The organism is Roseicyclus mahoneyensis, assembly GCF_003148775.1.
In the GTDB taxonomy this organism is placed as follows: Bacteria; Pseudomonadota; Alphaproteobacteria; order Rhodobacterales; family Rhodobacteraceae; genus Roseicyclus; species Roseicyclus mahoneyensis.
Genome location: NZ_QGGW01000005.1, coordinates 222,473 through 275,384, shown reverse-complemented (window position 1 = coordinate 275,384; position 52,912 = coordinate 222,473). Strand labels below are relative to the sequence as shown.

The 52,912-nt window shown below is 65.6% G+C and carries 51 protein-coding genes (1 of these 51 only partly in view); 19 read left to right on the top strand and 32 right to left on the bottom strand.

Features of this window, described 5'->3' with window-relative positions:
- Positions 1-95, bottom strand: a 95-nt coding sequence (locus C7455_RS12440) for a GTP-binding protein (RefSeq protein ID WP_023878051.1), incomplete at its 3' end; no start/stop codon positions are given.
- Between the two features lie 138 nt (positions 96-233).
- Positions 234-908: a hypothetical protein gene (locus tag C7455_RS12435; protein ID WP_146199996.1), complete on the bottom strand. Its 675-nt coding sequence runs from the start codon at positions 906-908 to the stop codon at positions 234-236.
- A gap of 124 nt (positions 909-1,032) precedes the next feature.
- Between C7455_RS12435 and C7455_RS12430 the strand changes: the two genes are divergently transcribed.
- A complete protein-coding gene (locus tag C7455_RS12430) occupies positions 1,033-2,406 on the top strand; it encodes a cytochrome P450 (RefSeq protein WP_245904318.1) in 1,374 nt (457 codons plus the stop codon).
- A gap of 88 nt (positions 2,407-2,494) precedes the next feature.
- Here the strand turns inward: C7455_RS12430 and parC are convergent, their stop codons facing one another.
- Positions 2,495-4,810, bottom strand: coding sequence for a DNA topoisomerase IV subunit A (parC, locus tag C7455_RS12425; protein ID WP_109668652.1), 2,316 nt, complete (start codon positions 4,808-4,810; stop codon positions 2,495-2,497).
- A gap of 133 nt (positions 4,811-4,943) precedes the next feature.
- Between parC and C7455_RS12420 the strand changes: the two genes are divergently transcribed.
- From C7455_RS12420 to C7455_RS12400, 5 genes are all read left to right on the top strand, one after another.
- The gene (locus C7455_RS12420; protein ID WP_109668650.1) at positions 4,944-5,456 is read left to right on the top strand and encodes an SH3 domain-containing protein; all 513 of its coding nucleotides are present in this window, start codon (positions 4,944-4,946) and stop codon (positions 5,454-5,456) included.
- A gap of 74 nt (positions 5,457-5,530) precedes the next feature.
- Complete coding sequence (locus C7455_RS12415) at positions 5,531-6,352, top strand: SDR family NAD(P)-dependent oxidoreductase (RefSeq protein ID WP_109668649.1); 822 nt, start codon at positions 5,531-5,533, stop codon at positions 6,350-6,352.
- Between the two features lie 56 nt (positions 6,353-6,408).
- Positions 6,409-6,615 (top strand): twin transmembrane helix small protein, encoded by a 207-nt coding sequence (locus C7455_RS12410; protein ID WP_425450641.1) that lies wholly within the window; start codon positions 6,409-6,411, stop codon positions 6,613-6,615.
- Between the two features lie 4 nt (positions 6,616-6,619).
- Complete coding sequence (locus C7455_RS12405) at positions 6,620-7,192, top strand: cob(I)yrinic acid a,c-diamide adenosyltransferase (RefSeq protein WP_109668645.1); 573 nt, start codon at positions 6,620-6,622, stop codon at positions 7,190-7,192.
- Positions 7,193-7,344: 152 nt separating this feature from the next.
- Entirely contained in the window at positions 7,345-7,968 is a 624-nt protein-coding gene (locus C7455_RS12400) for a helix-turn-helix domain-containing protein (RefSeq protein WP_109668643.1), read from the top strand.
- Here C7455_RS12400 and C7455_RS12395 read toward each other — a convergent pair.
- The 14 genes from C7455_RS12395 to C7455_RS12330 all read right to left on the bottom strand — a co-directional run bounded on the left by C7455_RS12395 (position 7,946) and on the right by C7455_RS12330 (position 23,574).
- Positions 7,946-10,252, bottom strand: a complete 2,307-nt coding sequence (locus C7455_RS12395) for a xanthine dehydrogenase family protein molybdopterin-binding subunit (RefSeq protein ID WP_109668641.1) — start codon at positions 10,250-10,252, stop codon at positions 7,946-7,948. The two genes, C7455_RS12400 and C7455_RS12395, sit on opposite strands and share 23 nt — an antisense overlap.
- Positions 10,249-10,962, bottom strand: coding sequence for an isochorismatase family protein (locus C7455_RS12390; protein WP_109668639.1), 714 nt, complete (start codon positions 10,960-10,962; stop codon positions 10,249-10,251). The genes C7455_RS12395 and C7455_RS12390 overlap by 4 nt, the downstream gene beginning before the upstream one ends.
- Before the next feature lie 30 nt (positions 10,963-10,992).
- Positions 10,993-11,493, bottom strand: a complete 501-nt coding sequence (locus C7455_RS12385) for a hypothetical protein (RefSeq protein WP_109668637.1) — start codon at positions 11,491-11,493, stop codon at positions 10,993-10,995.
- Positions 11,490-12,023: a permease gene (locus C7455_RS12380; protein WP_109668636.1), complete on the bottom strand. Its 534-nt coding sequence runs from the start codon at positions 12,021-12,023 to the stop codon at positions 11,490-11,492. The genes C7455_RS12385 and C7455_RS12380 overlap by 4 nt, the downstream gene beginning before the upstream one ends.
- A 76-nt stretch (positions 12,024-12,099) precedes the next feature.
- Entirely contained in the window at positions 12,100-12,867 is a 768-nt protein-coding gene (locus tag C7455_RS12375; protein ID WP_109668634.1) for a cysteine hydrolase family protein, read from the bottom strand.
- 30 nt (positions 12,868-12,897) lie between these two features.
- A complete protein-coding gene (locus C7455_RS12370) occupies positions 12,898-14,124 on the bottom strand; it encodes an MFS transporter (protein WP_109668632.1) in 1,227 nt (408 codons plus the stop codon).
- On the bottom strand, positions 14,121-15,368 hold the full coding sequence (locus tag C7455_RS12365; RefSeq protein WP_170119070.1) for an MFS transporter: 1,248 nt from the start codon (positions 15,366-15,368) through the stop codon (positions 14,121-14,123). The genes C7455_RS12370 and C7455_RS12365 overlap by 4 nt, the downstream gene beginning before the upstream one ends.
- Positions 15,369-15,387: 19 nt before the next feature.
- The gene (locus tag C7455_RS12360) at positions 15,388-17,355 is read right to left on the bottom strand and encodes an ABC transporter ATP-binding protein (RefSeq protein ID WP_109668628.1); all 1,968 of its coding nucleotides are present in this window, start codon (positions 17,353-17,355) and stop codon (positions 15,388-15,390) included.
- Between the two features lie 37 nt (positions 17,356-17,392).
- Positions 17,393-18,274: an ABC transporter permease gene (locus C7455_RS12355; RefSeq protein WP_109668626.1), complete on the bottom strand. Its 882-nt coding sequence runs from the start codon at positions 18,272-18,274 to the stop codon at positions 17,393-17,395.
- 15 nt (positions 18,275-18,289) lie between these two features.
- Complete coding sequence (locus tag C7455_RS12350) at positions 18,290-19,237, bottom strand: ABC transporter permease (RefSeq protein ID WP_109668624.1); 948 nt, start codon at positions 19,235-19,237, stop codon at positions 18,290-18,292.
- A gap of 21 nt (positions 19,238-19,258) precedes the next feature.
- Positions 19,259-20,794, bottom strand: coding sequence for an ABC transporter substrate-binding protein (locus tag C7455_RS12345; protein ID WP_170119069.1), 1,536 nt, complete (start codon positions 20,792-20,794; stop codon positions 19,259-19,261).
- Positions 20,795-20,882: 88 nt separating this feature from the next.
- The gene (locus C7455_RS12340; protein WP_109668620.1) at positions 20,883-21,611 is read right to left on the bottom strand and encodes an isochorismatase family protein; all 729 of its coding nucleotides are present in this window, start codon (positions 21,609-21,611) and stop codon (positions 20,883-20,885) included.
- Positions 21,612-22,011: 400 nt separating this feature from the next.
- Positions 22,012-22,848: a bifunctional allantoicase/(S)-ureidoglycine aminohydrolase gene (locus tag C7455_RS12335; protein WP_109668707.1), complete on the bottom strand. Its 837-nt coding sequence runs from the start codon at positions 22,846-22,848 to the stop codon at positions 22,012-22,014.
- A gap of 93 nt (positions 22,849-22,941) precedes the next feature.
- A complete protein-coding gene (locus C7455_RS12330) occupies positions 22,942-23,574 on the bottom strand; it encodes a ribonuclease T2 family protein (RefSeq protein WP_109668618.1) in 633 nt (210 codons plus the stop codon).
- A 130-nt stretch (positions 23,575-23,704) separates the two neighbouring features.
- Between C7455_RS12330 and C7455_RS12325 the strand changes: the two genes are divergently transcribed.
- Entirely contained in the window at positions 23,705-24,475 is a 771-nt protein-coding gene (locus C7455_RS12325; protein ID WP_109668705.1) for a DUF1013 domain-containing protein, read from the top strand.
- Between the two features lie 174 nt (positions 24,476-24,649).
- Here C7455_RS12325 and C7455_RS19935 read toward each other — a convergent pair whose 3' ends face one another.
- The 4 genes from C7455_RS19935 to clpS all read right to left on the bottom strand — a co-directional run bounded on the left by C7455_RS19935 (position 24,650) and on the right by clpS (position 28,126).
- Positions 24,650-25,771, bottom strand: a complete 1,122-nt coding sequence (locus C7455_RS19935) for a DUF5677 domain-containing protein (protein WP_146199995.1) — start codon at positions 25,769-25,771, stop codon at positions 24,650-24,652.
- A gap of 156 nt (positions 25,772-25,927) precedes the next feature.
- Positions 25,928-26,740, bottom strand: a complete 813-nt coding sequence (locus C7455_RS12320; protein WP_109668616.1) for an SDR family NAD(P)-dependent oxidoreductase — start codon at positions 26,738-26,740, stop codon at positions 25,928-25,930.
- A gap of 30 nt (positions 26,741-26,770) precedes the next feature.
- The gene (locus C7455_RS12315; protein ID WP_109668614.1) at positions 26,771-27,763 is read right to left on the bottom strand and encodes a class I SAM-dependent methyltransferase; all 993 of its coding nucleotides are present in this window, start codon (positions 27,761-27,763) and stop codon (positions 26,771-26,773) included.
- 18 nt (positions 27,764-27,781) lie between these two features.
- The gene (gene clpS / locus C7455_RS12310; RefSeq protein WP_109668612.1) at positions 27,782-28,126 is read right to left on the bottom strand and encodes an ATP-dependent Clp protease adapter ClpS; all 345 of its coding nucleotides are present in this window, start codon (positions 28,124-28,126) and stop codon (positions 27,782-27,784) included.
- 92 nt (positions 28,127-28,218) lie between these two features.
- Between clpS and C7455_RS12305 the strand changes: the two genes are divergently transcribed.
- Both C7455_RS12305 and C7455_RS12300 read left to right on the top strand, forming a co-directional pair.
- Complete coding sequence (locus tag C7455_RS12305) at positions 28,219-28,923, top strand: HAD family hydrolase (RefSeq protein WP_109668610.1); 705 nt, start codon at positions 28,219-28,221, stop codon at positions 28,921-28,923.
- 57 nt (positions 28,924-28,980) lie between these two features.
- Positions 28,981-29,592: a CDP-alcohol phosphatidyltransferase family protein gene (locus C7455_RS12300; RefSeq protein ID WP_109668608.1), complete on the top strand. Its 612-nt coding sequence runs from the start codon at positions 28,981-28,983 to the stop codon at positions 29,590-29,592.
- Positions 29,593-29,643: 51 nt separating this feature from the next.
- Here C7455_RS12300 and C7455_RS12295 read toward each other — a convergent pair whose 3' ends face one another.
- Both C7455_RS12295 and C7455_RS12290 read right to left on the bottom strand, forming a co-directional pair.
- Positions 29,644-30,624, bottom strand: a complete 981-nt coding sequence (locus C7455_RS12295) for an NAD(P)H-quinone oxidoreductase (RefSeq protein WP_109668703.1) — start codon at positions 30,622-30,624, stop codon at positions 29,644-29,646.
- Between the two features lie 77 nt (positions 30,625-30,701).
- On the bottom strand, positions 30,702-31,412 hold the full coding sequence (locus C7455_RS12290; protein WP_109668606.1) for a COQ9 family protein: 711 nt from the start codon (positions 31,410-31,412) through the stop codon (positions 30,702-30,704).
- 117 nt (positions 31,413-31,529) lie between these two features.
- Between C7455_RS12290 and rpsU the strand changes: the two genes are divergently transcribed.
- A complete protein-coding gene (rpsU, locus tag C7455_RS12285; RefSeq protein ID WP_109668604.1) occupies positions 31,530-31,736 on the top strand; it encodes a 30S ribosomal protein S21 in 207 nt (68 codons plus the stop codon).
- Between the two features lie 111 nt (positions 31,737-31,847).
- Here rpsU and C7455_RS12280 read toward each other — a convergent pair whose 3' ends face one another.
- The 4 genes from C7455_RS12280 to C7455_RS12265 all read right to left on the bottom strand — a co-directional run bounded on the left by C7455_RS12280 (position 31,848) and on the right by C7455_RS12265 (position 35,454).
- Complete coding sequence (locus tag C7455_RS12280; RefSeq protein WP_109668602.1) at positions 31,848-32,498, bottom strand: hypothetical protein; 651 nt, start codon at positions 32,496-32,498, stop codon at positions 31,848-31,850.
- On the bottom strand, positions 32,495-32,635 hold the full coding sequence (locus C7455_RS12275; RefSeq protein ID WP_109668599.1) for an aa3-type cytochrome c oxidase subunit IV: 141 nt from the start codon (positions 32,633-32,635) through the stop codon (positions 32,495-32,497). The genes C7455_RS12280 and C7455_RS12275 overlap by 4 nt, the downstream gene beginning before the upstream one ends.
- 105 nt (positions 32,636-32,740) lie before the next feature.
- Positions 32,741-33,766 carry an MBL fold metallo-hydrolase gene (locus C7455_RS12270; protein ID WP_109668598.1) on the bottom strand — a complete coding sequence of 342 codons (1,026 nt, stop codon included), beginning with the start codon at positions 33,764-33,766 and terminating at the stop codon, positions 32,741-32,743.
- On the bottom strand, positions 33,763-35,454 hold the full coding sequence (locus C7455_RS12265) for an acyl-CoA dehydrogenase (protein WP_109668701.1): 1,692 nt from the start codon (positions 35,452-35,454) through the stop codon (positions 33,763-33,765). Before C7455_RS12265 ends, C7455_RS12270 begins: the two co-directional genes overlap by 4 nt.
- Positions 35,455-35,584: 130 nt before the next feature.
- Between C7455_RS12265 and C7455_RS12260 the strand changes: the two genes are divergently transcribed.
- Complete coding sequence (locus C7455_RS12260) at positions 35,585-36,541, top strand: L-threonylcarbamoyladenylate synthase (protein WP_109668596.1); 957 nt, start codon at positions 35,585-35,587, stop codon at positions 36,539-36,541.
- Positions 36,542-36,732: 191 nt separating this feature from the next.
- On the opposite strand, the gene C7455_RS12255 is transcribed toward C7455_RS12260, so the two are convergent.
- The 3 genes from C7455_RS12255 to C7455_RS12245 all read right to left on the bottom strand — a co-directional run bounded on the left by C7455_RS12255 (position 36,733) and on the right by C7455_RS12245 (position 39,079).
- Positions 36,733-37,836, bottom strand: a complete 1,104-nt coding sequence (locus C7455_RS12255) for a site-specific DNA-methyltransferase (RefSeq protein WP_109668594.1) — start codon at positions 37,834-37,836, stop codon at positions 36,733-36,735.
- Between the two features lie 78 nt (positions 37,837-37,914).
- Entirely contained in the window at positions 37,915-38,553 is a 639-nt protein-coding gene (locus tag C7455_RS12250) for a ribonuclease HII (RefSeq protein ID WP_109668592.1), read from the bottom strand.
- Between the two features lie 88 nt (positions 38,554-38,641).
- Positions 38,642-39,079, bottom strand: a complete 438-nt coding sequence (locus tag C7455_RS12245; RefSeq protein ID WP_109668590.1) for a hypothetical protein — start codon at positions 39,077-39,079, stop codon at positions 38,642-38,644.
- 226 nt (positions 39,080-39,305) lie between these two features.
- Here C7455_RS12245 and C7455_RS12240 point away from each other — a divergent pair, with 226 nt between their 5' ends.
- A complete protein-coding gene (locus C7455_RS12240; RefSeq protein ID WP_109668698.1) occupies positions 39,306-39,596 on the top strand; it encodes a hypothetical protein in 291 nt (96 codons plus the stop codon).
- On the top strand, positions 39,568-40,269 hold the full coding sequence (locus C7455_RS12235) for a winged helix-turn-helix domain-containing protein (protein WP_109668588.1): 702 nt from the start codon (positions 39,568-39,570) through the stop codon (positions 40,267-40,269). The genes C7455_RS12240 and C7455_RS12235 overlap by 29 nt, the downstream gene beginning before the upstream one ends.
- Positions 40,270-40,339: 70 nt before the next feature.
- On the opposite strand, the gene C7455_RS12230 is transcribed toward C7455_RS12235, so the two are convergent.
- Positions 40,340-40,639, bottom strand: a complete 300-nt coding sequence (locus tag C7455_RS12230; protein WP_109668586.1) for a hypothetical protein — start codon at positions 40,637-40,639, stop codon at positions 40,340-40,342.
- Between the two features lie 179 nt (positions 40,640-40,818).
- Between C7455_RS12230 and C7455_RS12225 the strand changes: the two genes are divergently transcribed.
- Positions 40,819-42,006: a cupin domain-containing protein gene (locus tag C7455_RS12225; RefSeq protein ID WP_109668584.1), complete on the top strand. Its 1,188-nt coding sequence runs from the start codon at positions 40,819-40,821 to the stop codon at positions 42,004-42,006.
- 97 nt (positions 42,007-42,103) lie between these two features.
- On the opposite strand, the gene C7455_RS12220 is transcribed toward C7455_RS12225, so the two are convergent.
- Positions 42,104-43,372 (bottom strand): Coenzyme F420 hydrogenase/dehydrogenase, beta subunit C-terminal domain, encoded by a 1,269-nt coding sequence (locus tag C7455_RS12220; RefSeq protein ID WP_109668582.1) that lies wholly within the window; start codon positions 43,370-43,372, stop codon positions 42,104-42,106.
- Positions 43,373-43,539: 167 nt separating this feature from the next.
- Between C7455_RS12220 and C7455_RS12215 the strand changes: the two genes are divergently transcribed.
- The 5 genes from C7455_RS12215 to C7455_RS20485 form a co-directional block, all read left to right on the top strand.
- The gene (locus C7455_RS12215; RefSeq protein WP_109668580.1) at positions 43,540-46,365 is read left to right on the top strand and encodes a molybdopterin oxidoreductase family protein; all 2,826 of its coding nucleotides are present in this window, start codon (positions 43,540-43,542) and stop codon (positions 46,363-46,365) included.
- A 148-nt stretch (positions 46,366-46,513) separates the two neighbouring features.
- A complete protein-coding gene (locus C7455_RS12210; protein ID WP_109668578.1) occupies positions 46,514-47,347 on the top strand; it encodes an alpha/beta fold hydrolase in 834 nt (277 codons plus the stop codon).
- Positions 47,344-48,090: a 4Fe-4S dicluster domain-containing protein gene (locus C7455_RS12205; RefSeq protein ID WP_109668576.1), complete on the top strand. Its 747-nt coding sequence runs from the start codon at positions 47,344-47,346 to the stop codon at positions 48,088-48,090. Before C7455_RS12210 ends, C7455_RS12205 begins: the two co-directional genes overlap by 4 nt.
- A 1-nt stretch (position 48,091) precedes the next feature.
- Positions 48,092-48,970 (top strand): dimethyl sulfoxide reductase anchor subunit family protein, encoded by an 879-nt coding sequence (locus C7455_RS12200; RefSeq protein WP_109668574.1) that lies wholly within the window; start codon positions 48,092-48,094, stop codon positions 48,968-48,970.
- Positions 48,971-49,165: 195 nt separating this feature from the next.
- Positions 49,166-52,912 carry the 5' portion of a Hint domain-containing protein gene (locus C7455_RS20485; RefSeq protein WP_109668572.1) on the top strand. Its footprint extends 3,087 nt past the window's final position, so the window shows 3,747 of its 6,834 coding nt (coding positions 1-3,747); it begins with the start codon at positions 49,166-49,168; its stop codon lies beyond the right edge, outside the window.

Sequence of the window (52,912 nt, the reverse complement as noted above, 5' to 3'; positions counted from 1 at the left end):
ATAGCCGCCGTCAGCGTCGTCTTGCCGTGGTCAACGTGCCCAATCGTGCCGATGTTCACATGCGGCTTCGTACGCTCAAACTTTGCCTTTGCCATTGCCCTGGCGCCTCGTTCCTTCGGGGGCCCGCACAGGATGTCCCTGCGGCCCGGTTCAACATCGCGGGCGAGGTAGTCGGGTCGAAGGGAAAAATCAAGCGCATAACGCCACGAGGGCGGGCGCGCGCCCGAGGTCCCTCAAGGGATCGACGGCAGCAGGGGCGCGGGCGCAGTCACCGGCTCCGCCACGGGCCCTGCGGTCGGGCTCTCCACCACTTCCGCAACCACCGCGGGCTCGATGGTGGCGGCTTGGAACGGCGCGGCATCGGGATCGATGCTGAACCACTCGGGGTTGTCGAGCATCCAGCGCTGGACCTGCCGCGCGGCGTTGCGCGCCAAAACCTGCATCTGCTCCTCGCGGGTGCGCGCCAGACCAGACCCGATCACCGCCGTCTCGCTCGAGGCGCCCTCCATGACGAGGATCTGTTCGGGGTCGTCGTGCAGCTTTACACCGGCGGCATCGTCCCAGACATTGACCGACAGCACAAGGATCGACCGCGGGTTAAGCACCAGCGGCACGCCCGGAGGCGCCAGCGCGTAGCCATCGATGGCGATCCCGATGTGGTAAAGGCGATCGCCCTCGTAAGCACCGAAACGGCGGTCGATCTCTGAGGTCAGGATCGCCACCCATTCCTCGGACGTGGCGTCGCGCGAAGGGGGGATCTGCTGCATGCTGTCGGCCACCACGATGTTATGGCCCAGCCTGAAATCCCCCATGTTCGGCAATTCGTCCGTCAACGGGTCCGGCGCGGCGCAGCCGATCATGATCAGCGCCAGCGCCAGCGGAGCAAATCGGGTCGGGCGATCGAACATGCGCGTCTCCAGCATCGTGGCACGGTTGCCTTGAGATAGCGCAGGCAGGGCGGCGACGCAAACGCCCCCTTCTGGTGACGCGGCCGCGATGCCCTATCTGTGATTCGAGACGCAGGAGATCACGATGAAAGACATCCCCGCCCGAGACATCCGCCTGCCGGTCGCAGCCCGCCTGCCGCGAGCGCCGATGGGCGTGATCGACAGCTATTTGGCCGCGCGCGAAAACATCCTCGGCATCATTCCCGACGGCGCGCTGGACCTGCCCATGCTATCGGGCCGAACCGGGCCGCAACGCTGGCACATGGTGATGGGCCCCGCCGGCATCCGTCAGGTCCTGTTGGAACGGGTCGAGCATTACCCGAAATCCGAGGCGACCAAATCCATCCTGCGCCCTGCCATCGGCGAAAGCCTGTTCGTGGCCGAGGGCGATCACTGGCGCTGGCAGCGCCGCGCCGCCGCGCCCGCCTTTGCCGCCCGCAATGTCGAGGCGCTGACGCCCGTGATGACCCGCGCCGCCGAGGCCGCGGCCGACCGCATTGCCAAGGTGGCCGGGCGGCGCGCGATCAACGCGGTGGACGAAATGGTGGGGGCGACCTTCGACATCATCGCCGACATCACCCTCTCCGACCCCGACGGCATGGACCGCGCAGCGGTCGGGGCGTCGCTGGATGCCTATATCGACCGTGCCGCGCGTGTCAGCGTGCTGGACGTTCTGGGCGCGCCGGGCTGGATGCCGCGTCCGGGGCGACAGGCAGCCGTGCGGGATCTGGCGCAGATGCAAGGCGAAATGGATCGGGCCATCGTTCGACGGCAGGCCAGCGGCCCAAGTCTGGTGCCCGACCTCATGGACCTGCTGATGGGCGCACGCGACCCCGAAACCGGGCGCGAGATGACGCCAGCGGAACTGCGCGAGAACCTGCTGACCTTCATCGTGGCAGGCCATGAGACCACGGCCCTCACGCTCGCTTGGGCGCTCTATCTCTGCGCCTTCGACCAGAGCGAACAAGACAAGGCCAGGGCCGAGGCGCAGACCGTGCTCGGGCGCCGCGCGGCCACGGCCGCCGATGTGCCGCGCCTGACCGCCGTGCGCCACGTGGTCGAGGAGTCGCTTCGCCTCTACCCGCCGGGCGGCTTCCTGTCGCGCACGGCGCAAGCCCCTGACAGGCTGGCGGGCGCCACGATACGGCCCGGCGACACGGTGATGATCCCGGTCTATGCCGTGCATCGCCATCGCTTGCTCTGGGACGCGCCCGACGCTTTCCGCCCGGACCGCTGGCACGACCGCGGCGCCATCGACCGCTACCAATACCTGCCCTTCGGCGACGGGCCGCGCATCTGCATCGGCGCGCGCCTGGCGATGCAGGAAGCCGTGGTGATCCTCGCCACGTTGCTCGCGCGCTTCCGCTTCACCGCCATCCCCGGCCGCGATCCCCGCCCGGTGATGATCCTGACGCTCCGCCCCGAAGGCGGCGTCTGGCTGCAGGTGGAGCCGCTCTGACCGCACCCCCATTCTCTGTTTCGAAAATATCCTCGGGGGGAGGCGCCGCAGGCGCCGGGGGGCAGACAGCCCCCCTGCACGATCCGCCTCAGGTGAAACGGTTGTCGCGGGGGAATCCACGTGGGGCCATGCGCCCCGCACCGGCGCGCTTGGCTTGCCATTCGGCCAGATCGGCCTCGGTCCTTGTCCGGCCCGCCGGATCGCGCCACGTCAAACCATCGGCCAGACGGAAACTGCGCGCATCCGACAACCCGCCGTCCTTGTATTTCTGCAGCCGCACGCCCTTGCCACGGCCCATCTCGGGCAATTCGTCCATGGCAAAGACCAAGAGCTTGCGGTTGTCGCCCACCACGGCGATCGCGTCATCGGGGGCGGCCACACGCACGCAGACACGGGCCGTGACGCCATCGCCAAGGTTCAAGACCTGCTTGCCCGCGCGTGTCTGGGCCACGACATCGACCTCTGGCACAAGGAACCCGTCCCCGGCCGAGGACGCCACAAGCAACCGGCCCTCGGGGCGGTGGATGAACAGGTCCACGATCTCCGCCTCGTTGGGCAGGTCGACCATCAGGCGCAAAGGCTCGCCCAGACCCCGCCCGCCCGGCAGATTGGCCGCAGACAGGGTGTAGACCCGGCCCGCGCTGGAAAAGACCAGCAGCTTGTCGGTGGTCTCGGCATGGAACAGGAACCGCCCCTCGTCGCCGTCGCGGAATTTCATCTCGGTGGTCAGGTCGATGTGGCCCTTCATCGCCCGGATCCAGCCCATTTTCGAGCAGACGACCGTGATCGGTTCCCGCTCGATCATCGCCTCGATCGGCACCTCGGCCACCTCGCCCGCCTCCGAGAAGGTGGTCCGCCTTGCGCCGCCCTCGGCCTTGGCGCCGAACTTGGCGCGCACCTCGCGCAGCTCATCGGCGATGCGGGCCCATTGCAGCCCGCCCTCGGCCAGCAGATCCTCGAGCCCCGCGCGCTCTTCCATCAGCGCGTCGCGTTCGCGGATCAGTTCCATCTCTTCCAGCCGCCGCAAGGACCGCAGGCGCATGTTCAAGATCGCCTCGGCCTGAACCTCGGTCAGCTCGCCATCGCCCGGCGGCGGGGTCTTGTAGTCGCGCTCGGACGTGGCGCGGATGAAGTCCCGCCCCCAATCCTCGCGCATCAGCGCCGGTTTGGGCTCGTCATCGTAGCGGATGATGTCGATCACCCGGTCGAGGTTGAGGAAGGCGATGATGAAGCCTTCGAGCACCTCGAGTCTGTGGTCGATTTTTTCCATCCGGTGCTGCGAGCGGCGCAACAAGACGTCGCGGCGATGGTCGAGGAAGGCGCGCAACACTTCTTTCAGCGAACAGACCTTGGGCGTGCGCCCGTCGATCAGCACATTCATATTGAGCGAGAACCGCGTTTCCAGATCGGATTGGCGATACAGCGTCGCCATCAGAACCTCGGGATCGACGTTGCGCGCGCGCGGTTCCAGCACGATGCGGATGTCATCGGCGCTCTCGTCGCGCACATCGGCGAGGATCGGCACCTTCTTGGTCTGGATCAGTTCCGCCAGCCGCTCGATCAGCTTGGATTTCTGGACCTGATACGGGATCTCGGTCACGACGATCTGCCATGTTCCGCGGCCCTGATCCTCGATCTCCCAACGGGCGCGCAGGCGGAACGCGCCGCGTCCGGTGGCATAGGTTTCCACCATGCTCTCGCGCGGTTCCACGATGATGCCGCCGGTGGGGAAATCGGGGCCCTGAACGTAATTCAGCAGCGTCTCGTCGTGCGCATCGGGCGTCTTGATCAGATGCAGGCACGCGGCGATCAGCTCATCAAGGTTATGGGGCGGGATGTTCGTCGCCATGCCGACCGCGATGCCCGACGATCCGTTCGCCAGCAGGTTCGGCACGGCGGCGGGCAGAACCTCAGGTTCCTCGAGCGTGCCGTCGTAATTGGGGCGGAAATCGACCGCGTTCTCGTCAAGGCCCTGCATCAGTGCCTCGGCCACGGCGGTCATCCGCGCCTCGGTATAGCGCGCGGCGGCGGGGTTATCGCCATCGATGTTGCCGAAATTGCCCTGCCCGTCGACCAGCGGGTAGCGGATCACGAAATCCTGCGCCAGACGCGCCATGGCGTCGTAGATCGCGGCATCGCCGTGGGGATGGTAGTTGCCCATCACATCGCCCGAGATCTTGGCGGATTTGCGGAACCCCCCGTTCGAGGCAAGGCGCAGCTCGCGCATGGCGTAGAGGATGCGACGGTGGACCGGTTTCAGCCCGTCGCGCGCATCGGGCAGCGCGCGGTGCATGATCGTGGACAGCGCATATTGCAGGTAGCGCGCACCGATGGCCCGGGCCAAAGGCTCGGAGGTCTGGCGGGCGTCGCCCCCCTTATCTTGTGTGTCATCCTGCTCAGCCATCTAGCGGTCGTGATACGCCAGCGGACCTTGCCCGTCCAGCGGCGAAAACGAAGCGTTTGCGGGAATCCGGAGTCGGCGAATCGGCGACAAGGTGCTTATAAGCACGGCAGTCCGGGGGGATTTGTGTAAGCCTATGTTGCGTTTGACCCTGATGCTTGGCGCGGCGCTCTACGCCGCAATGGTGATATTACCCGACAGGCTGCCGGGCGATCCGTTCCTCGGTGCCGAGGTCGCACGCGCCTCGCTCGCCGTTGACGTGCTGGTGCCCATACGCGCGCAAACACAAGACATTCTGCTGACGCAAGACGGACGTACGCTCGTGATTTCCGCGGTGATCGAACCGTCCTTGACCCTTGACGCAACGCATGGCGTTGCCATGGTCTCCACCCGCCGTGCCGACCGCCCGGAAACGGTGGTCGCCTCGTCCTCGGGCGGGCTGCCGGAACGTGACCTTGTCGAGATCACCGGGAACCACGTCAACCTGCGCGCCGGGCCCTCGACCGACACAGCGGTTCTGGGCGCTCTGGTGCGGGGGGATCGGGCGGAACTGATTGCGGCCTCGGGGGACGGCTGGGTGCAGATCCGGGCCGTGTCCACCGGCACGATCGGCTACATGGCCGACCGGTTCGTCAGCCCGGTGAACTGACCCCGTTCATCAGGCATGGTTGCCTGCAACCGCGCCCTGCCCTAGGCAGGCGCGAAGACTTGTGGGGTGGTGTCATGGCGCGGACGGTTCTCATCACGGGGTGCTCCTCGGGCATCGGGCGGGCCGCGGCCGACGGGCTGCGCGCGCGCAGCTGGACCGTCATCGCCAGCGCCCGCAAACCTTCGGATGTCGCGCAGTTGAAGGCGGATGGTTTCGCCGCCGTCCGCATCGACCACCACGACAGCGCCAGCATCGCGGATGGCTTCGCACAGGCCATAGATCTGGCGGGCGGGCGTCTGGACGCGCTCTTTAACAATGGCGGTCACGGCATGCCGGGCGCCGCCGAGGATCTGCCGCGTGGGGCGCTGGAGGAGGTGTTTTCCTCAAATGTCTTCGGCGTTCACGAAGTAACGACCCACGCCATCCGCCATATGCGCAGCCATGGCGCGGGCCGGATCGTGCAGCATTCCTCGGTCGTGGGCTTCACGCCGCTGCGCTGGCGGGCGGCCTATGTGGCGACCAAGCATGCTCTCGAGGGTCTGACCAACACGATGCGGATCGAGCTGCGCGGCACCGGCATCCATGTCTCAATCCTGAACACTGGGCCCGTGACATCGGGGTTCCGCGACAATTCCATGGCGCAGTTCGACCGCTGGATCGACGCCGACGCCTCGCCCCATGCCGAGTTCTACCGGGTGAAATGGACCGCGCGCCGCGAGGCAGGGCGTGACACCTTCGAGCTTGGCCCCGAGGCGGTGGTGCGCAAGCTGGTGCATGCGCTGGAAAGCCCCCGCCCGCGCCGCCGTTACTACATCACCACGCCCGCCTATGTCGCCGCGGGGCTGACCCGCATCCTGCCGGGCGCGGCGCAGGACTGGATCGTATCGCGCCTCTAGCCTTTTGGGGTCCGGGCGCTACGCTATCCACCTCGACAAACGAAGGGACAGACATCTTGGAAGACCCGCTTCTGATCATCGCGCTGGTGGCCTGCCTTGTGGTGCTCGTTATCTTGCTGCTGGGCATCAACGCCTTCCGCAAGGGCGGGACGGAGGGCGCGAAAGAATCCAACAAATTCATGCGCTGGCGTCTGATCGCCCAGTTCGCGGCCGTGGTCTTGATCATGGTCTTCGTCTGGGTGCGCGGCCAGTCGGGGGGCTAAGACCATGGTTGTGCTGAACAAGATCTACACCCGCACGGGCGATGCAGGTGAAACGGCACTGGGCGACGGCAGCCGGGTCGGCAAGCATTCCGCCCGTGTCGCGGCCTACGGGACCGTCGACGAACTCAACGCAATGCTGGGCGTGGCCCGCCTGCACGCGACGGGCGAGATGGCCGAACAGCTCAAGGCGATCCAGAACGACCTGTTCGATCTGGGCGCGGACCTGTGCACGCCCAACATGGAAAAGGACGACGAACGCCCCTACCCCAGCTTGCGCATCATCACCGCCCAGATCGACCGGCTGGAGCGTGAGATCGACGCCATGAACGCCAAGCTGGAGCCGCTGCGCAGCTTCATCCTGCCCGGAGGCTCGCCGCTGTCGGCGCATCTGCACGTCTGCCGGACTGTCGCGCGCCGGGCCGAGCGGTTGAGCGTGGAACTGGGCACGGTGGAATCGATCAATGCCGAGGGGGTGAAATACCTCAACCGGCTGTCGGACTGGTTCTTTGTGGCGGGCCGGATCGCCAACAACGACGGCAAGGATGACGTGTTGTGGGTTCCGGGGGCGAACCGCTGAGGGTCGGATGGTCGGGCGCGGGTCACCGCGCCTTGACCGCCGTGCCGGGCGCCGATCGCAACAGCTTTGTGACATCGCATTGAGTGGCACTCAAATAACTTGATGTTATAGCCTGCTTGCCCATATCCCTTTCCAGATCGAAGGGAGACACCATGACCCAGGCAGCCATGGCCGAGACCAAGAAGACCGCAAAGACCGACAAGCGCATTTCCCATCACGGGCGGCGCATCCGCCATGCACGGCTGATGAAGGGCTACACGCTCCGACAATTGGCAGAGGTGGTGGAATGTTCCGAAAGCATGATTTCCAAGCTCGAGAACAGCCGCCTCTCGCCCTCGCTGGCGATGCTGCACCGGCTGGCCGACGCGTTGGACACCACCGTGCCCGACCTGCTGATCCTTGACCGCGACCCCGAGGATGGCACCGCCGTGACCCTGTTCCCGGCCGACCGCTTCCTCAAGATGCCCGCCCAGCCCGATGACGACACCCGCATGGTCTGGTTCGACCGCGTGCTGCCCTTCGACAAGACGGGCCTGTTGCAGGTCAACCTGCTGCACCTGTCGCCGGGTGCCGAACAGCCCCGTTTCCTGCAACACGAGGGCGAGGAATTCATCTTTGTCCTCGACGGCACGCTGGACGTGATCGTGCAGGACCAGACGCATCCGGTGACCGCAGGGGGCGGCATCCATTTCTCGTCCATGCTCGATCACCGTTACGCCAATACCGGCACCGAGATGGTGCGCGCGCTTTGGGTCAACACGCCGCCGACGATGTGACCTCCGCATCGCGGATCGCCTGCCAGATCGCGGCGGGCGTGGCAGGCATGTCGACATGGCCGATCCCCAAGGGCGCCAGTGCATCCGCGATGGCCGAGGCGAGGGCTGGCAGCGCGCCGACCGTCCCCGCCTCGCCAGCGCCCTTGGTGCCCAAGGCGTTCGAGGTCGTCGGCGCAGGCATCGCGGCCACGTCGATGAAGGGCAAGTCGCTTGCCCGCGGCATCGCGTAATCCATGAAGGACCCGCTCAGCAATTGGCCGCTGCCGGGATCAAAGACGATCGCCTCCATCAACGCCTGCCCCGCCCCTTGCGCCACGCCGCCATGCAACTGCCCATGGGCGAGCAACGGGTTGATGACGCGCCCGATATCCTCGACGGCCAGATAGCGGGATAGGATCAGCGCGCCGGTCTCGGGGTCGATCTCCACCTCGGCGATATGGGCGCCATTGGGGTAGCTGGGGCCCTTCGTCGCCTCCCATCGCTCGGCCTCGATGGTCAGGTCTTCCGCCGTCAGCAAGGCCTCCAGCGTCACGGCGCGATTGGTGCCCGGCACGCGAAAGGTGCCGTCGGCAAAAGTGATGTCGAGCGCCGCCGCCTCCAGATGACGGGCGGCGTGCACGCGCAGCTGGTCGATAGCGTCACCGCAGGCATGCCACAGCGCCGACCCCGCCGCCCCAATGCTGCGCGAACCAAAGGTGCCGGTGGCGCGCGCCACCAGATCGGTATCGCCCGCGATCAGGCGGATGTGGTCCATCCCGATCCCCAGCGCCTCGGCGGCGATCTGGGCAAAGGCGGTGCCATGCCCCTGCCCGGCGTCGCCGGTGCCAAGCCGCAAGGTGCAGCCCTCGGCCGTCAACGTCACAGCGGCATATTCCGGCATCGGCGTCATCGCGGGGCCGCCCGCGATCTCGATCGTGCAGGCCAGACCGATCCCGCGCAGACGGCCCCGCGCCGCAGCCTCGGCACGGCGCGCGGCAAAGCCCGCCCAGTCACCGGCGGCCAGCGCACGATCCAGCACGGCGGGAAAATCGCCGCTGTCATAGGTATAGCCCAAGGCCGTGCGGTGCGGAAGTTCCTCGGCGCGCAGCATGTTGCGCCGTCTGAGATCGACCCGGTCGATCCCGATCTCGCGCGCGGCGATGTCGATCATCCGCTCGATCACATAGGCCGCTTCGGGCCGCCCCGCGCCCCGGTAGGCGGCGACCGTCTGGGTGTTGAGGTGGACCCCCTCGACCGTCGCGTGGATCGCGGGCAGGCGATAGACCCCGGCAACCGACGGCAGGTTGTTGAAACTCGACATCAACGAGGATGGTCCGGCAAAGGCGCCGATCCCGGCCGTCACGGCGACCGACAGGCCGACAAACCGCCCCGCGGCGTCCAGACCCAGCGTGGCTTCGACGATCTGGTCGCGCGCCTGCGGATCGGCCAGAAACGCCTCGGACCGCGTCTCGACCCAGCGCACGGGGCGGCCGGTCAGGCGCGCGGCCAAGAGGACCGGCGCGAACTCCGGCATTGCCCCGTTGCGCATGCCAAAGGACCCGCCGCAGAGCACTGAGCGGACCCGCAACGCCCCCTCGGGCAGACCCATCAGCGCCCGCATCCCGTCGCCCAAGCGGTGCGCGGCCTGCGTGCCAAGGCTGAGCGTGTAGCGTCCGCTACTTTCATCCCATTCGCCAAGTGCGCCGCGCGGCTCCATCGGCGCGGCGGTGACACGGCTGATCGACAGCCGCCGCGTGATGCGGTGCGCGGCGCCCGACAGCGCAGCCTCCGTGGCGGCGGCATCGCCCATCTCGACCCGGAAGATCCTGTTCCCCGTGGCGCTGTCCCAGACGGCGGGGCCATCCCCGGCTTGCGCCAGATCGGCCATGACCGGGCGATCCTCGATATCAAGGATCACCGCCTCCAGCGCGTCCTGTGCCGCAGCGGCTGTCTCGGCCACGATTGCAAGGATAGGCTGGCCGACATGGTGGACAGCATCTTGTGCAAGAACGGGAAAGGTCGGCGCGTGGACCGGCCCGCGCGCCAGATGGGCGGGCAGCGCGGGCGCGGGTAACGCAGCAATCCCCGCACCCGCCAGCGTCGCGGCATCGATAACCGCCAGAACACCCGGCATGGCCGCCACACCCGAGGCATCGAGCCGCATGATCCGCCCCGCCGCCACCGGGCTGCGCAGGAACACAAGATGGGCCATGCCCTCAGGTGCCAGATCACCGGCATAGCGCCCCGCCCCGCGCAAGAGCGTGTCATCCTCGAACCGGGGAAGGGCGCGGCCGATCACGCTCATTCGGCGGCGTTCCGCGCCCCGGCCATGCTCGTCAGATGGCCCACGACCTCATCCACCGCCATCACGTCGGCGTATTTGTGGTGGAGGTCAAAGAGGTTCATCTTGTGGATCATCTCGTGCCGGTCGAAACAGCATTCCTCGACCAAGGAGACATGCAGGCCGGTCGAATAGGCATCCACACAACTGGCACGCACACAGCCCGAGGTGCTTTCGCCGCAGACGATGACGCTGTTCACGCCAAGGATGTTCAGGTGCGATACCAGCGGCGTGCCCGCAAAGATGCTGGCGCGCTGCTTGGGGATAAGGATGTCGCCGGGTTTCGGCGCAAACTCGTGATAGATCTCGAAGTCGCTCGGGTCGCGCTTGACGCCTTTGCGATGGGTCGCGCCCACGCGCCTTGGCGCCGATTGCGGGGCGGTATCGCCGAAACAGTAGAAGATCGGAATCCCCGCCGCCCGCGCTGCGGCGATCAGACGCTTGGTCGGCGCAATGGCGTTGTGGGCGTAGATCCCGCAACTGGACGGATAGCTGTCCTGCAACTCCAGCGGCGGCTTGGCCCCGCCTTGGTAGGCGAGGTTGTAGAGGTCGATCAGCAAGAGTGCCGGGTTCGGCCCCACGGTGGTTTCGCGCTTGTAGGGCTCGTAGATCTTGAGCAGATCCTCGGGCACGATGTCTTTCCAGGCGTGATCTTCGAAACGGTCGGGGGTCATGGCAGTCTCCGTCAGGGTTGGGGTTGAGGGTCAGGGAAGCAAGGCGAGCATCCCCTGTGCGAGGAGGCCCGAGGCCAGCGGCAGCAGAAGGCTCGCCACCAGCCGCAGCGCGGCAAAGCGCCAGCCCATGATCGGCGCCTCGTAGGCCAGCACGCGGTGGAGCGCGAAGACCGACCAGCCGGTGATCAGAGCCACGATCTGCGGCAGGCCCGCGCCGCCCTGCAAGATCACCAGCGCGATGGGAAAGGATGTCATCGGCCCGCCGGGCAAGAGCCCGCCCATGACCGAGGCGATCAAGATGCCAGAGACGCCCGATTGCGGCCCGATATAGGGCACCAACGCATCGACGGGCAGAACTTGCATAAGAAAGGACGCGGCCAGAATGGCCAAGGGCAGCCGGATCGCCAGCGCACGCCCCTGCTGGAACCCCATTTCGCCCGCGGCGACCAGACCCGGCCGGCCTTGCTTGCGGAACACCATGACGGCCAAGGCCGCGACGATGGTCCAGATGATAAGGGCTGCGACGATCATTCCGCGGGCGCCTTGCGCATGGTGAAGATAGGCAGGCGCACCAGCGCCCGCGCGATCAGCCCCGCCACGATGGGCAGCGGCAGACAGGCAAGCGTGCGGATCAGGGTGAATTCCGCACCCATCAACGGCAGTTCCCAGACGATCAGCCGGTTCAGCCCGATCAGCGCCCAGGCGGTCAGATAGGCGATCAATGCGCCCGCATCCGCCCCCGCGACCCAGAGCGCGTGGACAATGGGAAAGGAGGTGAACGGCCCGCCCGGCGTGATCGCCCCCGCGGCCGAGGCCAGGATCAACCCCCGCATCCCCGATTGCGCGCCCAGAAGGGCGGCCACCTTTTCACGACCCACCAGCCGCGAGATCAGTCCGCCCATCAGAAGGCCCGCCGCCAGTTGTGGCAGCACGATCATCAACAGCCAGCCGGCTTCGGCAAAGCCCGCGCCGACAAGGGGAAGGCCGCCCTGCCACCAGCAAAAGCCGCCGCCCACGATGGCGAGGGCAAGAAACACAAGATCGGATTTGGTTAGGTTCACGCGGGGGCTCCGTCAGAGCGGCGAGAGGAAAGCGGGGTCAGCCCGGGCGCGTGGGGATGCGCGCCCGGGTCCCGGTTCACTCGGCCGCCGTCGCCGTCATCCCGGCGCCCGAGGGAAGATCGAACATGCCTTGCGACAAGGTGTTGAGATGGTCGACCACCTCGTCGCTTGGCAAGACGTTGGCATATTTCGCGTGCATGTCGCAAAGGTTGATCGCATGGCTCGCCTGCGCGCGGTCGAAACAGCCGTCCTCGACCACCGTCACGCGGAAGTTGAGCGAGAAGGCATCGAGCACGGTGGCCCGCACACATCCCGATGTCGTGGTGCCGGTCACGATCACGCTGTCGCAGCCCAGAAGCTGCAGGTAGCTGTGCAGCGGCGTGCCCGCAAAGCCCGAGGGCTTTTGCTTGTGCACGACAAGGTCACGCGGCCCCGGCGCGATGGCATCCACGATCTCGTTGCCGTCGCGCCCGTCGCTGGTCACGATCTTGGCCTTGGCCTCTTCCTTGCGGCGGCTGTTCTTCCAGCTCCACGATCCGCTGTCCCAGTTGTCGGCGCGGCGCGTGCCGGTGGTGTAGATCACCGGGATGCCCTTGCCGCGGCAGGTCTGGATCAGCTTTTGCAAGACCGGCATTGCCTCCCACGCGTCCTCGCCGCACGACGTGCGCCATTTCTTGATCGACTCGAGGATGGGCATCGGCCCCTCGTCGCAAAACGCGTAGTTCACGTCGATGATCAGCAGCGCGGGGCGCTGGCCCCAATCTGCGGTCGCGCCGAAACCGGAGGCGGCGAACACCTCCTTGTCGCGGTCGGTGAGGAATTCGTCCCAGATGCGGTCAGTCATGGCAGGTCTCCTTTGGTCGGGGTTGCAGGTTCAGGTCAGGGCGGGGCGCGCCCGGCGATGGGCGGCAAGGAACAGAACGGCCAATACCGCCACGAGACCGACGTTCAGCGCCATGCCACCCGACTGGCCGATGCCGGTCAGGTCGATGGCAAGGCCGAAGGACACCGGCCCGACAAGGTAGCCAAGATCGCCGGCAAAACGCATCGCACCCATGGCGGGGCCGTGCAGCTCGGGGGCAGTGATCTCGACGGCATAGGCCGCGATGGCGGGTCCGCTGATGCCGGTGGCCAGTCCCATGGCGACCATCGCCACCATCAGCCATCCCATCGTGCCCGCCAGAACAATGGCGGCAAGACAGGCTGCCGTCGCCAGCAAGGATGCCGTGATCAGCGTCACGCGCGGCACCCGCTCGATCAGCCAAGCCGCGAAGGGCAACACCGCGAGCGTGCCAAGCGCCGAGAGCGTGATGGCCAGCCCGATCTGGTCCGGCCCGGCCGCGAAACGTTCTTGTGCAAGAAGTGGCAGGATCTGCCATTGCCCGACCGTGCGCGTCAGAAAGACGCCAAGGTTGATCGCCAGCACGCTCAGGAACGGGATCGACAGGAACAGCGCGGCGGGCATGTGGTGGCCATGGCCAGCCGCCGCACCGCGCGGCGCATCGCGGAAGAACAGCGCCGCGATCACCGCTGTAGCCAGACCGATGACGGCCCCTGCCAGAAACGGCCCGGATGCACCCATGGCCGCCGCAGCCCAGCCGCCCAGAACCGGACCAAACGAGGCTCCAACCAACATGGCGCCTTGAAACAGCGCCATCAGCTTGCCTCGGTTGCGCCGGTCGCTCATGCGCGCGACGTAGATCGTCGCCGCCGTCATGTAGAGACCCGACCCCACCCCTTGCACCAGACGCCCCGTCAGGATCGTGGGATAATCCACCGCCAGCCCACCGATCAGCCCGCCGATCCCGCACAGCGCCGGTCCACCCCACAAAAGGACGCGCAGCCCGATCCGGTCGGCCAGAAACCCGGCCGGCAGATCGGCCGCCAGACGCCCCACGGCAAACATCGTGATCATCAACCCGATCTGCCAGCCCGGCACGCCGAACCCCTGCGCATGGGTCGCCATCACCGGCGTCAGCATCCCGAAAAGCGCCATATGCCCCGCCACGGTCACAAGGATCAGCCCAAAGGCCGGCGTGTCGCGCAGCAAGTCGGACCAGCGCGCATGGGCGCGCTCGGGCAAGGGGGTGTGCAGCGTCATTCCGCGGGCTCATCGGCGACGGCCACCGGCCCAGGCACAAGGCTGCGATGGGCGAATACGGCAAAGCCCGCGACGGTCGCCACCAGCAATACGCCCGCGCTATAGAAGGCCGCCGTCAGCCCGAAGATGCCACCAACAAAGCCAAAGGTCAGCGGGCTCAGGATCTGCGAAAAGCGGTTGGACAAGAGCCGCAGGCCCATCAGCTTGCCGCGCTGCCCCTCGCCCACCGCATCCACCATCACCATGATGCTGATCGGCAAGTTGACCCCAACCGCACCCCCCAGAACGGCGGCCAAGATCAGCATCGTGACGGGTGACACGACCGCCAGCGGCGTCAGCACCACGCAAACCGCCGACACCAACCCAGCGCCCATCAGGATCGTTTCCACCCGATAGTATTTCGTCAGAAGCGTCAGCCCGTAGCGCGACACCATCGCGGCCAGCCCCTTGAGCGAGATCGTGACCGCGATCAACATGGTCGAGAAGCCGTTTTCGTTCAGATAAAGCGGCAGGAAACTCATGTAGAGCGCCTGAATGAACATGATTAGAAAGGTCGCGGTCAGGCCAAATTGAACCGGCCGCAGATGCGCCAAATCGAACCCCGAACGGTAGCTGCCCGTCACGCCCTTGAGACTGAAGACATCGGCGGCGCGGATCTCGACCTCATCGGCCTTGGGGTGCGGATAGACACGCGCCACACCGGCGAGCACAAGCATGAACACGCCTGTCGCCCCCGTGGAGGCCAGAAAGGCCAGATGGTAGCCATCGACCGGCACGGCTTGGGTCGAAGCAATGGCGCCCCCGATCAGCGGGCCCATCATGCCGCCCGCCGACATCCACATCGCATAGCGCTTGATCGCCTCGTTCCGGCTGTCGCGGTTGCCCTTGGCGACCAGCACCTGAAAGGCCGAGGCCATGATGACGATACAGGCCCCCAACAGCACCTGCGACAAGGCCAGCAGCGCCAGACCCTCGGCAAAGACCATGCAGGCCAGCGCCGAAAGCAGCAGCCAAGACCCCCATTGCAGCATCCGCACGGGGCCAAGGCTGTCGATCAACTGCCCCGCCGGCATGGCGATGAAGATCGGCAGCAGCGCCTTAAGCGTCACCATCGCGCCGATGGCAAAAGTGGTGGCCCCCAGTTCCGCCGCGTAGAGCGAGAAGAACGGATTGGCGAGCCCGGTTATGGTGAAGAATACGCAGCCGCCGAAGATGCCGAACAGCGCGAAACGGTCACTTTTCATGGCGTGACCTTGCCCTGTTTCACTTGGCATAATGGCAGGCGGCCTCCTGGGACTGACGGTATTTCTTGAGCCTTGGCTTGTCCGTCCGGCACATCGCGGTCGCCATCGGGCAGCGCGAGGCGAATGCGCAACCTACCGGCAGGTCGAGCGGGCTGGGCAGATCGCCGCGCAACGGCGCGTTGGTGCGCGCGGCCTCCAGCCTCGGATCGGGGATGGGCACCGCGTCGATCAGCGCGCGGGTGTAGGGGTGCATCGGGCGGTCGAACACATCTTCGGCGGGGCCATATTCCACCACCTCGCCCAGATACATCACCGCGATCCGGTCCGAGATGTAGCGCACCGTCAGCAAGTCGTGGGAGATGAAGACAAAGCTGATCCCCAGATCGGCCTTGAGATCGGCCAGCAGGTTGATGATCTGCGCCCGCACCGACACATCGAGCGCCGATGTCGGCTCATCCGCCACCACGACGGACGGGTTCAGCGCCAGCGCGCGGGCAATCGCCACGCGTTGGCGCTGGCCGCCCGACAGCTGGCTGGGGTAGCGGACCAGATGCGCGGGTTCCAGCCCGACCTGCGTGATCAGCTGTTCGATCCGCGCGGCGCGCGAGGCGCGGTCACCCCAGTTCTGTACCGCAAGCGGTTCCTCGATGATCCGGGCGATGGTCATCTTGGGGTTGAAGGACGAAAACGGGTCTTGAAACACCATCTGCGCCAGCCCGTCGATGAAGATCTCGCCCGAGGTAGGCTGATCCAACCCCAGCAGCAGACGCGCCACCGTGCTTTTGCCGCAGCCGCTTTCGCCCACGATGCCCAGCGTCTCGCCCTTGCGCACCCGCAGCGACACGCCGTTGACCGCCCGCACCGCGCGGCGGTTGCGCGCCAGAAACCCGCGACCCTCGAAATGCTTTACAAGATTGTTGATCTCGACCGTCACCCGCGTGTCGTCCAGCGGGGCCGCCACCCGGCGGCGCGGCTCCAGCGCCTGTGGCGCGGCGCGCAATCCCCCTTCCACCCAGCAAGCCGCCGCCAGATCGCCCGCGCGTGCGGTCAATTCCGGCGCCTCGAGGGCGCAGCGTGCCGTGGCCACTGCGCAGCGGGCCCGAAACGCGCAGCCCTCGGGCTTGTGGCGCATGTCGGGCGGGATGCCGGGGATCTGCGGCAACCGCGTGTCCTTGGTGGCATCGACACTAGGGATCGTGCGCAACAGGCTCTGGGTATAGGGGTGCTGGGGCGCGGCAAAGATTGCGTCCACAGGGCCGAATTCCACGATCCGGCCTGCATACATCACCGCCACCTTGTGCGCGAACCGCGCCACCAGCCCAAGGTCATGGGTGATGAACATCATCGCCGCCCCGGCCTCGGCTGTCAGGTCCTTCAGCATCTCGACGATCTGCGCCTGAATGGTGACATCCAGCGCGGTTGTCGGCTCATCTGCGATGACCAGACGCGGGCGGCACGACAACGCCATGGCGATCATCACCCGCTGACGCATGCCGCCCGACATCTCGAACGGATAGGCATCGATGCGCCCCTCGGGGTCGGGAATTCCCACCTTGTCGAGCCAGCGGATCGCCTCGGCCCGCGCGGCCTCACGCGAGAGGCCGAGGTTGCGCATGATCGGTTCCACCATCTGGCGGCTGACCTTCATCACCGGGTCAAGCGACGACATCGGGTCCTGAAACACCGTGCCCACCTCGCGCCCCCGGATCGCATTCAGCGCGCGTTCCGACAGGCTTGCCAGATCCCGCCCATCGAGCAAAACCTGCCCCCCCGCCACACGGCCGGGATGGGCCAGCAACCGCAACAGCGACATGGCCATTGCGCTTTTGCCGGATCCGCTTTCGCCCACGATGGCGACGCGCTCACCTTTTTCGATGGTGAAGGACACGCCGTCCACGGCGGTGACAGTGCCCGCCCGGGTGTCGAATTCGGTCCGCAGGCCGCGCACCTCCAGCAATGTGGGGGCAAGGTCGGACTGGTAGGTCATCGCGGGTCTCCTTGCGGGGATTGCGGGCAGGGACAGGTCATTTGCGGGCACGGGGGTCGAGTTCCTCGCGCGCACCGTCCGACAGGAAGTGCAGCGCAAAGGCGATCAGCAAGATCACCACGCCGGGCAGGGTCGAGATCCACCACGCTTCCTGCAGATAGGTCTGCCCGTCGCGGATGATGTTGCCCAAGGACGGCGCGGGCGGCATGATGCCCAAGCCCAGAAAGCTCAGGCTCGCCTCGACGAGGATGGCATTGGCCGAAGCGATGGAGCCTGCGACCAGCATCGGCGCCACGGTGTTGGGGATGATATGGCGGGTCATCATCCAGCCCTTCGATGCGCGCACCGTGCGTGCCGCATCAATGAAGGGGCGCGAGCGCAGGCTCAGAACCTGACTGCGTTGCAGCCGGATGAAACGCGGCACGTCCGCCATGGCGATGGCCGCGATCACCGGGATCAGACCCGTGCCCACGATGGCGACCAGCCCGATAGCCAAGAGGAGCGACGGAAAGGCAAGGAAGATGTCCACCACCGTCATCACGACGCGGTCGATCAACCCGCCAAAGAACCCGGCCAATGTCCCAAGGATCATGCCCGCGATCAGCGCGATGGTTGCCACACTGAAACCCACCAGCAACGACACCTTCACCCCCGCCAGCGTGCGCGCCAGCACATCGCGCCCCATCCGGTCGGTGCCGAACGGGTGGTCGATCGACGGCGGTTGCATGATGGCGCGCAGGTTCGTCTCGAGCGGCGCCTGAAGTGGCAGAAGCGGCGCGAGTGCCGTCAGCGCAAGGATCGGCACGAGGATCATCAGTGCCACCTGAACCTTGCGGTTGGCCCAAAGCCCTTCTGTGGGCAGGGCCAGCGCGGGCGGGCGAGGGCGGCGGGCGGCGGTATCGACGGTTTCGTTGGCCATGTCCTGCTCTCCGGGTCAGAAGCTGACGCGCGGATCGAGCGCGCGATAGACAAGATCGGTGATGAAGTTGATCGAGACGAAAAGCAGCGCGTAGAACACGATCAGCGTCTGGACCAATTGGTAATCGCGGCTGTTGATCCCGTTGATCAGAAGGTTGCCGATGCCGGGGATGGTAAAGATGAATTCCACGATCACGGTCCCGTTCAGCAGGTTGCCGAAGCTCAGCCCGATGACGGTCGCAATCGGCAGCGCCGCGTTCTTGAGCGCGTGGCGGAACAGCACGCGAAACTCCGACCAGCCCATCGCGCGGGCGGTGCGCACGTAATCCTCGGACAGGATTTCCAGCACCGAGGTGCGCGTGATCCGCGCCATCGTGGCGATCTGCGTGACCGACAGCACCAGAACCGGCAGCGCGATGCGCGACAGGAACATGGCCGGATCATCCAGCGTCACCATTCCAGACGCCGGAAACCAGCCCAGCGTCAGCGAGAACAAAAGCAAGAACACCAGCGCCGTCCAGAAGGACGGCATCAGGTCGACCAGCATGGCAAAGCCCGTCAGCAGGTTGTCGAGCCGCGTCCGCCCCTTGTGCGCCATATAGGCCGCGACCGTCCCCAACGGGATCGAGATGACCACGGTCAACAAAATGGTCAGCAACGCGATGGACAGCGTTACCGGGATCGCGTTGCCGATCATCTCGGCGATCGGCAGGCGGGTGGTTATGGTCTGGCCCAGATCAAGCATGACCAGATCGCGCAGGTAGCCGAAATATTGCGACATCAAAGGCTCGTTGAGACCCATCTGTTCGCGCATCAGGTCCAGCGCCTCGCCCGAGATGGTGTCGCCGGCCATGGCCGATGCCGCGTCCCCCGGGATCAGTCGGAGGGTGAAGAACACCAGCGTGACGACACCGAACACGGTGATGAAAAGCTGGGCGGACTTCTTGATTGCGTAATCGATCATGGCCGGTTTCCTCTTTCGTGATCAGGCGACGGTCATGTCGACGTCGTAGAAATTGACCTGCGCAAGATAGTTGATGTGCACGCCCGTGACGGTCGACTTGCCCGGCCAGAACACGTTGTTGGCGTAGCTCGGCACGTAGGGCAGCTCGGTCATCACGATCTGCTGGATCTCTTCATAGAGAGCCATGCGTTCCGTGGGATCGACCGCCGCGCGGGCGGCATGCAGCAACTCGGTCACACGCGGGTTGTTGTAGCGCGCGCCGTTCAACCCGCCCGGCACCGTATTGTCGGGGTGCAGGTAGCTGAACAAGATCAGGTCGGGATCGACGGCGGGCAACAGGCGCGTGGCCATCTGGAATTCGCCGGCATTGCGCCGCTGGTTGAAGGTGGGGGTGTCCACCAGCTCCATCTGCATGTCGAGACCGACCTGAGACAGGAAATCGATCTCGAATTGCTGCAACTCGGTCACGCCCTGCGCCGAGGTTCCAAGGTGCCGGAACGAGAAACCGCCGCTGTAGCCGGCCTCGGCCAACAGCGCGCGGGCCCGGTCGGGGTCATAGGGATAGGTCGGGATGTTCTCGGAATAGACCGGCATCCACGGCAGCAGGATCGAATTCGTCGCCTGGCTGAGCGAGGGCGAGATCGCGCCGGTGATCGCCTCGTAGTCGATGGCGTGAAAGATCGCCTGACGCACCCTGACATCCGCGAAGGGTTCGAACTCGGGGTTCAGCACCTTGAGGGCCACCGCGTAATCCATCACCGAATTCATCGTGAACCCTTCGGCGCGCAGCGTGGTCAGATTCTCCTCACGGTTGGCGCGCATGACCAGATCGACCTCGCCATTGCGCAGCGCGATGGTCGATGTGGCCTCGTCCTTGATGATGTTGAACACAATGGTCTCGATCGGCGCGGCGCCCCGGAAATACCCCTCGTGCCGCTTGAGCACGATCCGCGAGGTCACATCGATCATGTCGAGGTAATAGGGCCCAGTGCCCACCGGCTGCCAGCGCACCTGATCGCCCGCTTCCTCGATGGCGCGGCGACTCACGATCTGGCCCTGGTGGTAGTTGGCGACCGTGTGCAGGAACCCGCCATTGGGCGCATCCAGTTCGATCACGACCGTGTAGGGATCGGGCGCTTCCATCGTGACGATGCTGGCCAGCGTGCTGCGGTATGGCGAAGCGGTCGCTTCATCAAGGATGCGGTTGTAGCTGTAGATCACGTCTTCCGACGTCATCTCGCCAAAGCCCTTCTGGAACTGCACGCCTTCGCGCAGCCGGAAGGTCCATGTCTTGTTGTCGGGCGTTTCCCAAGATGTCGCCAAATCGGGAATGATCTCGCCGGTCTGGCCGTCATAGCTGGTCAGGCCGCTGAAGATGTTGAAGGCGATGTTCTCGTTCTCGATGCGGAAGATGTTGGCGGGGTCAAATCCCGCCGGGTCATCGTAGAAACGCACGGTCAGGGTCTTGGACCCGTCGGATTGGGCAAGAGCGGTCTTTGGCAGGGCAAGGCCCGCGGCCATCAGGCCCGCGAATTGCCGCCGGTTCATCGTGAACATGGGGTTGATCTCCTTGTGGACAGGCAGGGGACTGGCAGGATCATCAAGAAACTGGCCGCCCCGGGGGCAGGGCGGCCATGGGAACGGCCTACCCGGCCTTGCGCTGGAGCGGCGGTTCCGCAACATCGGCGCCCTGTTCGCCCAGATACGCCTTTGCCATTTCGAGCGACACGACATCGGAATACTTCTGGTGCATGTCGTAGAGGTTCATGAAATGGCTGGCCTCGGTGCGGTCAAAGACGCATTCCGACACCACGCCGACCCGGTAGCGATGCGTGGCCGCATCCACGACCGAGGCGCGCACGCAACCCGATGTCGTCTCGCCGCACATGATGAGCGTGTCGACGCCGAGGCTGTTGAGATGGAAATGCAGCGGCGTGCCCTGAAAGCCCGAGGGCGCGGTTTTCTCGATCACCACCTCACCGGCGATGGGGGCGACCTCGGCCACGATCTCAGTCCCCTTCTGCTGCATCTCGGCCGACAGCTTGGACGGCCCGCGCTTGCGGTGGACCCAAGGCTTGATGCCCGATTGCAGACCCTTGACGTGCACGACCGGCACGCCGTTCGCCCGCGCCACGGCCAGCAGTTCGGCGGTCTTGTCCACCGCCTTCCAGCCCTCCAGCCCTGTCGAGGACGGCCACATCTTCATCGATTCGAAGATCGGCTGCCGTTCCAGACCAAGGACGCTGTAATAGATGTCGATCAAAACGAGCGCGGGCTTGTCGCCGAAGCCGAACAGCTCCTTCTTGCCCCACATCTTGTCATGTTCGCGGTCACGCTCGCTGAGATAGGGTTCCCAGCCATATTCGGTCATCATGGGACGTCTCCACTTCCTGTCAAAGCCAGGCGCGGGGTGCGGTCAGCGGGGGGCTGGCCGGGGACGCGTCGGCGGATGGATCTGACGCCGCACCGGCGCCGGGCTTTGCGGGCGGGCCATCGGAAACTCCGCAGGATTGGCCCCCGCATGACGAGGAAGCCAAGGGGATTGAAAATCAGTCAAGTTACTTGACTTTTGGTAAGGATGTTTTCACAGATCGCCCAAAATCGCGCCGACAATCGGGCGCCGCTGCAAGAGCGATGGGCGCGATGACTCCGGCAGGCGCGCATTGAGGCATACGGACAGCGTGACCGGCACGGTCCATGACAAGCACCGATTCCCTCCGGCACGCGGCGGGGTTCCATGATTGGGACTATGGGAGGGCCTTGCGGCCTGCGTTTCAGAACCCGGACGGAAAGGCCGGGTGCCGGTTCACATCCTTGTAGAGCAGGTAGCGGAACCGCCCCGGCCCACCGGCGTAGCAGGCCTGCGGGCAAAACGCGCGCAGCCACATGAAATCACCCGCCTCCACCTCGACCCAGTCGCGGTTCAGGCGATAGACCGCCTTGCCCTCCAGCACATAAAGCCCGTGCTCCATCACATGCGTCTCGGCGAAGGGGATGCAGGCGCCCGGTTCAAACGTCACCACGTTCACATGCATGTCGTAGCGCACATCGGCCGGATCGATGAACCGCGTCGTGGCCCAGCGCCCGTCGGTGCCGGGCATGGCGGAGGGCGCGATATCGGCCTCGTTGGCGAAGATCGGATCTGGGCGGTCCAGCCCTTCGACCCCCTGAAACCGCTTGCGGACCCAGTGAAACAGCACCGGAGTGGCGCCCGGGTTGCGGATGGTCCAGTGGCTTTCCGCCGGCAGATAGGCGAAACCGCCCGGCGTCAGCGGGTGATCTTGCCCGTCCAGCATCACCGTCACGCTGCCCTGCACCACGAACAGCGCGCCCTGCACACCCGCATCGGGTTCAGGCCGGTCAGACCCGCCACCCGGTGCAATCTCGACGATGGATTGCGCGAAGGTTTCGGCAAACCCCGTCATCGGCCGCGCCAGAACCCAGGCCCGCGTGCCATTCCAGAACGGAAAGACGCTGGTCACGATGTCGCGCATCACGCCCTTGGGGATCACCGCATAGGCCTCGGTGAACACGGCGCGGTCGGTCATCACCTGCGTCTGCGGCGGGTGACCGCCAAGGGCGGCGTAATAGCTGGCGGGGGGCTTGGTCATCTGTTCGCTCATCCATGGGTCCGGGGGCGCATCATGCCATGCGCGCTGTCGATCTTGCACGGTGGCACGGGCGGGGCAATCGCCCGCGCGCGCCTAACGCATCGGCGCGAACAGCGCATCTTGCAGGCTGCAATCGCGCGCCACATCCCTTGCGCAATCGCGCGGCTCCAGATCGCGGGTCAGGCAGATCCGCACCTCCTGCACGCGGCCCTCGCGGCAGGTGACGGTCAGCATGTCGGCCGACAGCGCGGGGTTCTCCTCCAAAAAGGCCTCCTCGATCACGGTCGCGGGCAGGCGCACGGGCCGGTCCAAACGCCGCAGCAGAGCGGGGCGGTTGACCCCCTCATAAGCCAGCCGCGACAGACGGAAATAATCCTGCGCGCTCAGCCCGCTGCACGACCCGTGCTTGCGCCACTGGTGCCACGCCAGCCCCGACGAGCCCATGATGTCCACCATCGCCTCCGTCTCCCCGCGCGAGGGCGGGCGCGCATTGGTCGGGCAGAAACTGGGCCAGCCCTCCTCATACTGCGGCCAAAGCCCGTGCAGCGTGAAGCCAAACCCCTGCCCCGCCTCGCATTGCGCCGACCCGCGCGCATCCCCCTCCAGCGCGCACCATGTCGGCGTCCAGCTCAGCGCCAGCACATAATAGTCGAAATCGCCCGCCCGCTCCCCCTCGGCCCAAGCCGCCCCGCCCAGCCAGATCATCGCAAGAAGCCAGCGTTTCATTTTCTCTTCCCTCCGGGCGTTTGCGCGCCTATATACGCTGCGAATTCCCCGAAATCGAGGAAATGGCGGAGACCCCTCCGCCGCCGGCCAGACCGGCAGGGGATGAGGCGTATCTGAAGGACGGATGACGATGAACAAACCGATCATGGCCAAGGCCACCGCCGTCTGGCTGGTGGACAACACCACGCTCAGCTTCAAGCAGATCGGCGATTTCTGCGGCCTGCACGAGCTTGAGGTTCAGGGCATCGCCGATGGCGATGTGGCGGCGGGCGTCAAGGGCTTTGACCCGGTGGTCAACAACCAGCTGACCGAGGACGAGATCAAGAAGGCCGAGGGTAACCCGGCCCATGTCCTCAAGCTGAAATTCAACGCCGCCGCCGTGGGCGAGGAAAAGCGCCGCGGCCCGCGCTACACGCCGCTGTCGAAACGGCAGGACCGTCCGGCCTCGATCCTGTGGCTGGTCAAGTTCCACCCGGAACTGAGCGATGGCCAGATCTCGGCGCTGGTGGGCACGACCAAGCCGACGATCCAGACCATCCGCGAGCGCACGCATTGGAACATCAACAACATCACCCCCATCGACCCGGTGGCGCTGGGGCTGTGCAAACAGTCGGAACTGGACGCCGCCGTGCAAAAGGCCAACGCGAAAAAGGCCCGCGAGGGTGGCGTGATGAGTGATGACGAGCGGATGAAGCTGGTCTCGACCGAGACGAGCCTTGCGATGGACCCCGAGGCGCGCATGCCCACCGCGATTTCCGGGCTGGAGACCTTCAGCCTCAGCGAAGACGAGGACAAGCCCGAGCGCCGCTACGACGCCGAAAGCCTGTTCAACCTGCCCGCAGGCGGGGGGGATGACGACGACGAGGATGACGAGGACGACAAGGGCCGCCGCCGCCGCTGAGGCGCAGGGCTCGGGTGGAGAGAGGAAGACCCCGGATCGCAAGGTCCGGGGTTTTTTCGTTGGGTTGACAACGCTGGCAGAATGCGACGTGAATGGCTGATTTGCGACCAAAGCGATCCTCGTCCGCTAGCCAAGTCGCTTACTATCCAAACTCAATACGGATGTATGAGATGCTCATGATACCAGCTTTCGTAGCCAATTCAGCGATCGCGTTGCGATGCCTTTGAAAGTGGTTCGCTTTTGATAGCTTTCCAAAGTGTCCGTTTCGAGTTGCAAGGCTATGTGCCCCAACCTTTCGCTCAAAACCTGTATAGATTTCAATGCCACCACGCTATCGATGGTCGCCCTTCTTTCGAAAAACGCACGGCAGCAGTCTGAGATCGAGCATGCGCTCATTGAGAACGGATCGACAAACCCTGAATTAGATGAGCCAATAAGGTTTACGGGATTTTTTGCTTCACTCATTCCAAGCAACTTGTCAGAGGGCCGATGCCCTGCGTGAACATGCTGGCAGGCCCACCTATAACGTGGCCTCCAATGATCCTGTCCGGTTGCCTTCTCTAAATCAAAGAGTGTTGGGCGATCCTTCTTTAAAGCTTCTTTCGCCCAGTCATACTCTCGACCAATTGCTCTACCTACCTCCTTCTCAAATGCCTGACACACAATTCCCATTGCCTCGATCTCTTCGGCTGAAAAAGGAGAGAGATTTGCACGTTGAGCATATTCATTGAGCTGATTAGCGTCCCGGTGCGCGTTGAATTGGAAACTTGCTAAGTAGCGTTTTGCCGTATCTTGATCGCTTTGCGCGATGAACAATGCCACGACGGCTATTTCGTGCAATGTTCTCCAACGAGCTAATGCTCCGTCTGGAAACCCTGTCCGCAGCAGCGCATCAATCTCACTTGCGACCAGAAGCATCCTAGGATGTAGGTGACTGAGCGCAAAGAAAATGTAGTCACGCTCCTCTTCAACCGCCCTAAAATGTTCCTGAGCGTGTTTTTCTCCAATTTCAGCTGCGACGCCACGAATAATCTCGAAAAGCTCGAAGGCTTTGCGCCACCTTCGATAGCATCTCTGTTCGAACCCGAGCTGCAGCTTCCTGCTAGTCTTAAGAGCTTTCGCTGCCGAACTTTCGATCACACCCGGAATGACTTCAAAAAGCGCATCTAGAGATGACTGCAAAGCCCTTTCGGTTGCTGCTTCAAGCTCGTCAGATGTGAGCTCAGGATGCTCTTGGAGAGCCCTTTCAAGCTCTCTCTCGATAGTTTCGAATACATCTTTCTCAATGAAACCCAATGTAACCGCTCACCCTTCTATTTGCAAAGATGTACTCAAGCTTCGCTCAAGTGCTGTGAGCAACAAAGGCCAATAAAGAATTCTTGCGAAGTCTGGTTGCGCATAGCTGCCGCTCACGCACTACGCGGCATCCGGTAAAGCGGGCCCTCACCCCCCTCAATGCGCCGCCACCCCCACATTATCCAACAACGTCCGCCCCCCATCCACCGTGATCACCTCGCCGGTCACGAATCCCGACCCTTCCGAGGCCAAAAACTGCACCGCCCCCGTCACCTCGCGGGCCGAGGCTATGCGGCCCATCGGCGTGCAATGGCGGATATCCTCGCGCAGGCCCTCCGTCTCGGCCAAGGCCGCCTTCAGGCTCGCCGACATGACCGAGCCAAAGGCCACGCCATTGACCCGGATGCGGTGCGGGGCCAGCGCCAGCGCCAGCGACCGTGTCGCCTGATCCAGCGCCGCCGCCGCGATGGAATAGGCCATCAGGTCGGGGTGCGTGCGCCGCGCCGCGATGGACGAGATGTTGATGATCGACCCGATCGACCCCTCGGCCGGGCGTTCCTGATCCTCGGCCCGCGCGATCATGCGTCGCGCCACGGCCTGGCTCAGCCGCAGGGCGGTCATCATGTTCTGGTCGAGCAGCGTCGCCACCGTGTTGTCAGACGGATCCAGCACATCGGTGCGCAGCACCTGACGGCTGGCATTGACCAGAATGTCGATCCCGTCGAAGGCATCCACCGTGGCCGAGACAAGGTTCTCGATCGTCAGCTTCTCGCGCAGGTCGCCCGCGAAATAGCGCACCTGCCCCTTGTCATCCTCGATGTCGCCGCATTCATCGGCCAGCCGCGCCTTGTCGCGGTCGGCGAACATCACATTCGCGCCCCGGTCGATGAAATGCCGCGCGATGGCCAGACCGATGCCGTTGGCGGCCCCGGTCACGATGGCGGTCTTGCCTTGAATGGAAAGTGTCATGTGCTGGATCTGGTCCCTGACAGCAGGGGCCTAGCGCTTGGGCTTGGCCGCCTCGTAGATCTTGTAGCCTTCAAGCTCGCCCAGAAGCCGGCCGGTTCCGAACCCGGCCTTCAGCGCATCTTCATACGGCAAATGGCGGTTTGCGACCATGAAAAACCGCCCCTTCGGCGCCAGCATGCGGGATGCGGCGGCGATAAAGGCACGCCCCAGCGCAGGATCGGCGCGGCGGCCATGGTGGAACGGCGGGTTTGAGACGATGGCGTCGTATTTCGCCTCCGGCGCAAAGCGGGTCACATCAGCCCAATGGAACCGCGCGCGCGGGTCGTCGATATTGGCGGCGGCCGCCTCCAGCATGGCGTGATCGGCCTCGATCAGATCAAGGCTTTCGATCCCGTCTTGCTCCGACAAGATCTCGCCCGCGACATAGCCCCAGCCCGCGCCCAGATCGGCCACCCGGCCGGTCAGCTGAGGCACGAGGGCCACCAGCAGTTCCGAACCCCGGTCCGGCCCATCGGCGGAAAACCCGCCCGGCACGGTCACATAGCCTTCCTCGGTCTCGATAGGTTCCGGAATCCAAGCCATCACCGCCTCGGGCAGAACCTCCGGCCTTGTCAGCCAGATCAGCTTGCCATGCGCCTTGGACATCACGCCGTCGATGGGGAAAACGCCGCGCAGCAGCTTGAGAATCGCCTCGATCCCCTCTTCCTTCTGACCATCGACCAGCAAGAGGCCACCCGGGCGCAGAACCATCAAGGCCTCGGCGATGCTGGCCATGGTGCCCGCGCGCGCCTTGACGATCTGCACCAGCGCGGTGGCAAACACCTGATCCTCGGGGATCTCTGGTGAAACACGCAGCCCGCGCGCGGCCAGCCGGTCATGATCGGGCGCGAATCCCTGCACGCAGGTTACCTCGCCCAAGGCGGCGTAATCGCCATCGCCTTGCGCGCGCAGCGCCAATACCGGGCCGGGCGGCAGGGAAAGCTCGCCCGCCTCCAGTGCAAGGGTCCATCTGTCAGGGGTCATGGGGGCCTTGAGGACCGGTCAGTCCTCTTTCTCCATCGTGCATTGAAGCGGGTGCTGGTTGCGCCGGGCGAAATCCATCACCTGCGCCACCTTGGTTTCCGCGATCTCGTAGGAAAAGACGCCGACCACGGCAACGCCTTTCTTGTGGACGGTCAGCATGATTTCCACGGCCTGCGAATGGGACACGCCGAAGAACCGCTCCAGAACGTGCACGACGAATTCCATCGGCGTGTAATCATCGTTCAGAAGCAGCACCTTGTACATCGGCGGGCGCTGCGTCTTCGGTTTTGTCTTGGTGATGAGGTCGGCCTCGCCGTCGGTCTTCGGCTTGTCCGCCATCATCTGCCAGGCGTCGATCTGCATCGCGTCTCCACTCGGCTCCAGGTCTGCCGGCTGTCCCTTGCGTGAGGCCACTATATAAGACACCGGGGCTTGCAGAAAAGAGGGGTAAGGCAATGACCGGCGCGCTGACCACCATCGGCTTCGATGCCGACGACACGCTGTGGCAAAACGAGTCCTTCTACCGCGTGTCGCAGGATATCTATTTCTCGCTCCTGGCCGAGCACGAGGACCGGGCGGTGTTGCAGCGGCATTTGATGGCGGCAAAGCGGCGCAATCTCGGGCTGTACGGGTTTGGCATCAAGGGGGCGACCCTTTCGATGCTGGAGGCGGCCATCAGCGTGACACAGGCCCGCGTTCCGGCGTCGGTCATCGCGCAAATTCTGGCAGCCGGACAGGAACAGCTGCGCCATCCGGTCGAGTTGTTGCCCCATGCCCGCGAGGTGGTGGAGCATCTTGCGGCGGACTTCACTCTGGTGCTGATCACCAAGGGCGACTTGTTCGATCAAGAACGCAAACTGGCCGAATCGGGTCTGTCGCATCTGTTTCAGGCCGTCGAAATCGTGTCCGACAAATCGCGGGCCACCTATGAGGCGGCCTTTGCCCGGCATGGGGACGGACCGAGCCGGGCGATGATGGTCGGCAATTCGATGAAATCGGATGTCCGTCCCGCGCTCGAGGCCGGGGCATGGGGCGTGTTTGTCCCGCATGCGCTGACTTGGGAGCATGAACAGGCTGACGCGCCCGAAGGCCACGCGCGGTTCCACGAATTGCCCGATCTGGGCGCCCTGCCCGCGCTTGTCGATGCGGTTGATCGGTGACGCGCATGTGACCCCGCGCCAATTGACCGGCCCGCGCGACACGGCCAATGCTGGCACATGATCGATGCCGCGCTTCTGCCCCTGCAACGCCACCTGATGACGCCCCCGGGCCAGTGGCTGGCCGCGCGCGGCGTAAGGGCCGACCAGATAACCCTCACGGGCTGTCTGATCGGTCTGGCGGCGGCGGCGGCGGCGGCGGCGGGGTTCTACTGGCTCGCGCTGGCGGGGCTGGCATTGAACCGGCTGGCAGATGGACTGGACGGCGCGGTTGCGCGCGTGACCGGACCGACCGACCGGGGGGCCTTTCTCGACATCGCGCTCGACTTCGTCTTCTACGCAGCCTTTCCGCTGGGCTTCGTGCTGTCTGATCCCGGCGCCAACGCGCTTCCGGGCGCGGTGCTGATCGCAAGTTTCGTCATCTCGGGCACGTCCTTTCTGGCCTTCGCCAGCGTGGCGGCCCGGCGCGGCATGACGGCAGCGGCCTATCCCAGCAAGGGCATATACTACCTCGGCGGTCTGACCGAAGGGGCCGAGACCATCGCGGTCTTCGCCGCCTTCTGCCTGTTTCCGGCGTGGTTCCCGATCTTGGCGCTGGTCTTCGCCGCTGCCGCGACGGTCACAGGCATCACGCGCTTTGCGGCGGGGTGGCAGGCGTTCAGCGACAGCTAGGCGTTTTTCTGCGGCAAAACGCGCAGGAAAACCGCAGTTTTCCCGTCTCCCTCACAGCTTTAGCACGATCTTCCCTATATGCGCGCTGCTTTCCAACCGCGCATGGGCGGCTGCCGCATCCTCCAGCGCAAAGACCTGATCCATTACCGGCGCGATGCGGCCCGCCGCGATCAGGGGCCAGACATGCGTCGCGAGATCGGCGGCGATGACCGCCTTGGCCGCATCGGACTGGGGCCGCAGGGTAGAGCCCGTGATCGTCAGCCGGCGCATCATCACTTGCGCAAAGTTCAACTCAACCTTCGGCCCCTCCAGAAAGGCGATCTGCACCAGCCGCCCGTCATCGGCCAAAGCCTTGACGTTGCGCGGCAGGTAGGACCCGCCCACCATGTCGAGGATCAGATCGGCACCACCTTCGGCCGCGATCACCTCGCCGAAATCGGCCTCGCGGTAGTTGATTGCGCGCTCGGCCCCCAAGGCCTCGCAGGCCGCGCATTTTTCGGCCGATCCGGCGGTGGTGAAAACGCGCGCGCCCATCGCATGCGCCAGCTGGATCGCCGTCGTCCCGATGCCCGACGATCCGCCATGGACCAAAAACCTCTCGCCCGCCTTCAGACGCCCGCGAACAAAGACGTTGGACCAAACGGTGAAGAAGGTCTCGCACAGCGCGGCAGCCTGCGCCATCGACAGGCCGGCGGGCACCGGCAGCGCATGGTCCTGATGGGTCAGCGCGTATTGGGCGTAGCCGCCCCCCGGCAACAGCGCGCAGACCGCGTCGCCGACGTTCCAGCGCGTCACGTCGGGGCCCACGGCTGCGACCACCCCCGCCGCCTCCAGCCCCGGCAGGTCGGACGCGCCCGGCGGCGGCGCATAGCTGCCCGCGCGCTGCAAGGCATCGGGGCGGTTCACACCAGCATGATCGACCGCGATCAGGATTTGGCCCGAGCCGGGCACGGGCAGGGGCCGCGTCGTCGGCTTCAGGACCTCGGGGCCGCCGGGTTTCGTGATCTCGATCGCGCGCATGGTCTCGGACATGGGGGCCTCCGTCTGGTCAGTCTCGCCCAAGGCTTGACGGACCGGTGACCGGGGGGCAAGGGCGGCGATGCCGCGCCTCAAAGACGCCAGCGGCCCGGAAGATTGGCGGGTGCGGCGCCGGGTGCCTTGATCTTGCTCGCCAGCCATTCGGGGCCCGCCATCAGCGGCTTGAGCAGCCGGTTCTCGCGCATTGCCTTTTTTGCCCGCTCGATCCGCATCACATCGTCGATCCGCCGCTCCAGAAAGGCCCATGTCGCGGCATGGTCCATCGACTGGTCGCCCAACCAGTAGAGCACGGTCGAGGAATAGACCCCCGACAGCGTCGCGCGCTTGGTATACCAGTTCAGATCGTCCGACGTATCGCCCAGCGCTGTCCAGATCGCGTCCGCCGTCTGCCACAGCGCGCGCGCGCCATCCGCCGCATGGATCGGCAGCGCGAACAGCGTCAGGCCGCGCCGCACCGCCTCCTTGTCATGGGTGACAAGCTCCAACCGGGTGCGGATCGCATGGCCCACCCGGTCGCTGTAGCGCATCGCCGACAGGTCGGACGCCTTCAGTGCCGCGACCATGGCCGCATCGCCCTGCGCGTGAAAGGCCAGCGCCAGATCGACCGCACCGCGCGGGAACAGCGCACGCGCCTCGGCGGCGGTCAGCCCGGCATCCACGCTCGCCGCCCGGAAACTGGTCTCGGACCAGCCGTCGAAGGGCACATGCATCAAGGCAGCCGCGATCAGGCGGGCCTTGGGATCGGCAGCGGTTTCGGTGGCGTTTTCAAGACCGTCGGTCATCGCGGACCCCCATGGTTTCCGGTTTCCTCAGACAGTAGACAAGATAGGGGGCCTTTGCTATACGGCCACTTCCTGCTTTCAAACGCAACTCTAACTTAGGAAGGTGGTGACACCAGAATGCAGGTCAGTGTTCGCGACAACAATGTCGATCAAGCGCTCCGTGCCCTGAAGAAGAAACTTCAGCGCGAAGGGGTTTTCCGTGAAATGAAGCTCAAGCAACATTACGAAAAGCCCTCGGAGAAGAAAGCGCGCGAAAAGGCGGAAGGCATCCGCCGCGCCCGCAAGCTGGCGCGCAAGAAATTGCAGCGCGAAGGGCTTCTCTGAACGCCTTTGATCGGTTCGTGAGCCGTTGAAAGATAAACCCCCGCGCCCATGGCCCGGGGGTTTTGCTTTGCATAACGGCAGCATCGCAGGTCTCACGCGCTGCCGTGCCGCTCAGTTTTCTGCAGCCATCTCCGCCGCAAAGGCCTGAGTCCGTGCCGCGCGCGCCTGCGCCTGAAGCAGCTCTAGATTGTCGTCCGAATCATCATCGAAGATCTGCCGCTCGCGCACCCCGGGAAGCGCGCCGAACCGTTGCATGGTGCGCATGGGAAACCAGTTTGTCCCAATGGATTCGAACCCGGGCGTCTGGCTCAGCACGCGGCTGATCGACAAGGAGCATTGCGCCTGCGGCACCGCCCCGTAGCTCTGCACCGCCGCAGACAGTGCCGCTGCCGTTTCGGGTGTCACGTCGATCTCCTGCATCACGATATGGTAGGTCTCGCGCGCATGGTAATCGAGGTAGAACCCCATGAAGGGCTCGCCCATGCCGTAAAGCACGTCGTTGCGCTCGGGCACCAGCGGATGGTGCCAACTGCCCGCCGGATCAAAGACCAGCCGCTGCGCGCCATCGATGATCAGCGCCGAATGGCCACCCGACCCGTTGGTGTTGGACACCATGGTCATCAGCGTCACGGTCGGTGTGCCGCTCGGCCGGTAGGCCGCCCGTTGCACCGCCTCCTCCGGCGCCCAGACACTGTCTGCGGCGCACGCTGACATCGCGCCGGCCAGCACCAGCGCGACACAGACCCGAAGCAATCGCTTCATCTTGCGAAGATGGCCAGAAACACGACGATGACGATGCAGACGATCCCGACATTCACGCTCATGCGCATGAACCCGGCAAAGGTCTTTTCCTGCTCGGTGATGTCCATCTCGCCTTGCTTGTGCTTGTTTTCGGCCATGTCGTTCCCTCCGGTCCGGGGTGTCTTGTTCGCGCTTGATCGGGCAATACCGCATTCCGTGCATCCTGTCAGCCCTCAGGGCGCAGGGGCATCGCGCCGCAGGGTCTAAGGGCTGAGACGATAGAGCCACGCCCCATCCGCCCGCCGGTCGCGGATCACGGCACCGATGGCATGCAGGTGGTTCAGATGCGCCACCGCCTCCACCAGCGCAAGGCCATAGGTGCCGCTGTCGATCTGGCGCTTGAACAGCGGCGGGAAACACTCGGCCGCGGTCTTCGGGCCCAAGGCCAGATGCGCGCGCAGCCTCTCGAGCGCCCCGTGATGGTTGCCGATCATCTGCCGCAGCCGATCCGGCAGGCCGGTAAAGGGCAGCTTGTGACCGGGCAGCACAAGATGTGCATCGCGCGCATGGGGTTGCAACGCGTCGCAGGCGGCGAACCACTCCCCCACAGGATCGGCCCCGGGCTCGGTCGCATAGACACCCAGATTGGGCGAGATCGTCGACAGCAACTGGTCGCCGCCGATCACCACATCATCCTCGCGGCTCCAGAATGTTGCGTGATCGGGCGCATGCCCCTGACCAAAGCGGATGTCCCAGACGCGCCCCCCCATCTGGAAAGTTCCGCCATCCAAAAGCCGCGAAAACCCCAAAGGCATCGGATGCACGATATCGGCGAAATTGAACGGGCGCTCAGACCGCCGCGCCTCGAACACCTCGGCCTCCATGCCGGCGCTGCGCCAGAACGCCAGCGTTTCCTCGGTCGGCAGGGGCTGCTCGTCCAGCGTCAGCATCCGCGCCATCAGCCAGGCGGTGCGCGTGATCCACAACTCGACGCCCTGCGCCTGAAACCAGCCGGCAAGGCCCACATGGTCGGGATGGTGATGCGTCACGATCAGGCGCCGCACCGGCAGACCCTTGAGCGGTCCGGCCAGCGCCGCCTCCCAGATCGCACGGGTCTTCTTGGTATCAAGCCCGGTATCGACCAGCGTCCAGCCATCCGCGTCGCGCAGCGCATAGACATTGACATGGTCCAGCACCATGGGCAGCGGGATGCGCAGCCACAGCACGCCGTCAGCGACCTCGGTGGCCTCGCCCGGTGCGGGGGCGACCTCAAGCGGGGTCTGGATCATGCCGCCAGATCGTCGGGGCTAAGGTCATAGAGCCCCGCCGCCCCAAGCCGCGCCTGCGTGAAAAACCCCTGCGCCTCTGGCAGCAAGCGGTCGATGTAGAACCGCGCCAGAGCGGCCCGCGCGCCATCGCCCGCCGCCGCCGCACGCAGGTGGTAGAGCGCACCCAGCACGCGCGCGAATCCCATCAGATAGGGCACCGCGCCGCCGAAACGGTCGTTCAGATCCATCGCCACAATGGCGTCGGTCGCAGCCCGCAGACTGTCCGCCATGGCCGCAACCGGCGCACCCATGGCAAGTGCCTGCGCCTCGGCCTCCACCGCATCGACCAGCGCATGGATCGCGGCCCCGCCATCGGCCATCTTGCGGCCCACAAGGTCCATCGCCTGAATGCCGTTGGTGCCTTCATAGATCGCGGCCACCCGCACGTCGCGGGCGAATTGCGCCACGCCGGTGTCCTCGATGAACCCCATCCCGCCATGAACCTGAATGCCGATATTGGCGACCTTGAGACCCATCTCCGTGCCGTAAGCCTTGGCGATGGGGGTCAGGATAGCGGCACGGGCCGCCTCCGCCGCATCCCCGGCATGGCCAAGGTCGATGGACACGGCCAGATCGAGGGCCAGCGCGCGGGCGGCAAAGGTCTCGGCCTTCATCTCCATCAGCATCCGCCGCACATCGGCATGATCGAGGATCGTTCCGGTGCCGCCCGCGATCAGCGGCTGCCCCTGCTTGCGGCCCGCCGCATAGGCCACAGCCGCCTGCGTCGCGGCGTCCGCGATCGACACGCCATGCAGCGCCACGCCCAGCCGCGCGTTGTTCATCATGGTGAACATCGCGGCCATGCCCCGGTTTTCCTCACCCACCAGCCAGCCGGTCGCGCCATCATACTGCATCACACAGGTGGGCGAGCCATGCAGGCCCAGCTTGTGCTCCAGACTCACGACCTTCAAGCTGTTGGCCACGCCGGGATTGCCTTGCGCATCGGGGATCAGCTTGGGGACAAGGAACAGCGATATGCCCTTGGTCCCCTTGGGCGCCCCCTCCAGCCGCGCCAGCACCAGATGCACGACATTCCCGGTGAAATCATTGTCACCCCAGGAGATGTAGATCTTCTGCCCGGTGATGCGGTAGGTGCCGTCGCCAGAAGGCTCGGCCTTCGTCGTCAGCGCGCCCACGTCCGAGCCCGCCTGCGGCTCCGTCAGGTTCATCGTGCTCGACCAGTCGCCACTGGTCAGCCGCGGCAGATACAACGCCTTGATCGCCTCGCTCGCATGGTGTTCCAGCGCCTCGATCTGGCCTTGGGTCATCAGCGGGTTCATCTGCAGCGCAAGACAGGCCGCCCCCGCCATGTCGTTGACGCAAGCCGTGACCGTGATCGGCAGACCCAGCCCGCCATGATCGGGATGGGCCGAGATCGCCGTCATCCCGGCCTCGACCATGGCACGATAGCCCTCCGCATAGCCGGGCGGCGTGCGCACCACGCCATTCTCCAGCCGTGTCGGATTTCGGTCGCCAACCTTGTTGAGCGGCGCCAGAACCTCCTCGCAGATGCGACCCGCCTCGGTCAGCAGCGCGCGCACGGTGTCCGGCGTCGCCTCGGCGTAGCGGTCTTGCGCGGAGACCCGGTCAAAACCTGCGACATGGGTCAGCAGGAATTCGAACTCGGCGATGGGGGCACGATAGGGCATGGGGCGCGTCATCCTGTCGGTTGGGGCCTGTCATTGCACGGGGACGCAAACCGCGCTACCCCCTCGGCCCTGTTGCCCCACGCTAGGGGCCTGCCCCCGCCCCGATCAACCGCAACGTCACGTCAGACCGATGAGCCTGCCCGAACTCCTGCCCGACACGCCCGAGGGCCATGCCCGCGCCGCGACCCTGCTGGGTCATGGCACGCTTGTCGCGTTGCCGACGGAAACGGTCTACGGGCTGGCCGCCGACGCCACCGATGACGCCGCCGTGGCTGCGATTTATGCAGCCAAGGGCCGACCCGGCCACAATCCGCTGATCGTGCATGTGCCCGACCTGGCCACCGCCGAAGACATCGCCGCATTTTCCGATGCAGCCCGGGCGCTCGCCCACGCCTTCTGGCCCGGCCCCCTGACGCTTGTCCTGCCCTTGAAGCCTGACCACGGCCTGTCGCCGCGCGTCACTGCAGGTCTGCCCACCGTTGCCATCCGCGTGCCGGCGCACCCATCCATGCAGGCGGTGCTGCGGGCCTTCGGCCGCCCCATTGCCGCCCCCTCAGCCAATCCCTCGGGCAAGATCAGCGCCACAACGCCCGCCCATGTTCTGGCGGGCCTCGGCGACCGCATCGCCGCCCTGCTTGACGCGGGCCCCTGCGCGGTCGGCGTCGAATCCACCATCCTCGCCCCCGCGCCCGGCGGCACGCGGCTCCTGCGCGAAGGCGGCCTCCCGCGCGAAGCGATCGAACACCTGACCGGCCCGCTGATCGCCGACACCACGCCGGGCGCGCAGATCGAAGCCCCCGGCCAACTGGCCAGCCATTACGCCCCCGAGACGCGCCTGATCCTTGGCGGCACGGCGCAACCCGGCGAGATCGCACTGGGGTTCGGCCCGATGCCCTGCGACTTGAACCTGTCGCCCATGGCCGACCTTGCCGAGGCCGCGACCAACCTCTTCGCGGCTCTCCACACCGCCGACGCGCTTGCCGCCGCCCGCGCCGCACCTGCGATCCGGGTCGCAGACGTCCCCGAACAGGGCCTAGGCCGCGCCATCAACGATCGCCTGCGCCGGGCCGCCGCACCACGGGACTGATCCCGCTTCTTCTCTGTTTCACAAATATCCTCGGGGGAGCGCGAGGGGGCAGACAGCCCCCTCGCACGGGTCGGCGCGCAAGGCGCGACGAAACCCGCCGATACGAAAAACCCCCGCCGGGCTTGGGCATCGGCGGGGGCAAGGGGCAGGCCGCACGGGTCGTCGCGCAAGGCCCGCGGTTCAAACCTTGATCAATTGCCCATCTCGGCGCGCAATTGCTGGCGCAAGACGTCGATGGGCACGGTCTGCCCGTCGCGGCGGAAATGCCAATAGGTCCAGCCGTTGCACGAGGGCGCGCCCTCCAGCTTGGCGCCGACCTGATGGATCGAACCCTTCACGTCATCGGCGATCAGCGTGCCATCGACCCGTACCTTGGCGCTTTGTCCGCGCGCATTCACCAGCATCTCGCCCGGGCGCAGCATGCCACGCTCGACCAGCTGGCCAAAGGGCACCCGCACCTCCTGCCGTTTCGACGTGGCAACCTGCAGCGCCCCGCTGTCGAGCCGCCGCACATCGCCCAGCCGCGCCTCGGCGATCTGGCGGTAGCTCTCCTCGCGCTCGATCCCGATCCAGTCGCGGCCCAGCATCTTGGCCACCGCGCCCGTGGTCCCTGTGCCAAAGAACGGGTCCAGCACCACATCGCCCGGATTGGTCGTGCCGACCAGAATACGGTGCAACAGCGCCTCGGGCTTTTGCGTCGGATGGGCCTTGTCGCCCTTTTCGTCCTTCAGCCGCTCACCGCCGTTGCAGATCGGGATCACCCAGTCCGACCGCATCTGCACACCCTCGTTCAGCGATTTCAGTGCCTCGTAGTTGAAGGTGTATTTCGCGCCATCGGTCCGGGTCGCCCAGATCATCGTCTCATGGGCATTGGTCAGCCGCATCCCGCGGAAATTCGGCATCGGATTGGCCTTGCGCCAAATCACGTCATTCAAGATCCAGTAGCCCTGGTTCTGCAACTCGGCGCCGACTCGAAAGATGTTGTGATAGCTGCCGATCACCCAGATCGCGCCATCGGGCTTCAGCAGCCGCTTCGCCTCGGCCAGCCACGCCTTGGTAAAAGCGTCATAGGCCGCAAAACTGTCGAACTGGTCCCATGCATCATCGCAGGCGTCGACCAGCGTGTTGTTGGGCCGGTGCAGACTGCCCTTGAGCTGCAGGTTGTAGGGCGGGTCGGCAAAGATCAGATCGACCGATGCATCGGGCAGCGCGCGCATCACCTCGATGCAGTCGCCAGCCAGAATGGTATTGCGCGGCAGCGCGGGCGCTGCCTTGGATTTTGTCTTTGTGGTCATCTCTGCCTCTTGTCGGCGCCTCTCTCGGGCGTTCCGGGTCCTGGGGGCAGAGTCGCCCAAATCCGATTCGGCGTCAATTTATTTATTGGAATCAATGCGTTGTATGGGCATTGATAGCAAGATGTTGTGCACCGGCCGGAACGACCGTCTATGGTGGGGGGTGACCCCCAGATCTAGTAGGGCGGCGCGGTGGGCCGCCGTGGGGTAGCCTGCGTTGACCTCCCAGCCATAGCCGGGGAACTCGACTGCCAGCGCCGTCATCACCTTGTCGCGGGCCACCTTTGCGATGATCGAAGCGGCCGCGACCGAGAGGCTTTTCGCGTCGCCCTTGACGAGCGTGACACCCCGGCAAGGCAACCCCTCCGGGCAGGCATTGCCGTCGATCAGCGCTGCATCGGGCACGAACCCCAAGCCCTCCACTGCCCGCCGCATCGCCAGAAGGGACGCCGCGCGGATGTTGAGCCGGTCGATCTCCTCCACGCTGGCCCAGGCCAGACTGACCTTGGCCCGCGCGTGGATCTGATCGAACAAGGCCTCGCGGCGCGCGGCGCTCAGGACCTTGGAATCGTTCAGCCCCTCGGGGATGTTGGACGGGTCCAACACCACGGCGGCCGCCGAAACCGGGCCCGCCAGCGGGCCGCGCCCGGCTTCATCGACGCCACAGACGCGCCCGCACAGGGCGGTCTCATAGGTCAGATCGGGGCGGGGTCGGGCCATGCCCTCTCATCCCACGCCGTCCGGTCCGGCACAAGAACGGGCGGCCCCCGGTTCGGGAGCCGCCCTTCTCGCCTGCTCGATTATGGTTTCAGTGGCTGCGATGGCCTTCACGGACCCAGCCATACTGGGACAGGCAGCGCCCGCCGTAAAAGGTCCGCCATCCGCGGTCCGTCCGGTAATCCCGTGCGCAGGCCTGCGGCAGGGCAACATGGGTGCTCCGCTGCAGACAATGCCCGGCATAGCCGCGGAAAAACCCGTCGCGGGTCTGGAACTCGCGGTAACACTGCGCGGGTGCCACGATCTGCCGGGGATGTGCGGGGACATGGTGCAGTTGCGACGGCGGGCGGCGATCGCCACGGTCGTCAATCGCGCGGCCGATGGCGTAGAGCGCGATGATGCCGGCGATGACCGCTGCCGCGTCGCGGCTGTCGGCCTGGGCAGGCGCGGTGCTGGCGCCGATGGCACCAACGGCAAGCAGCGCGCTGAGCGCTGCGGCGGAAAGGGTCGTGCGAAGCGTGTGGAACATGGCGCGTCTCCTTCGGCGGATCATGGGTATCAAAGGGGGGCGACCCCGTCGGGGACCGCGATGACACCATCGGGCGGCATCGTGCCCTGCCGCTCAATATCGCCGGGCTGTTATCCGATAACGGGGCGGAAAATCGGCGCTGTCATTGCATGTCAGCCCCCCTCCGCGGCATGTCTTGTCTCAGATGCCCCGGCACAGGGGCCCCGTTTCATCTATCGAGCATGCCATGACCCACCTCCGCACCCTGCTTTTCGCCGCCGCCGCCAGCCTCATGGCTGGCCCCGCTCTTGCCGATTGCTACGCCGACTATCGCGCAAAGATGGATAACCCCCTCAGACTGCACTACGGTGTGATCGAACTGCCTGCCGATGCCTGTTCGGTCGGGGCCGCCGCGCCCCTGATCGCGGCCCGCATCGCGCAGGGCGGTTGGGAGTTGTTGCAGGTGGTGTCGGTCTTCGATTCTTCGGGCCTCACCCCGAGGAGAGCCGATGCCGGAGAATTCTTCCTCCGTTTCTGAAACGCGGATCGCCTCGACCCGCGTGGTGCAACTGGGTGTTCTGGCGGTCGTCACGGTCCTTGTGACGTCGGCGGTACTGTTGTTCCTGTACCTTCCCGATGCCGATGCCTTCAACGCGGCGGTGGCCGAGGTCTTCGTGCTCAATGATGTCCGAAACCCCGATGCCACCCGCGTGCTGGAGGTTCTGGCCCAGACCGGAACCTCGTTTGCCAAGGTGCTGGAAAGCTACCGCGCGGTGATCTTCGTGCTGATGATATTCTCGACCGCGCTGCTGGTCGCCTGCCTCGTGTTCCTTGTCACCATCGTCACGCTGAATCGGCGGATGGGCCAGATCGAACGGCAGGGCATCCAGGTGTCGTCGCTGATCCTGAGCCGCGAGGAACGGGTTGTCTTGATCAACAACCTTGAATTCAAGCTGACCGATGCTGCGATGGAAACCCTGTCGGTGCTGGCCGAGGCGCGGCTGGACGACGAGGTGCTGTCGGGCGCGCAGATCGAGGCGATGGTCTCGGGCAAGCACGAGACCGACGCCGATGAGGCGGCGGGCGCGACCCGCATCAAGCGGTTGCGCGACACGCTGGGCAACCAGATCGTGAGCGAGCTCTTGATCAAGAACATCGCCCGCAAGGGGTATGTTCTGGCGATCGACAAGGACGTCATAAAGATGATTTGAGGCGCGAGGCCAGACACGAAAAACGCGGCTCAGAGGAGCCGCGTTTTCCATCGATCAGCAGGTCAGAGCCTCAGCAATAGGGCGCGCCCCGTCCGTAGCCAGCCCGATCGGTGATGTTGCCATTGTCGGCATCGGTCCGGCCGCTGTAAAGGCCGCCGCCGCCGCGCCCGCAGCCGCCGCGGTCTGTCCAGTTGCCGTTGTCACTGTCGGTAGATTGCGCCTGCGCCTGACCGCCGGTCAGGGCGGCGGCTGCCCCGGCAGCGCCCCCCACGGCCATCAGGCCAAGGAAATTGCGGCGGCCCGACTGGTGTTCGGTCTTGATGTCGCTGTCGGTCAGCGTCTTCGGCGTCGTCTTATCATCGCTGGACATGGCACGTGTCTCCTGTTGCCCGCTGTCTTGCTTGGTCCCGATTTAACCTTCGCAGAGGCCACTTGCCCGGTCAATCTCGGGTTTTCCCGCTGTGTGGGAGGTATGGACGCCTGACCTTTGCCATGTTCTGAGTATCACAGTGCCAAACCCGTGATACGCAACCCATTCCGTGAGCACCCATGACATCCTCAGATTACAATTTCGACTGGACCATCGCCCCGATCACCCCAGCCACTTTCTTCGCTGATCATTTCGAAAAAAAGCCCCTGCGCGTCGCCCGGAACGATCCCGACTATTACGGCGATCTCCTGAGCTTCGACGACATCGACCGGGTGGTCACGACCATGGGCCTGTCCGTGCCCGAGATCACCGTGACGCGGTCGGCAGGCGACATCACGCCGGCCGATTATGCCTATGAATCCGGCTTCATCGATCCGGTGCGCGTGAACCAGCTGTTCGCCGACGGCTCCACCGTGATCTTGTCGGGTCTGCACGAACGCCTGCCCAGGCTCGCCCGCTTTTGCCGCGCGCTCGAGGCGGTGTTTTCAAGTCGGGTGCAGACCAACATCTACATGACCCAGGCCCAGAGTCAGGGCTTCAACGCCCATTACGACGACCATGACGTGATCGTGCTACAGATCGCGGGCAGCAAGGAATGGCGCTTCTACGACACGCCCATCGAACTGCCCCTGACATCGCAGGGCTTCGACCCCGGCCTTGTGCAGGTGGGTGCGGAAACAGACCGTTTCGTGCTGCAGCCGGGCGACATGCTCTATGTGCCGCGCGGGCTGGCCCATGATGCGGTCGCAACCGGCGAGCCGTCCCTGCACATCACGACCGGGCTGATGTGCCGGACATGGGCCGATGTGCTGGTCGAGGCGGTCAACATCATGGCCCACCGCGAGCCGCGCCTGCGCCGCGCCCTGCCACCGGGTTACGCCAGCCCCGGATATGACTTTGCCGCGCATCAAGACGATTTCGAACAGATGCTGGGTCTGATCGCAGGGGCCGCGCCACTGGGCAAGCTGATGGAAAGCTTCAAGCAAGATTTCCTCACCGGTCGCGTGCCGCGGGTCGAGGGGCAGATGGCCCAGCTGGTCAAGCTCAGGGAGCTCGACATCGACAGCCGCGTCGGCGCGCGCCCGCACCTGATCCACGACATGACCCATATCGAGGAGGAGGGCACCGTGCGCCTCGTGTGTCAGGGCACCGAGATCGAGCTGCCCGATTTCGCCCGAGAAACGCTCGGCTTCGCCATCACCGCCCGCGATGTCCGGGTGGGCGATCTGCCCGGCGATCTGGATGAGGCGGGCAAGCTGGTTCTGGTGCGCCGCCTCGTGCGCGAGGGGCTGATGGTCATTCACTGACCCAAGGGCACCACGGTTTGGAGATGTCGGCGGGGGCTCTGCCCCCGTCGCGCAAGGCGCGACTCCCCCGGGATATTTTCGAAACGAAGAAGGCTCTTTACGGTTTCTTTACCGTCGTCTTGACCGTCTGTGCATCCTCGCGGGTCTCTTGCTCGGAGGGGACAAGCCCGTAGCGCGCGGCGACCCGCCAGACATGGGCGGGCACCATGTTCTTGATCCGCGCGGGATGGGCGCGGCGCAGGTGCAAGATGGTCTCGATCGCCTTCATCTCGACGCGGGCGCGGGCGAATTCCAGCCCGCGCGGGCCGATGCGCGGTTGCAAGAAGCTCACGATCGGCCGCGCCCAGTCCGGCATCGACCGCAGCGGCAGCCCGCCCGCCGCGCGCTCGGTATTGGCCAAGAACCCCTTGACGGCGCCGCCGCGCTTGCCCTTGTCGGTCAGCGGCACGACACGCAGCTGATCCTCGATCGCGGCCAGCATCCCGGCCCCGCGTGCATTGCGCGCGATCACCCATTGATCGCCATCGCCGCCCATGTAGCCCACCGTGATGTCGGACAGACGGTTGGTATAATCGACGCAGGTCTTGCAGGTCATGGGAAAGAAATCCGCCCTGAGCTTCGAGATCGGCAGCTTGAGAAACGGCACCGTCCGCGTCGGGCGGCCATCGTCGAAACGCAGTTCCACCCGGTAATCGGCGCGGAACTCGAGGTAGGAGATGGTGTCGGGGCGGTCGTCGAGAAGGGCGAGGAATTCGTGGAAATTCTCGGTCGTGGTGTTGTCGGAACATGGCGTTCCGATGACGAGGATCTGTTCGAACCCCAGTTCCTGCTCCAGCGCGCGCAGGGCGTAGACCTGACAGGGAATGCCGATCACCGCGATCCGCCTGTGCCCCGCGACGGCGGCAGGCTCCAGCGCCGCAAGCGTGGGCGCGTAGCCCATGCGCATGCCGCGACATTGTGCCAGCGCGGCCGGGTCGGTCACGATCACCGGCTCGGGGCGCCATCTGTCATCGGGGTGCGGGCGGACGGCCAGCACCGCATCGACGGCGCCTTGTTGCAGCAACCGGGCGGCCAGCGCCGTGGTGATTCCGGTCCATTGCGCGCCATCGGCAGGCGGCGTCAGGCGGGCGCGGATCATGCGCTGGGTGACACCGAAAAACGCCTCCTCCCCCGCGGCGGGATCGGCCACGCGGCCATGCACCCGCGCCTCCAGTCCCTCGTAATCGGGCTGAATGAACTGGCAGGCCCGGCCGCAGGCGCGCCCGTCGCCCATGCGGCTGACGCCGCAATCGGTGCACAGACCGGGCCGGGCGGCCCCTGTCAGGGCAGGCACGGTCAGACCGGGCGGGGAAAGATCCTTGGGCATGGGCGGGTCCGGTCCTGAGGCAGTCCCCACTATCGGAGCCCGCCTCCAAACTGTCAACTTGCGTTTACACTGCGCCCATTCTTCGCGGATCGCCCCGGGGGCCATTGCATCCCGGCGCCCACCCGGCCAAACCTTGCACTCGGACAACTCGACCGCGGGGAGGGCGGATGGGTCACCCTGAACCACATCTCGACCTGTCGCCACGGGTCTCGGACGAGGTCCGCAAGACCACCTGCTACATGTGCGCCTGCCGTTGCGGCATCGACGTGCACCTGAAGGCGGGCCGTGTCGCCTATATCGAAGGCAACCGGGACCATCCGGTGAACAAGGGCGTGCTCTGCGCCAAGGGCAGCGCGGGGATCATGCAGGTCAACGCGCCGTCACGGCTGCGCGCGCCGCTCCGCCGGACAGGCCCGCGCGGATCGGGCCAGTTCGAGGAAATCACCTGGGACGAAGCGCTGCAGACGGCCGTCGACTGGATGGCGCCGCTGCGCGAGACGGCGCCTCAGAAACTGGCCTTCTTCACCGGGCGCGACCAGTCGCAATCGCTGACCAGCTGGTGGGCGCAAGCCTTCGGCACACCCAACTACGCAGCCCATGGCGGGTTCTGCTCCGTCAACATGGCCGCCGCCGGCATCTATACGATGGGCGGCGCCTTTTGGGAATTCGGCCAGCCGGATTGGGAACGCACCAAGCTGCTGCTTTTGTTCGGCGTGGCCGAGGATCATGACAGCAACCCCATCAAGATGGGGCTGGGCAAGCTCAAGGCGCGCGGCGCACGCGTCATCGGCATCAACCCGATCCGCACCGGCTACAACGCCGTCGCCGATGATTGGATCGGGATCACGCCCGGCACCGACGGGCTGTTGATCTTGTCGCTGATCCATTGCCTGCTCAAGGCGGGCAAGATCGACCTCGACTACCTCACACGCTTCACCAATGCGCCCGTGCTGGTGAACGAAGACCCCGCCAGCCCGGAAAACGGCCTGTTCCTGCGCGACGCGCGCGGCAAGCCGCTCGTGCTCGACCGCGCGACCGGCCTGCCCACGGCCTTTGACGCGCCGGGTGTGAAACCGGGGCTGGCGCATGGCTACAGGAGGGCGGGCATCACACACCGCCCGGTGTTCCAGATCCTCGCCGAACGCTACCTGTCGGACGACTACGCCCCCGAGGCGGTGGCGGGTCGCTGCGGCATCCCCGCGCCCCGCATCCACGCGCTGGCCGCCGAGCTTGCCCGCGTGGCCTTCGACGAGGCGATCGAGATCCCCCAGCCCTGGACCGATTTCCGCGGCGAGCGCCAGGAGACGATGATCGGCCGCCCCGTCGCCATGCACGCCATGCGCGGCATCTCGGCCCATTCCAACGGCTTCCAGACCGCGCGCGCGCTGCACCTTTTGCAGATCCTGCTCGGCACGGTCGAAACGCCGGGCGGCTTCCGCTTCAAGCCGCCCTACCCCAAACCGCCCGAAGCGCACCCCAAGCCCCACGCCACCGCCACCCCCGGCCAGCCGCTGAAAGGCCCCCATCTGGGCTATCCGATGGGCCCCGAGGATCTGGCGCTTGACGCCGACGGCCGCGCGCAGCGGATCGACAAGGCCTTCACCTGGGAAAACCCGCTGTCGGCCCATGGGCTGATGCATATGGTGATCTCCAACGCCCATGCGGGCGATCCCTACCGCATCGACACGCTGTTTCTCTACATGGCGAACATGGCGTGGAATTCCTCCATGGGGACCGCGCGCACCATCGAGATGCTGACCGACACAGATCCCGAGACGGGCGACTATGTCATCCCGCGCATCATCTATTCCGATGCCTATTCCTCGGAGATGGTGGCCTATGCCGACCTGATCTTGCCCGACACGACCTATCTGGAACGCCATGACTGCATCAGCCTGCTCGACCGCCCGATCTCCGAGGCCGATGCCGCGGGCGATGCGATCCGCTGGCCCGTGGTGGCGCCCGACCGCGATGTAAGGGGCTTCCAGTCGGTGCTGCTGGACCTCGGCGCGCGCCTTGGTCTGCCGGGCTTCGTGGCGGATGACGGTAGCCCCGCCTATGCCGACTACGCCGATTACATCACCCGCCACGAACGCCGCCCCGGCATCGGCCCGCTGATGGGGTTTCGCAACGATGGCACTGCGACCGGGCGCGGTGCGCCCAATCCCGAACAACTCGCCCGCTACATCGAGAACGGCAGCCACTTCACCCACCACATCCCCGAGGCGGCCCAGTTCTACAAACCCTGGAACATGGCCTATCAGGAATGGGCGGTGTCGCTCGGCCTCTACGACAGTCCGCAACCGTACATCTTCAACCTCTGGCTGGAACCGCTCCGCCGCTTCCAGCTTGCCGCCGAAGGCCATGGCCCGCACCAGCCGCCCGACCACCTGCGCACCCGCATCAAGGCCACGATGGACCCGCTGCCCGTCTGGTATGAGCCGTTCGAGCAGGCCGCGATCGACACCGCCGCCTACCCGCTCCATGCGCTGACCCAGCGCCCGATGGCGATGTATCATTCCTGGGGCAGCCAGAACGCCTGGCTTAGACAGATCCACGGCGAAAACCCGCTCTACCTGCCGACGAACCTGTGGGAAGACCACGGCTTCACCGAAGGTTCATGGGGGCGCGTCACCTCGCCCCATGGGGAAATCACGGTGCCGGTGGCCCACATGGCAGCGCTCAACCCCAACACCGTCTGGACGTGGAACGCCATCGGCAAGCGCAAGGGAGCCTGGGCGCTCGACCCCGACGCGCCCGAGGCGACACGCGGCTTTTTGCTCAACCACCTGATCCACGAACTGCTGCCGCCCAAGGGCGACGGGCACCGCTGGGCCAATTCCGACCCGATCACCGGGCAGGCCGCGTGGTTCGATCTACGCGTGCGGATCGAGAAATGCCCCGCCCCGCGCGAGGCGCACCCCGCACTACCGCCGCTCGCCTCGCCCGTGGGCCGGGGCCCGAAATCCCTCGCCTGGAAGATCGGCCGATGACACGCCACCTCTTCTCTGTTTTCCAAATATCCTCGGGGGTGTGCAGAGGGGGCAGACAGCCCTCTCTGCCGGGGGTCCGGGGGCAGAGCCCCCGGCCGGTCGGCGCCGCAGGCGACGAAACCCCAGTGGAAAAGACCGGCCGCCAGCCATGACCCCCCATTTTACCTCCTCGACCGACGGCACCCGCATCGCCTTTTCCACCATGGGCGATCCGGCCGCGCCAGCCGTCGTGCTGATCCACGGCTGGTCACAGGCAGGCACCTGCTGGCAGCCCACGCTCGACAGGCTGGCCCACCGCTTCCACCTTGTCACCCTCGACCTGCGCGGCCATGGCGCCTCCGACAAGCCAGAGGACCCCGCCGCCTATACCGACACCGCGCTCTGGGGCGACGACATCGCCGCCGTCATTGCGGCCGCAGACCTCCACCGCCCCACGCTCGTCGGCTGGTCTTACGGCAGCCGCGTCATCGCCGCCCACCTCGCCACCCATGGCGAGGGGCATCTGGCGGGCGTCGTGCTGGCGGGCGGCATCCTTGCCATCGGCCGCGCGCGCGAGGACTGGATGGTCGGCCCCGCCTCCCCCGGCCTCGACCGCGATCTCTACACCGACGACCTGCCCCGCCGCCTTGCCGCCACCGCCCGCTTCGTCGAGGCCTGCACCACCGATCCGCTCGACCGCACGACCTATGCCGAACTCGTCGGCGTCAACATGCTCTGCCCCGCCCATGCCCGCCGCGCGCTCTTTGCCGCCGATCTCGACCTGCGCCCCACCTATGCTGCGATGACCTGCCCCGGCCTCGTCATCCACGGGCTCTCGGACCGCGTCGTTGCCCCTGAGACCGGTCGCGTCGCGGCAAGCACCATGCCCGACGGTCGCTTCCTCGGCTACGACGGTATCGGCCACGCCCCCTTCCTTGAGGCCCCCGACCGTTTCGTCGCCGATCTCGCCGCCTTCGTCACCTCCTGCCAGGCCACCGCATGACCCAGCTCCCCACCAGCACGACCCGCAAGCTCGGCCTTGTGATCGACCTCGACACCTGTGTCGGCTGTCATGCCTGCGTGATCGCCTGCAAGGGCTGGAACACCGAGAATTACGGCGCGCCCCTGTCCGATCAGGACCCTTACGGCGCCGCCCCCTCGGGCACCTTCCTCAACCGCGTCCACAGCTACGAGATCACGCCCAAGACCGGTCCGGCACAACTGGTGCATTTCCCCAAATCCTGCCTGCATTGCGAAGATGCGCCTTGCGTCACCGTCTGCCCTACCGGCGCCAGCTACAAGCGCGTGGATGACGGGATCGTTCTGGTCAACGAGACCGATTGCATCGGCTGCGGCCTCTGCGCCTGGGCCTGCCCCTATGGCGCGCGCGAGATGGACAAGGCGGCGGGCGTGATGAAGAAATGCACGCTCTGCGTCGACCGCATCTACAATGAGAACCTCCCCGAGATCGACCGCGAACCGGCCTGCGTGCGCACCTGCCCCGCAGGCGCGCGCCATTTCGGCGATCTGGGCGATCCGGGCAGCGACGTCAGCCAATTGGTGGCCACGCGCGGCGGCATCGACCTGATGCCCGAGATGGGCACGAAACCCGTCAACAAGTACCTGCCGCCGCGCCCGCGGGACACTTGGGAGCAGACCGACATCCTCGCCCCCTTCCTGACCCCCGTGTCTGAGACGCCCCAAGGCTTCCTTGGCTGGCTCGACCGGGCGCTGGACCGGCTCTGACATGCATCCGGCCCCCTCCGTCATCCTCTTCACCACGCTCTCGGGCCTTGGCTTCGGCCTGCTGATCTTCCTCGGCCTCGGCCTGCCCGCCGTCACCGGCTGGACGGCGTTTGGGTTCTTTCTCATCGCCTATGTGCTTGCCGTGGGCGGCCTCATGGCCTCGGCCTTTCACCTCGGCCATCCCGAACGCGCGCTCAAGGCCTTCACCCAATGGCAGACCAGCTGGCTCAGCCGCGAGGCTGTCGTGGCGGTGGCGGCTCTGCTGGTCATGGGCATCTTTGCCGCACCGGCCGTGTTTCTCGGCCTGCGCCTGCCGGTGCTGGGCGGGCTGGGCGCGGCGCTCTCGCTGGCGACCGTGATCGCAACGGCGATGATCTACACCCAGCTCAAGACGGTTCCACGCTGGAACCAGATCCTGACGCCGTTGCATTTCGGATCCGTCGCGCTGGCGGGCGGGGCGCTTCTGGCCGGGCAATTGACTGCGGCCGCGGTTCTGCTTCTGGCGGCGGGCCTCATCCAGATCGGCCATTGGCGCGTCGGCGACACCCGCTTTGCCGAGGCCGGTCACACGCTGGCCACCGCCACCGGCCTAGGGCAGCCCGGGCGCATCCGCGCCTTCGAGGCCCCGCACACGGGCACCAACTACCTCCTGCGCGAGATGGTGCATGTGATCGGCCGCAAGCACGCCCTCAAGCTGCGGGGGGTTGCCCTGACGCTGGGCTATCTCGTGCCGCTCGGCCTTGTGCTGATCCCGGGTGCGGGCCACGTGCTTGGCGGGCTTGCGGTGCTCAGCCATGCGGCGGGCATGGCCGCCTCGCGCTGGCTGTTCTTTGCCGAGGCCGAGCATGTCCTGGGCCTGTATTACGGCAGGCACGGCTGACGCTCAGCGCAGGATTATGGCAAGATCGTGCCCCTCGCGCCGCGATGGCCACAAAAAATCCCCGTTTCAACCTGAAATTCATCCGTCGGATGCCGTTTAGGTCGTGATGCCGCGCGTCGTGTTTGCGCCGGTGTCGGGCAAGATGCGGCATGTCGCCCGCAGCCGACGTGAGATGAGTTCTGGGGGCTACGCCGAATGGCTACGACGTTTTTTGTTTTCGAACTTGGCCTTGCCCCGTTCATCGACACGGTCGAGGGCAACATCACCTCGGAAAACCACAACGCTCTGAACGGGCTCAGCTTCGGCAGCGCAACCGATCCGGTTTCCGGCGATCTGCGTACCTTCTCACCCGCACCCACATCCGGGCCCGGCGCCGACGGCGACGCCATCAGCTACAACGCCAACAATGCGGTCGCGAACGAGCAGTTCCTGATCGACGGCGGCGCGCCGCGCACCTTCGACGTGCTGATGACCTACAACAACACGGTCATCACCTATACCGACGGCACCAGCGCCACCGTCAATGCGCTGATCATGCAAGACACCGACGGGCGGATCTATCTTGTTCCGTCCTCCACCGGTCCGAACGCCTATACCGACGCACTTGAGGCAAAGCCCATCGCCGCGGTCACGCTGGGCACCGCGGCGCCCGCGAACGGAACCGACGTCTACAACATGTTCGCCGACCGTTATGTGCTCGACGTCAAGGACGGCACGGTCGAGGGCACGGAAAACGCCGACCTGATCGACGGCAGCTATTCCGGCGATCCGGAGGGTGACAGGGTCGACAACACCGACAACTTCCTCGGAAATGACGATGACCTGATTCTCGCCTATGGCGGCAACGACACCGTGCGGTCTGGCGCGGGCGACGATACCGTCGACGCCGGCACCGGCGACGATCTGGTCGAGGGCGGCAGCGGCAACGACAGCATCGACGGCGGCGAAGGTGCCGACACGCTGCAGGGCGACGGCTGGGCCGACACCATCACCGGCGGCGCGGGCGACGATCTGATCTTCGGCGACGGGCCGGGCACGGTCGATGCCGTTCTGGTCGCGCATGAGGATTTCACCGGCGGCGCGACCGGCTGGACCAACAACACCACCAGCAGCGACGGCCGGTTCAACGACTTCCTCGGCCGGTTCGAGGGCACCGATGGCGACAGCAGCGGCGGCCCGCTGACTCAAAAAACCTTCGATCTTGTCGATGGCTACACGGGCGTCGTCATCGAATTCGACCTTCTGATCATCGACAGCTGGGATGCCGATACCGCCTTTTCGATCGGCCCCGACCGCGACGCCTTCCAACTCTACATCAACGGCCAGATCGTCGCCAACGAGCTGTTCCAGTGGAATGATTCCAATTTCGACGCCGACCGGAGCGGCTCGATCACGCTCGACGGGGTCACCTACACCTTCAGTTTCATCCAGACCCAGAACGAAGAGCTTGGGTTCGCCAGCGAATGGGGCGATCAGGTCTGGCGCGTCCGGCTGGAGGCCGACAACTATACCGCCGACCAGATCACCATCGGCTTCGGCTCGACCACGGATCAGGAACTGGCTGACGAATCCTTCGGCATCGACAACCTGACAATCGTCTCGACCAACGACACCACCATCGACATCGGGCAAGCGGCGGGCGATGACCTGCTGTTGGGGGGCGATGGCGACGACACGATCTATGGCGGTGCGGGTGACGACACCATCCATGGCGACGCGACCGAAGGGGCGCCCGTCACAGTCGTGAACGGAGGGTTCGACGCAGGCGCCACCGGCTGGACGATCGGCGGCGGTGGCACCACCTTGTTCTACAACAACGGCGCATCGCTGAATGCAAACGATAGCGGACCCGGCGGTTTTGTCGAACAGACCGTGGCGGTCACGCCGTTCGCGCCTTATGCCCTGTCCGTAGACGCCTCGGAATTCGGCTTCGGCGTGGGCGATCACACGCTCCTGATCGAAGTGGTCGATGCGAATGGAAACGTCATCGCCTCCCGGACAGAGGTGGTCACGAACGGCAGCAGCCAGACCTACACGCTCGCCTTCACCTCGACCACCGAGGACGTGACGATCCGGTTCAGCAACCCGTCCTCGACCGAAACCGTCTCGACCGATCTGGAGATCGACAACATCACCATCACCGCCCTGCCGACCAATGACGGCAACGACATGCTGTCAGGCGGCGACGGCGCGGATGTCATCCTGGGCGGCGGCGGAAACGACACCATCGACGGTGGCGCGGGCGATGACGTGATCCTCGCCGGGTCCGGCAATGACAGCATCCTGGGCGGCGACGGCGACGACAGCATCCTTGGCGGTACGGGCGCCGACACGCTCGATGGCGGTGCAGGCAACGACACGCTGATCGGCGGCGACGGCAACGACCTGTTCATCGGATCGGCGGGCGCCGACAGCATCGACGGTGGCGCCTCCTGGTGGGACATCGTCGACTATTCCGGCAGCGACGGCGCCATGACGATCAACCTTGCCGACACACTGGCCGAAAGCGGCGGTCACGCCGAGGGCGACACGCTCGTGAACATCGAGCAGGTCATCGGCTCGAGCTTCGACGACATGTTCACGGCCTCCGCATCGGGGACCGCCTTCACCGGTGGGGACGGCAACGACACCTTTGTCGGCGGGGCAGGCAATGACCTGTTCTGGGGCGAGGCCGGCGACGACGTGATGTACACCAGCGCCGGCGCCGACCTGCTCGAGGGACAGGAAGACGCCGATACCTTCATCGTCGGCGACGGGTTCGGCAATGCCACGATCATCGGTGGCGACGATGTCACGACCGGTGTGAACTACGACACCATCGACCTCTCGGGCATGACGAACCCGGTGACGATCCTGTTCACCGGCAACGGGGCAGGCACGATCACCGACACCGTCACCGGCGTCACCCTAACCTTCTCGGGGATCGAGCAACTGATCCTGAACGGGAATTCCGACGTGGTCGACGCCACGCCCAACGGCGCAGGCATCGACATCGTCGCGGCCGGCGGCGACGACAGCATCATCGGCGGATCGGGCAATGACAGCCTGTCAGGCGGGGAGGGCCAAGACACCCTGACTGGCGGCGGGGGCAACGACACGCTGGACGGCGGCGCGGAAGCTGATGTCCTCAGCGCAGGCGCTGGAAATGACCTCGTCTTTGGCGGCGATGGCGATGACACGCTCTATGGCGATGACGGCGATGATATCATCCATGGCGATGCCGGTGACGATCATATCTTTGGTGGATCGGGCCATGACACGATTTACGGCGGCGACGGTGCGGATTTCATCCGCGGCGGCGCAGGTGACGACTCCCTGGTCGGCGGCGACGGGCATGATCGGTTCAACTCCGACGAAGGCGCTGACACGATCGACGGCGGTGCCGATTACGACATGGTGCTGTATTCCACGAGCACAGAGGCCGTGCATATCGACCTGTCGGACGACGCGCCTGAATCAGGGGGTCACGCGGAAGGCGACGTGCTCATCAGCATCGAGGCCGTCTATGGTTCCGACTTCGACGATACGCTGATAGCGGGGACCGGGACCCGGTTCCTCAGTGGGGACGACGGCAACGACACCATCATTGGCAGCAGCAGCACGCATCGTCTCTACGGCGATGCCGGCGACGATTTGATCATCGGAGGCAGCGGCAGCGAAAGCATCTATGGCGGCACGGGCAATGACACGCTGTTAGGCGGCGAGAACAACGACAGCCTGATGGGCGAAGAGGGCGACGATCTCATCATCTCCGGCGCGGGCGACGACTCGATTGATGGCGGCGACGGCAACGACACCATCGTGCTGAACGGCGGCGCCGACATCGTGCAGGGCGGGGACGGGGCCGATACCTACATCGTCGGCGCGGGCTTCGGCGGCACGCATATCGACGGCGGCCTCGACTTCGACCTGATCGACCTGAACGGCCTGCCCAACGGGGTC

Coding starts and splice junctions, on each gene's coding strand:
- C7455_RS12435 (WP_146199996.1), bottom strand. CDS start 908: ATGTTCGATCGCCCGACCCGATTTGCTCCGCTGGCGCTGGCGCTGATC.
- C7455_RS12430 (WP_245904318.1), top strand. CDS start 1,033: ATGAAAGACATCCCCGCCCGAGACATCCGCCTGCCGGTCGCAGCCCGC.
- parC (WP_109668652.1), bottom strand. CDS start 4,810: ATGGCTGAGCAGGATGACACACAAGATAAGGGGGGCGACGCCCGCCAG.
- C7455_RS12420 (WP_109668650.1), top strand. CDS start 4,944: ATGTTGCGTTTGACCCTGATGCTTGGCGCGGCGCTCTACGCCGCAATG.
- C7455_RS12415 (WP_109668649.1), top strand. CDS start 5,531: ATGGCGCGGACGGTTCTCATCACGGGGTGCTCCTCGGGCATCGGGCGG.
- C7455_RS12405 (WP_109668645.1), top strand. CDS start 6,620: ATGGTTGTGCTGAACAAGATCTACACCCGCACGGGCGATGCAGGTGAA.
- C7455_RS12400 (WP_109668643.1), top strand. CDS start 7,345: ATGACCCAGGCAGCCATGGCCGAGACCAAGAAGACCGCAAAGACCGAC.
- C7455_RS12395 (WP_109668641.1), bottom strand. CDS start 10,252: ATGAGCGTGATCGGCCGCGCCCTTCCCCGGTTCGAGGATGACACGCTC.
- C7455_RS12390 (WP_109668639.1), bottom strand. CDS start 10,962: ATGACCCCCGACCGTTTCGAAGATCACGCCTGGAAAGACATCGTGCCC.
- C7455_RS12385 (WP_109668637.1), bottom strand. CDS start 11,493: ATGATCGTCGCAGCCCTTATCATCTGGACCATCGTCGCGGCCTTGGCC.
- C7455_RS12375 (WP_109668634.1), bottom strand. CDS start 12,867: ATGACTGACCGCATCTGGGACGAATTCCTCACCGACCGCGACAAGGAG.
- C7455_RS12370 (WP_109668632.1), bottom strand. CDS start 14,124: ATGACGCTGCACACCCCCTTGCCCGAGCGCGCCCATGCGCGCTGGTCC.
- C7455_RS12365 (WP_170119070.1), bottom strand. CDS start 15,368: ATGAAAAGTGACCGTTTCGCGCTGTTCGGCATCTTCGGCGGCTGCGTA.
- C7455_RS12360 (WP_109668628.1), bottom strand. CDS start 17,355: ATGACCTACCAGTCCGACCTTGCCCCCACATTGCTGGAGGTGCGCGGC.
- C7455_RS12355 (WP_109668626.1), bottom strand. CDS start 18,274: ATGGCCAACGAAACCGTCGATACCGCCGCCCGCCGCCCTCGCCCGCCC.
- C7455_RS12350 (WP_109668624.1), bottom strand. CDS start 19,237: ATGATCGATTACGCAATCAAGAAGTCCGCCCAGCTTTTCATCACCGTG.
- C7455_RS12345 (WP_170119069.1), bottom strand. CDS start 20,794: ATGTTCACGATGAACCGGCGGCAATTCGCGGGCCTGATGGCCGCGGGC.
- C7455_RS12340 (WP_109668620.1), bottom strand. CDS start 21,611: ATGATGACCGAATATGGCTGGGAACCCTATCTCAGCGAGCGTGACCGC.
- C7455_RS12335 (WP_109668707.1), bottom strand. CDS start 22,848: ATGACCAAGCCCCCCGCCAGCTATTACGCCGCCCTTGGCGGTCACCCG.
- C7455_RS12330 (WP_109668618.1), bottom strand. CDS start 23,574: ATGAAACGCTGGCTTCTTGCGATGATCTGGCTGGGCGGGGCGGCTTGG.
- C7455_RS12325 (WP_109668705.1), top strand. CDS start 23,705: ATGAACAAACCGATCATGGCCAAGGCCACCGCCGTCTGGCTGGTGGAC.
- C7455_RS12320 (WP_109668616.1), bottom strand. CDS start 26,740: ATGACACTTTCCATTCAAGGCAAGACCGCCATCGTGACCGGGGCCGCC.
- C7455_RS12315 (WP_109668614.1), bottom strand. CDS start 27,763: ATGACCCCTGACAGATGGACCCTTGCACTGGAGGCGGGCGAGCTTTCC.
- clpS (WP_109668612.1), bottom strand. CDS start 28,126: ATGCAGATCGACGCCTGGCAGATGATGGCGGACAAGCCGAAGACCGAC.
- C7455_RS12305 (WP_109668610.1), top strand. CDS start 28,219: ATGACCGGCGCGCTGACCACCATCGGCTTCGATGCCGACGACACGCTG.
- C7455_RS12300 (WP_109668608.1), top strand. CDS start 28,981: ATGATCGATGCCGCGCTTCTGCCCCTGCAACGCCACCTGATGACGCCC.
- C7455_RS12295 (WP_109668703.1), bottom strand. CDS start 30,624: ATGTCCGAGACCATGCGCGCGATCGAGATCACGAAACCCGGCGGCCCC.
- C7455_RS12290 (WP_109668606.1), bottom strand. CDS start 31,412: ATGACCGACGGTCTTGAAAACGCCACCGAAACCGCTGCCGATCCCAAG.
- rpsU (WP_109668604.1), top strand. CDS start 31,530: ATGCAGGTCAGTGTTCGCGACAACAATGTCGATCAAGCGCTCCGTGCC.
- C7455_RS12280 (WP_109668602.1), bottom strand. CDS start 32,498: ATGAAGCGATTGCTTCGGGTCTGTGTCGCGCTGGTGCTGGCCGGCGCG.
- C7455_RS12275 (WP_109668599.1), bottom strand. CDS start 32,635: ATGGCCGAAAACAAGCACAAGCAAGGCGAGATGGACATCACCGAGCAG.
- C7455_RS12270 (WP_109668598.1), bottom strand. CDS start 33,766: ATGATCCAGACCCCGCTTGAGGTCGCCCCCGCACCGGGCGAGGCCACC.
- C7455_RS12265 (WP_109668701.1), bottom strand. CDS start 35,454: ATGCCCTATCGTGCCCCCATCGCCGAGTTCGAATTCCTGCTGACCCAT.
- C7455_RS12260 (WP_109668596.1), top strand. CDS start 35,585: ATGAGCCTGCCCGAACTCCTGCCCGACACGCCCGAGGGCCATGCCCGC.
- C7455_RS12255 (WP_109668594.1), bottom strand. CDS start 37,836: ATGACCACAAAGACAAAATCCAAGGCAGCGCCCGCGCTGCCGCGCAAT.
- C7455_RS12250 (WP_109668592.1), bottom strand. CDS start 38,553: ATGGCCCGACCCCGCCCCGATCTGACCTATGAGACCGCCCTGTGCGGG.
- C7455_RS12245 (WP_109668590.1), bottom strand. CDS start 39,079: ATGTTCCACACGCTTCGCACGACCCTTTCCGCCGCAGCGCTCAGCGCG.
- C7455_RS12240 (WP_109668698.1), top strand. CDS start 39,306: ATGACCCACCTCCGCACCCTGCTTTTCGCCGCCGCCGCCAGCCTCATG.
- C7455_RS12235 (WP_109668588.1), top strand. CDS start 39,568: ATGCCGGAGAATTCTTCCTCCGTTTCTGAAACGCGGATCGCCTCGACC.
- C7455_RS12230 (WP_109668586.1), bottom strand. CDS start 40,639: ATGTCCAGCGATGATAAGACGACGCCGAAGACGCTGACCGACAGCGAC.
- C7455_RS12225 (WP_109668584.1), top strand. CDS start 40,819: ATGACATCCTCAGATTACAATTTCGACTGGACCATCGCCCCGATCACC.
- C7455_RS12220 (WP_109668582.1), bottom strand. CDS start 43,372: ATGCCCAAGGATCTTTCCCCGCCCGGTCTGACCGTGCCTGCCCTGACA.
- C7455_RS12215 (WP_109668580.1), top strand. CDS start 43,540: ATGGGTCACCCTGAACCACATCTCGACCTGTCGCCACGGGTCTCGGAC.
- C7455_RS12210 (WP_109668578.1), top strand. CDS start 46,514: ATGACCCCCCATTTTACCTCCTCGACCGACGGCACCCGCATCGCCTTT.
- C7455_RS12205 (WP_109668576.1), top strand. CDS start 47,344: ATGACCCAGCTCCCCACCAGCACGACCCGCAAGCTCGGCCTTGTGATC.
- C7455_RS12200 (WP_109668574.1), top strand. CDS start 48,092: ATGCATCCGGCCCCCTCCGTCATCCTCTTCACCACGCTCTCGGGCCTT.